The sequence below is a fragment of the Novosphingobium sp. genome, assembly GCF_027486195.1.
GTDB lineage: Bacteria > Pseudomonadota > Alphaproteobacteria > Sphingomonadales > Sphingomonadaceae > Novosphingobium.
In genome coordinates, this window is the sequence record NZ_JAIXPP010000123.1 from 1 (window position 1) to 57359 (window position 57359).

Annotated in this window: 51 protein-coding genes and 2 tRNA genes (1 of these 53 running past the window's edge); 23 read left to right on the forward strand and 30 right to left on the reverse strand. The window is 64.8% G+C overall.

Features of this window, described 5'->3' with window-relative positions; genetic code table 11:
• A partial coding sequence (locus Q0071_RS20590) for an O-antigen ligase domain-containing protein (RefSeq protein ID WP_298174161.1) occupies positions 1-1281 on the forward strand: 1281 nt, incomplete at its 5' end.
• On the opposite strand, the gene Q0071_RS20595 is transcribed toward Q0071_RS20590, so the two are convergent.
• Genes Q0071_RS20595 through Q0071_RS20610 form a run of 4 tightly spaced genes read right to left on the reverse strand, consistent with a single transcriptional unit; the run spans position 1223 to position 5514 of the window.
• Complete coding sequence (locus Q0071_RS20595; RefSeq protein WP_298174163.1) at positions 1223-2266, reverse strand: glycosyltransferase family 4 protein; 1044 nt, start codon at positions 2264-2266, stop codon at positions 1223-1225. The genes Q0071_RS20590 and Q0071_RS20595 overlap by 59 nt on opposite strands.
• Positions 2263-3291, reverse strand: coding sequence for a glycosyltransferase family 2 protein (locus tag Q0071_RS20600; protein ID WP_298174165.1), 1029 nt, complete (start codon positions 3289-3291; stop codon positions 2263-2265). The genes Q0071_RS20595 and Q0071_RS20600 overlap by 4 nt, the downstream gene beginning before the upstream one ends.
• Positions 3278-4219, reverse strand: coding sequence for a glycosyltransferase family A protein (locus Q0071_RS20605; RefSeq protein WP_298174167.1), 942 nt, complete (start codon positions 4217-4219; stop codon positions 3278-3280). Before Q0071_RS20605 ends, Q0071_RS20600 begins: the two co-directional genes overlap by 14 nt.
• Positions 4216-5514, reverse strand: coding sequence for an oligosaccharide flippase family protein (locus tag Q0071_RS20610; RefSeq protein ID WP_298174169.1), 1299 nt, complete (start codon positions 5512-5514; stop codon positions 4216-4218). Before Q0071_RS20610 ends, Q0071_RS20605 begins: the two co-directional genes overlap by 4 nt.
• A gap of 277 nt (positions 5515-5791) precedes the next feature.
• Here Q0071_RS20610 and Q0071_RS20615 point away from each other — a divergent pair, with 277 nt between their 5' ends.
• The gene (locus Q0071_RS20615) at positions 5792-7225 is read left to right on the forward strand and encodes a WecB/TagA/CpsF family glycosyltransferase (RefSeq protein ID WP_298174171.1); all 1434 of its coding nucleotides are present in this window, start codon (positions 5792-5794) and stop codon (positions 7223-7225) included.
• Here Q0071_RS20615 and Q0071_RS20620 read toward each other — a convergent pair.
• From Q0071_RS20620 to Q0071_RS20635, 4 genes are all read right to left on the reverse strand, one after another.
• Positions 7219-7557, reverse strand: coding sequence for an Hpt domain-containing protein (locus Q0071_RS20620; protein ID WP_298174173.1), 339 nt, complete (start codon positions 7555-7557; stop codon positions 7219-7221). The genes Q0071_RS20615 and Q0071_RS20620 overlap by 7 nt on opposite strands.
• Positions 7558-7585: 28 nt before the next feature.
• Positions 7586-9499, reverse strand: coding sequence for an ATP-binding protein (locus Q0071_RS20625; protein ID WP_298174256.1), 1914 nt, complete (start codon positions 9497-9499; stop codon positions 7586-7588).
• Between the two features lie 45 nt (positions 9500-9544).
• Complete coding sequence (locus tag Q0071_RS20630; RefSeq protein ID WP_298174175.1) at positions 9545-10081, reverse strand: heme NO-binding domain-containing protein; 537 nt, start codon at positions 10079-10081, stop codon at positions 9545-9547.
• A 175-nt stretch (positions 10082-10256) separates the two neighbouring features.
• The gene (locus Q0071_RS20635) at positions 10257-10799 is read right to left on the reverse strand and encodes a heme NO-binding domain-containing protein (RefSeq protein ID WP_298174177.1); all 543 of its coding nucleotides are present in this window, start codon (positions 10797-10799) and stop codon (positions 10257-10259) included.
• Between the two features lie 179 nt (positions 10800-10978).
• On the opposite strand from Q0071_RS20635, the gene Q0071_RS20640 reads away from it, so the two are divergent.
• On the forward strand, positions 10979-11761 hold the full coding sequence (locus tag Q0071_RS20640; RefSeq protein ID WP_298174179.1) for a phosphatase PAP2 family protein: 783 nt from the start codon (positions 10979-10981) through the stop codon (positions 11759-11761).
• Positions 11762-11773: 12 nt separating this feature from the next.
• Here the strand turns inward: Q0071_RS20640 and Q0071_RS20645 are convergent, their stop codons facing one another.
• Positions 11774-13804: a TonB-dependent receptor gene (locus Q0071_RS20645; protein ID WP_298174181.1), complete on the reverse strand. Its 2031-nt coding sequence runs from the start codon at positions 13802-13804 to the stop codon at positions 11774-11776.
• Between the two features lie 210 nt (positions 13805-14014).
• Here Q0071_RS20645 and Q0071_RS20650 point away from each other — a divergent pair, with 210 nt between their 5' ends.
• The 7 genes from Q0071_RS20650 to Q0071_RS20680 all read left to right on the forward strand — a co-directional run bounded on the left by Q0071_RS20650 (position 14015) and on the right by Q0071_RS20680 (position 21663).
• Positions 14015-14644 carry a DUF6644 family protein gene (locus Q0071_RS20650; RefSeq protein ID WP_298174183.1) on the forward strand — a complete coding sequence of 210 codons (630 nt, stop codon included), beginning with the start codon at positions 14015-14017 and terminating at the stop codon, positions 14642-14644.
• Positions 14641-15459: a DUF6644 family protein gene (locus Q0071_RS20655; protein ID WP_298174185.1), complete on the forward strand. Its 819-nt coding sequence runs from the start codon at positions 14641-14643 to the stop codon at positions 15457-15459. Before Q0071_RS20650 ends, Q0071_RS20655 begins: the two co-directional genes overlap by 4 nt.
• A gap of 179 nt (positions 15460-15638) precedes the next feature.
• Complete coding sequence (locus Q0071_RS20660; protein ID WP_298174187.1) at positions 15639-16973, forward strand: SMP-30/gluconolactonase/LRE family protein; 1335 nt, start codon at positions 15639-15641, stop codon at positions 16971-16973.
• 38 nt (positions 16974-17011) lie between these two features.
• Positions 17012-19465 carry a TonB-dependent receptor gene (locus Q0071_RS20665; protein WP_298174189.1) on the forward strand — a complete coding sequence of 818 codons (2454 nt, stop codon included), beginning with the start codon at positions 17012-17014 and terminating at the stop codon, positions 19463-19465.
• Positions 19466-19476: 11 nt separating this feature from the next.
• A complete protein-coding gene (locus Q0071_RS20670; RefSeq protein WP_298174191.1) occupies positions 19477-19893 on the forward strand; it encodes a DUF6152 family protein in 417 nt (138 codons plus the stop codon).
• A gap of 4 nt (positions 19894-19897) precedes the next feature.
• Positions 19898-20698, forward strand: coding sequence for a hypothetical protein (locus tag Q0071_RS20675; RefSeq protein ID WP_298174193.1), 801 nt, complete (start codon positions 19898-19900; stop codon positions 20696-20698).
• On the forward strand, positions 20698-21663 hold the full coding sequence (locus tag Q0071_RS20680) for a hypothetical protein (protein WP_298174194.1): 966 nt from the start codon (positions 20698-20700) through the stop codon (positions 21661-21663). The genes Q0071_RS20675 and Q0071_RS20680 overlap by 1 nt, the downstream gene beginning before the upstream one ends.
• A gap of 16 nt (positions 21664-21679) precedes the next feature.
• Here Q0071_RS20680 and Q0071_RS20685 read toward each other — a convergent pair whose 3' ends face one another.
• The 3 genes from Q0071_RS20685 to Q0071_RS20695 are packed head-to-tail and all read right to left on the reverse strand — an operon-like array spanning position 21680 to position 24242.
• Complete coding sequence (locus Q0071_RS20685; RefSeq protein WP_298174196.1) at positions 21680-21982, reverse strand: cytochrome C; 303 nt, start codon at positions 21980-21982, stop codon at positions 21680-21682.
• Positions 21982-23181 carry a molybdopterin-dependent oxidoreductase gene (locus tag Q0071_RS20690; protein ID WP_298174198.1) on the reverse strand — a complete coding sequence of 400 codons (1200 nt, stop codon included), beginning with the start codon at positions 23179-23181 and terminating at the stop codon, positions 21982-21984. The genes Q0071_RS20685 and Q0071_RS20690 overlap by 1 nt, the downstream gene beginning before the upstream one ends.
• Positions 23182-23201: 20 nt before the next feature.
• Positions 23202-24242: a LysR substrate-binding domain-containing protein gene (locus Q0071_RS20695; RefSeq protein ID WP_298174200.1), complete on the reverse strand. Its 1041-nt coding sequence runs from the start codon at positions 24240-24242 to the stop codon at positions 23202-23204.
• A gap of 243 nt (positions 24243-24485) precedes the next feature.
• On the opposite strand from Q0071_RS20695, the gene Q0071_RS20700 reads away from it, so the two are divergent.
• Positions 24486-24956 (forward strand): hypothetical protein, encoded by a 471-nt coding sequence (locus tag Q0071_RS20700; RefSeq protein ID WP_298174202.1) that lies wholly within the window; start codon positions 24486-24488, stop codon positions 24954-24956.
• Between the two features lie 4 nt (positions 24957-24960).
• Here the strand turns inward: Q0071_RS20700 and Q0071_RS20705 are convergent, their stop codons facing one another.
• Positions 24961-26931, reverse strand: coding sequence for a hypothetical protein (locus Q0071_RS20705; protein ID WP_298174204.1), 1971 nt, complete (start codon positions 26929-26931; stop codon positions 24961-24963).
• Positions 26932-27636: 705 nt separating this feature from the next.
• Here Q0071_RS20705 and Q0071_RS20710 point away from each other — a divergent pair.
• Positions 27637-32121, forward strand: a complete 4485-nt coding sequence (locus tag Q0071_RS20710) for a calcium-binding protein (protein WP_298174206.1) — start codon at positions 27637-27639, stop codon at positions 32119-32121.
• Positions 32122-32227: 106 nt separating this feature from the next.
• On the opposite strand, the gene Q0071_RS20715 is transcribed toward Q0071_RS20710, so the two are convergent.
• Positions 32228-32317: transfer RNA gene (locus Q0071_RS20715), tRNA-Ser, on the reverse strand.
• Between the two features lie 165 nt (positions 32318-32482).
• Here Q0071_RS20715 and hspQ point away from each other — a divergent pair.
• Positions 32483-32863, forward strand: coding sequence for a heat shock protein HspQ (gene hspQ, locus Q0071_RS20720; RefSeq protein ID WP_298174208.1), 381 nt, complete (start codon positions 32483-32485; stop codon positions 32861-32863).
• 45 nt (positions 32864-32908) lie between these two features.
• On the opposite strand, the gene Q0071_RS20725 is transcribed toward hspQ, so the two are convergent.
• Complete coding sequence (locus tag Q0071_RS20725) at positions 32909-33661, reverse strand: ABC transporter permease (RefSeq protein WP_298174258.1); 753 nt, start codon at positions 33659-33661, stop codon at positions 32909-32911.
• Positions 33662-33928: 267 nt separating this feature from the next.
• On the opposite strand from Q0071_RS20725, the gene Q0071_RS20730 reads away from it, so the two are divergent.
• Together Q0071_RS20730 and Q0071_RS20735 are read left to right on the forward strand one after the other, a co-directional pair.
• Entirely contained in the window at positions 33929-34645 is a 717-nt protein-coding gene (locus Q0071_RS20730; protein ID WP_298174210.1) for a GcrA family cell cycle regulator, read from the forward strand.
• A gap of 106 nt (positions 34646-34751) precedes the next feature.
• Complete coding sequence (locus Q0071_RS20735) at positions 34752-35924, forward strand: GGDEF domain-containing protein (protein WP_298174212.1); 1173 nt, start codon at positions 34752-34754, stop codon at positions 35922-35924.
• Here the strand turns inward: Q0071_RS20735 and Q0071_RS20740 are convergent.
• The 7 genes from Q0071_RS20740 to Q0071_RS20770 form a co-directional block, all read right to left on the reverse strand.
• Positions 35881-36624, reverse strand: a complete 744-nt coding sequence (locus Q0071_RS20740; RefSeq protein ID WP_298174214.1) for a DUF3142 domain-containing protein — start codon at positions 36622-36624, stop codon at positions 35881-35883. The two genes, Q0071_RS20735 and Q0071_RS20740, sit on opposite strands and share 44 nt — an antisense overlap.
• The gene (locus tag Q0071_RS20745; protein ID WP_298174216.1) at positions 36621-38723 is read right to left on the reverse strand and encodes a hypothetical protein; all 2103 of its coding nucleotides are present in this window, start codon (positions 38721-38723) and stop codon (positions 36621-36623) included. Before Q0071_RS20745 ends, Q0071_RS20740 begins: the two co-directional genes overlap by 4 nt.
• Before the next feature lie 148 nt (positions 38724-38871).
• On the reverse strand, positions 38872-41166 hold the full coding sequence (gene pnp / locus Q0071_RS20750) for a polyribonucleotide nucleotidyltransferase (protein WP_298174218.1): 2295 nt from the start codon (positions 41164-41166) through the stop codon (positions 38872-38874).
• A gap of 170 nt (positions 41167-41336) precedes the next feature.
• Positions 41337-41606 carry a 30S ribosomal protein S15 gene (gene rpsO, locus Q0071_RS20755; protein ID WP_298174220.1) on the reverse strand — a complete coding sequence of 90 codons (270 nt, stop codon included), beginning with the start codon at positions 41604-41606 and terminating at the stop codon, positions 41337-41339.
• 6 nt (positions 41607-41612) lie between these two features.
• Positions 41613-42512, reverse strand: coding sequence for a tRNA pseudouridine(55) synthase TruB (truB, locus tag Q0071_RS20760; RefSeq protein ID WP_298174222.1), 900 nt, complete (start codon positions 42510-42512; stop codon positions 41613-41615).
• A gap of 10 nt (positions 42513-42522) precedes the next feature.
• Positions 42523-43224: a site-2 protease family protein gene (locus Q0071_RS20765; protein ID WP_298174224.1), complete on the reverse strand. Its 702-nt coding sequence runs from the start codon at positions 43222-43224 to the stop codon at positions 42523-42525.
• The gene (locus Q0071_RS20770; protein WP_298174226.1) at positions 43221-43772 is read right to left on the reverse strand and encodes a GNAT family protein; all 552 of its coding nucleotides are present in this window, start codon (positions 43770-43772) and stop codon (positions 43221-43223) included. Before Q0071_RS20770 ends, Q0071_RS20765 begins: the two co-directional genes overlap by 4 nt.
• Positions 43773-43965: 193 nt before the next feature.
• Here Q0071_RS20770 and Q0071_RS20775 point away from each other — a divergent pair, with 193 nt between their 5' ends.
• Positions 43966-44562 carry a YceI family protein gene (locus Q0071_RS20775; RefSeq protein ID WP_298174228.1) on the forward strand — a complete coding sequence of 199 codons (597 nt, stop codon included), beginning with the start codon at positions 43966-43968 and terminating at the stop codon, positions 44560-44562.
• On the opposite strand, the gene rbfA is transcribed toward Q0071_RS20775, so the two are convergent.
• From rbfA to rimP, 6 genes are all read right to left on the reverse strand, one after another.
• Complete coding sequence (gene rbfA, locus Q0071_RS20780) at positions 44559-44957, reverse strand: 30S ribosome-binding factor RbfA (RefSeq protein WP_298174230.1); 399 nt, start codon at positions 44955-44957, stop codon at positions 44559-44561. The genes Q0071_RS20775 and rbfA overlap by 4 nt on opposite strands.
• 13 nt (positions 44958-44970) lie before the next feature.
• A complete protein-coding gene (locus Q0071_RS20785) occupies positions 44971-45507 on the reverse strand; it encodes a DUF1697 domain-containing protein (protein WP_298174232.1) in 537 nt (178 codons plus the stop codon).
• Between the two features lie 121 nt (positions 45508-45628).
• A complete protein-coding gene (infB, locus tag Q0071_RS20790; protein ID WP_298174234.1) occupies positions 45629-48226 on the reverse strand; it encodes a translation initiation factor IF-2 in 2598 nt (865 codons plus the stop codon).
• 5 nt (positions 48227-48231) lie between these two features.
• A complete protein-coding gene (locus Q0071_RS20795; protein WP_298174236.1) occupies positions 48232-48972 on the reverse strand; it encodes a DUF448 domain-containing protein in 741 nt (246 codons plus the stop codon).
• Positions 48953-50596 (reverse strand): transcription termination factor NusA, encoded by a 1644-nt coding sequence (nusA, locus tag Q0071_RS20800; protein WP_298174237.1) that lies wholly within the window; start codon positions 50594-50596, stop codon positions 48953-48955. The genes Q0071_RS20795 and nusA overlap by 20 nt, the downstream gene beginning before the upstream one ends.
• Before the next feature lie 3 nt (positions 50597-50599).
• Positions 50600-51160, reverse strand: a complete 561-nt coding sequence (rimP, locus tag Q0071_RS20805; RefSeq protein ID WP_298174239.1) for a ribosome maturation protein RimP — start codon at positions 51158-51160, stop codon at positions 50600-50602.
• A 335-nt stretch (positions 51161-51495) separates the two neighbouring features.
• On the opposite strand from rimP, the gene Q0071_RS20810 reads away from it, so the two are divergent.
• From Q0071_RS20810 to Q0071_RS20820, 3 genes are all read left to right on the forward strand, one after another.
• Entirely contained in the window at positions 51496-51642 is a 147-nt protein-coding gene (locus Q0071_RS20810) for a hypothetical protein (protein WP_298174241.1), read from the forward strand.
• Positions 51639-51860 carry a PspC domain-containing protein gene (locus Q0071_RS20815; protein WP_292941668.1) on the forward strand — a complete coding sequence of 74 codons (222 nt, stop codon included), beginning with the start codon at positions 51639-51641 and terminating at the stop codon, positions 51858-51860. Before Q0071_RS20810 ends, Q0071_RS20815 begins: the two co-directional genes overlap by 4 nt.
• Before the next feature lie 264 nt (positions 51861-52124).
• Positions 52125-52733, forward strand: a complete 609-nt coding sequence (locus tag Q0071_RS20820) for a hypothetical protein (protein WP_298174244.1) — start codon at positions 52125-52127, stop codon at positions 52731-52733.
• Between the two features lie 25 nt (positions 52734-52758).
• On the opposite strand, the gene Q0071_RS20825 is transcribed toward Q0071_RS20820, so the two are convergent.
• Positions 52759-53157 (reverse strand): hypothetical protein, encoded by a 399-nt coding sequence (locus tag Q0071_RS20825; RefSeq protein ID WP_298174246.1) that lies wholly within the window; start codon positions 53155-53157, stop codon positions 52759-52761.
• On the reverse strand, positions 53157-53945 hold the full coding sequence (locus Q0071_RS20830) for a queuosine precursor transporter (protein ID WP_298174248.1): 789 nt from the start codon (positions 53943-53945) through the stop codon (positions 53157-53159). The genes Q0071_RS20825 and Q0071_RS20830 overlap by 1 nt, the downstream gene beginning before the upstream one ends.
• A gap of 60 nt (positions 53946-54005) precedes the next feature.
• Between Q0071_RS20830 and Q0071_RS20835 the strand changes: the two genes are divergently transcribed.
• The 4 genes from Q0071_RS20835 to Q0071_RS20850 form a co-directional block, all read left to right on the forward strand.
• Positions 54006-54082: transfer RNA gene (locus tag Q0071_RS20835), tRNA-Arg, on the forward strand.
• A gap of 243 nt (positions 54083-54325) precedes the next feature.
• A complete protein-coding gene (locus Q0071_RS20840) occupies positions 54326-54832 on the forward strand; it encodes a hypothetical protein (RefSeq protein WP_298174250.1) in 507 nt (168 codons plus the stop codon).
• A gap of 191 nt (positions 54833-55023) precedes the next feature.
• On the forward strand, positions 55024-55665 hold the full coding sequence (locus Q0071_RS20845; RefSeq protein ID WP_298174252.1) for a LuxR C-terminal-related transcriptional regulator: 642 nt from the start codon (positions 55024-55026) through the stop codon (positions 55663-55665).
• A gap of 493 nt (positions 55666-56158) precedes the next feature.
• Positions 56159-57359, forward strand: partial view of a GAF domain-containing protein gene (locus Q0071_RS20850; RefSeq protein WP_298174254.1) — the 5' portion only. The gene runs 1031 nt beyond the window's last position; 1201 of the gene's 2232 nt are visible here — the first part of the coding sequence; the start codon lies at positions 56159-56161; its stop codon lies off the right edge, out of view.

Consider the following 57359-nt stretch of genomic DNA (forward strand, 5'->3'; position numbering starts at 1 on the left):
GCGCATGTTGCGGAAAGGCTGATCACCGGCACGATCGGCGCGACCTGGATCCTGTGGATCACGGGCGGCCTCTACTTTGCAGGGCCAGTGCTCGGTTGGGCGCTGGCCCTGCTTGCTGTGCGGGCCTGGTACTATGCCCCTGCCCTGCCCGCGGCTGAACGCCCCGGCCAGTTGCCGCCGGCGATCTGGGCATGGCTGATCGGCATGGCAGCCATGCTGGTGGTCCTCTTCATCGGGCACACCCAGTTCCACCTCGGCACCGGGCAGACGATCAAGTCGGCCGTCGGCTGGGCCAAGGGCTGGGCCTTGCTGGCGCTGTTCCCGCTCGCCGGGTTTGCACTCCCGATCCGCGTGGAGGCGCTTTCGCGTGCGGTCTGCCGGCTCAGCCTGCAGACGCTGATCCTGCTGCCACTTTTCCTTGCTGCGCCCTTTGTCGGCCTGCCACAAAAGCTCTGGGTCTCCCCGCTCGCTGTGCTGGGCGGATCAGGCAACGAGTACTTCGCCGCCATCCTCTACACCATCGAACCCGGTGTCGGCACTGCACGCTGGCAATTCTTCGCGCCGTGGTCACCCGCCGCCGGCATGGTGGCAGTGATCCATTTCCTGCTGGCGCGGATGGAGCCCGATACGAAATGGCGCTGGACGGGCTATAGCGCCTCGTTGCTCGTCGCCCTGCTGTCGCAAAGCCGCCTCGCGCTCATTGCGCTGGCGGTGATCGTGCCGCTGGCATGGCTGGCGGGCAAAGTGCGGCAGCCGGTGCTGTGGTTCTGCGCCGCGGGGCTGGTGCTGATGGGATCGTGGTTCTCCCCCCAGCTCCGCGCGCTGGTCGATCAGATGACGAGCGATTTCTCAAGCGCGCGCGCCGATTCCTCGCGCGTGCGGGCGGCGCTCGGCCGGATCGCGGTGCAGCGCTGGCAATCGGAAGCCTACTGGTTCGGCCACGGCATCGTCGAGCGCGGCCCGCACATGGTCGAATACATGCCGATCGGCAGCCACCACACATGGTTCGGCCTGCTCTTCGTCAAAGGGCTGGCGGGCGCCGTCGCCCTGGCCGTACCGATGGTCTGGACCCTCGCCGCCACGTTTCGCGCCGCGATGGACAGCAAGGTCGGCCAGCTCGGCTTCGCCATGGCGCTGACCTACTGGCTCTACAGCTTCGGCGAGAACCTCGAGGTGCTCACCTACATCGCCTGGCCCGCGCTGCTCGCCGTCGGCATCGCGCTCAGGCCGTCACCGGAACTCCGATCGGCCGCGCCTGACGCGGCACCAGCCGCCGGATAAGCCGCGCCCATTCGCGCTGCCGGTCAAGCCCGCAATCCTGCGCAGAGCGCCGCGCCGCGCGCGCCATCACGCCAAGGCGCTGGTTGTCGAGCGAGGCAAAGGCGCGCGCAAGGGCATCGGGATTGGTGAAATCGATCACGAGGCCCGCACTGCCCACCTGTTCCGGCAAGCCATCGACCGGCGCGACAAGGATCGGACGTCCCGCCTCGCGCGCCTCGCAGGCGACCTGGCCATAGGCTTCCCAGCGCGAGGGTACGGCGACAAGATCGCAGCCGCGCAGGAATCCGGCGACATCATCGATCTTGCCGAAAAAGCGGATATCGGGCGAGTTACCAGCAAGCTGGCGCAGTTCCTCTTCCATCGGACCGAACCCGCCGATCACGAGCTCCGTCCCCGGCAGCGCCCCTGCACGGTGCGCGCCGATCAGGTTCTCAAGGCCCTTCTGCTCGTGGAACCGGCCATAGGCACCGATCACGAGCGGCCGCTCGCACGAGAAATCGGGAAGCGGCAGCGCGCAAAGCCCGGGATTCTCGGCATGGGGATAGATGACATCGACCTTGTGCCAGGGCAGCTGCGCCACTTCGCGCAGCCAGTCAGCCTGCCCGCAGGAGACGCAGACCACCTGATCCACCAGCCGCAGCGCGATGCGCAGCATGAGGCGGAAGCGGCCCTTGTGCTCGACCTTCAGCGTTTCCCACGCGCGGGTATAGCTGTGCTCCACGTGCACGATCCGCGCCCGCGGATTGCGGACCCGAAGCGAGAGCAAAAAGGCGATGCGGCGCCAGTTGGGCGGGAAATGCAGCACGATGATATCGGCATCGAGCCGGGGCGCGATCAGCGCATCGGGGCGCACCGCCACCACGCTGCAATCGGCCGCGTCGGCCACCATCTGCGAGGAAAAGATGCCGAGCCCTCGCGAAACGCCGCCAAAGGCGAAATCGTCGAGCAGGTTGACGAGCCGGGGCTTGTGATGGTGCCTGTTCATGCCACCAGCCTCCCGCCGACGGCCAGCGCGGCCAGCCGGGCAAAGCGATCGGGGCCGATGATCCGGCCGGCCAGCGCGGCCACCACAGTCACCATGGTCTTGACCGGCTCCTCGAGCAGCGGGCGGCGATTGCTCGCCATCGCCTCGCGCAGCAGCGCCAGGGCCATGCCGGGATCGCCCAATTGGACAGCGCGGCGCGCCAGATAGCGCAGCTGATAGGCGCGGGCGCGGCTGACATGCGTGCCCGCAAACTCGGCCGCATAGCCGGTGAGGCGCGCGACAACCTGTTCCCAGCTCTGATACTGGCGCACGACCTGCGAGGAGAGGCCCCCGCCATTGACGCGGTATTCGGTGAGCGCGGGCTCGATCCCGGCGAAGCGGACCCCGCCCGCGACCGAAAGGCGCAGCCACATCTCGATATCTTCCGACTGGCGCAGGCTTTCATCGAAGTAGCACACCCGCGCCGGTTCTTCCGGATTGGGGAACGCCACGGTTTCCAGCGCCGCGCGGCGGATCACCGGAGCCGAGCCATTGCCCACCGGATTGCGGCAGAAGATGTCCTCCGCCTCGATGCCATCCAGCTTCGGCGTTTGCACAAGGCGCATCGGACGGCCATCGCGATCGATGAACCGCGAGGGCGAAAAGCTCACGCCGATCTCGGGATTGTGGTCGAGATGGATCACGTGCAGCGCCAGCTTTTCGGGCAGCCAGCGATCATCGGAATCGAGCAGCGCGATATAGCCGCCGCGCGCTTCGAGAATGCCGCTGTTGCGCGCACCGGCGAGGCCGCGGTTGGCCTGGACGACGATGCGCAGGCGCGGATCTTCGTAACCGCGCACGATCTCCATGCTGCGATCGCTGCCGCCATCGTCAACGACGATGAGTTCGAAATCGGTGAAGGTCTGCGCGAGCACGGAATCAATCGCCTCGGCCACATAGGCTTCGACATTGTAGACCGGCATGACGACGGAAACGGTGGGGTTCATGAGATTATCCTCGGGAGAAAGGTGTTCAGGCAAAGACATGGCGGCGCATCGCGCGCGGCAGAATGGGCGCGGCAAGTGAGCCCGCGAGCGTGCCGAGACCGCGGCGGCGATCGGCGAGGAAGGCGCGGGGCTCCGTGCGCAGGCCTGCGAGCGCATAGGACAGCGCCTTGACCGGCGAACCGCCCGACCGCAGCGTGCGGCGCGCGAGATAACGCAGATAGAGCGCCTCGAGCGCCGCCAGCGCCGGGCCATCAAGATGCCGACGTGCCAGCAGCTGCCAGCCAGCCTTCATCCGGTCGAAATCCATCGAGAGGCCATCCGGGCTGAACCGGTAGCCCACGAGCACGGCATTGATCGCCTCGATCCGGCTCCCGCGTGAGAGCAGCCGCGCCACGAATTCCTGATCCTCGGCGTGCGACAGGCCGGTATCGAGCCCGCCCGCAGCGATGAACACATCGCGCCACACGACAAGGTTCGACATCGTGCAGACCGGGTTTTCGCCCAGCACCTCGATCAGGCGCAGCGGACCCGTGCCGACCGAAGACAGCGTGCGGCACGCATCGAGCGTGGCGGCGTGCTGCGGCAGAAAGCCGATCCGCGCATAGCTCGCCGCAAGCTTCGCATCGCTGCGGTGGCGCGCGACGTGCACAGCAAGCTTGTCCGCCGCCCAGAGATCGTCGGCATCGATGAAGGCAATCAGCTCGCCTCGCGCCAGTTCGACACCGAGATTGCGGGCGCTCGAAACACCGCCGTTCGGGCGCGAGACGAGGTGAATGCGCGGGTCGACTTCGGCCAGCGGCATCAGCCGGGTGAGCGTATCATCGGTCGAGCCATCGTTGACGATGACGAGCTCGAACGCGATGAAGGTCTGCGCCAGCACCGAGGCGATGGTCTCGCTGATCGTGGCAGCGGCGTTGTAGACCGGCAGGACAACGGTAACGTGTGGGGTGTTTCCTTGGGCGCTCATGCGGGCTGCTCCGTGGCGGGGATGGCGGGCAAAGTCCGGCGCAGGGCCGGTGCGAGTGTGATGGCGGCCGAAATGGCCGCGGCGAGCAACGTGCCGGTGACCAGCCCGATCACCGCAGCAGTCAGGCTGCCGGTGCGAGCGCCGATGTAGAGCCCGCCCAGCGCGAGAGTGAGGCCAAGCAGGCTGCGCCCGGCATCGCTGCCCACGCGGCCTTCGGCGCGCAGCCAGTTGGCGGTGAGAACCGAGGCCAGCTGGGCAACCCCGGCAAGGCACAGGATCGCGATCAGCGGAGCCGCAAAGGCCCAATGCGCGCCGAACACGAGCGGCACGTAGATCGGAGCGAGCAGCGCCTGCGCCGCAACCAGCGGCACAAACAGGGCGACGCCGCCGATCAGCACGCTGCGCAACACGGCGAGGCGGCGCGGACCCGAAGGCGCTGCACAAAGCATCGGGAACGAGACCGTCCCGAACGCGCCGACCAGCGAAGTGACGATTCCAAGCCCGGCGTTGTAGGCAAAGTAGTAGGTGCCGAGCGCGGAGCTGCCCATGGTGGCGACGATCACCAGATTGTCGCCCTGCTGGCGCAGCGCGGTCAGGCCCTCGGCAACCAGCACGCCGCCGCCGAAGCGGACCATGCCGCGCCAGCAGGCGTGACCGGCGTGGGCGTCGTGCTGCCAGGGACGGTTGCGGCGGGTCATCACCAGCCAGACCGGCGCGGTGATGAGCTTGGGCAGGACCACCGACCACGGGCTCGGCCACGCCAGCAGCAGCACGGCGGTCAGCACATGGTCCGCGATCGCCTGGCTTGCCGCAGTGCGGGCAAGCGCGGCATTGCGGCCCTCGCGCATGGCGAGGTAGCACTGGACGAGGCCGGCCGGCATCACCGGATAGACCAGTGCCAGCACCGCCAGCATGGCTGCCGGGCCAAACGCGCCGAAGCCCAACCAGAGGACTGCGGCGACTGCCGTCTGGACCGTGACGAGCACGAGCGCCCAGCCCCAGAACAGGCGGCGCGCGGTGTTGCAGACCGCCGCCAGTTCACCGTCCGCCGCCGCGATGATGCGTTGGCCGATGCCGATCCCGCTCAGCACGCGGATCAGCTCGAACAGGGTCAGGGCCAGCGCCGCTTCACCGACAATGGCAGGCGCGAGTTGCCGCGCAATAACCACAGTGGTTACAACGCGGACAACCCGATTGGCAAGCTCGGCGCCGCCGTAAGCGCCGAAGCCGCGCATGAGCGGCCCAGTCAGCGCGGCGCGAAGCCGGGATAGAGACTGATCAACCTGGTGTGGCACGAAACCGCCTTGTGCAAATGCGAAAGTTGCACTGGTATCTTCAAGGCTCGTGCCATTATCTTATATCGTTGTTTTATATTGTTTTATGGGGATTCAATCGAAGCAGATTCGCAAAATGGCGATGCAAAATGCAACGATGTCCGTCCAACCGTGCCGTATTGCAATTTTGAGACAATGAGCCTGCCCGCGCAATCGGCAGCAATCGCAGATTTCCGTGCCTTGAACCGACTTGGCACAGCATCTGCACCAGCAGCCTCCAATCCCACTGGAGGCTTTCATGCTCAAGCGTTTCGATATCATGCAGGACGGCTTCGCGCCTGCCCGGCCGGCTCCGGCCCCCTTGCCCGTCCATCCCGGCGATGCACCCGCATCGCGCCTGTTCGGCCTCGAACTTGTCAACGGCTCGCTCTCCGGCGCAGCGAAGGCAATCGTTGCCATGGCGGAAGGACGCGCGCCGATCACGATCCAGTTCATCAATGCCCACTGCATCAACATGCTGAACCTTGACGCCGATTACCGCGCCGCGCTCGCCAAGGCAGACTATCTGCTCCCCGATGGCAGCGGCATGGCCATCGCCGCGCGCCTCGCCGGCGAGCCGATGGGCGAGAATCTCAATGGCACCGATCTTTTCCCGGAAGTGTGCCGCCGTGCTGCGCAGCGCGGGCAATCGATCTGGCTGCTGGGCGGCAAGCCCGGCATCGCGGCGGCGGCGGCGGGCACGATGGTCTCTACCCATCCCGGCCTGCGCATTGCCGGTACGCGCGACGGGTACTGGTCCGCCGCCGAGGAGGACCGCGTGATTGCCGAGATCAACGCCTCGGGCGCGGCGATCCTCATGGTCGGCCTTGGCGTGCCGCTTCAGGAAAAGTGGATTGCCCGGGTGCGCAGCCGCCTCACCGCGCGCGTGGTCATGGGGGTCGGCGGCCTGTTTGATTACTACTCCGGCGCCGTGCCGCGCGCACCGCTCGCCTTGCGTAAGCTGGGCTGCGAATGGGCCTGGCGCCTGATGCAGGAACCGCGCCGCCTCTTCATGCGCTATGTCGTTGGCAACCCACTGTTTCTGGTCGCCGCCGCAGCCCACGCCTGGCAGGCGCGCGGACATGCCGAGGCTTTGTCAGAACGGCTCAAGCGGGGCTTTGATCTTGCCGCCGTCTTCGCCGCGCTGGTCCTGTTCCTGCCGCTCTTCGCGATCATTGCGCTCGCCATCACGTGCGAGGACGGCGGGCCGGTGTTCTTCCGCCAGACCCGCATCGGCAAGCGGGGGCTGCCCTTCCGCATGTGGAAGTTCCGCTCGATGGTCGTCGATGCCGAAGCGCGCCTTGCCGGGCTCGCCGCGCAATCCGATCGCGACGACACCTGCTTCAAGATGCGCCGCGATCCGCGCGTGACCCGCGTCGGCACGCTGCTGCGCCGGCTCTCGCTCGATGAGTTGCCGCAGCTGCTCAACGTCGTCTCGGGCGAGATGTCGCTGGTCGGGCCGCGCCCGGGCCTGCCGCGCGAAGTGCTCGCGCTGGCGCCCCATCAGCGCGAGCGACTGGCGGGTCGCCCCGGCCTCACCTGCACCTGGCAGGTTTCCGGCCGCGCGGAGATCCCGTTCGAGCAGCAGGTGCGGCTCGATATCGAGTACTTGCGCACGCGTTCGTTCCTGAAGGACATCGTGCTGATCCTGCGCACGGTGCCAGCGGTGCTGACCGCGCGGGGGGCCTATTGAAGCCGGGCGACCGCCGCGCGCAGAGCCGCAAGGCTCGCCTCGCGGCAGTCGCGCAGGTCCTTGAGCGCTGCGGCGGTGGCAAGATCGCCGGCGCAACGCTCAAAAAGCAAGGTCATGCCAAAGTTGCCGCAGATGCCTTTCAGCGAATGACGCGCCCGGCCTTGCTCGGTGGCATCACCGTCCTGCCACGCCTGCACCAGCCGCTCGGTCAACTCCGTGGCATCGGCGGCGGCGGCATCGAGCAGCAGATCGCAGGTATCGGGGTCCATGCCCCCGAACAACCCATCGACCGCTTGCGGATCGACCAGATCCGCGCCCGCTTCAGATAACATCGCAAGAAACTCCGTAAAAGCGGCGCGCTCAGCGGCAGACCGATTTGATGGCGCGGTATAGCTCGTCGAGGACAATCGGCTTCTTGACGACGCCGATCGCGCCAGCTGTCATCATCGGCGCGAGTTCCGCCCGCCCCGAATAGGCGGTGAGCGCGATGATCGGCGTGCGGCTGACCGCGCCCGGGATCGCCTTGATCCGGCGCGTTGCCTCCGGTCCATCGAGCACCGGCATGCTCATGTCCATGAGCACGACATCGAACTCCCCGCGCCGCACCGCCTCAACCGCTTCCTCGCCGTTGGTGACAAGCTCGACATCGCAGCCAAGCTTGCTAAGCATGCCGCGGGCCACGATGCGGTTCGTTTCGACGTCTTCCGCCACCAGCACGCGCAGCCTCCCGCCATCGAAGCGGCGCAGGCGTTTTTCCTCTTTCTGCTTGGCCGCCGTCGGCCCATCGACCTCGACAAAGGGCAGCTCCACCCAGAAGCAGGAGCCAACGCCCCCGGGCCCGACCTCCACGCCGATACTGCCGCCCATCAGCTCGACAATGCGGCGGCAGATCGCAAGGCCGAGGCCCGATCCGCCCGCCTGGACGTCGGCGGTGTGCAGCTGTCCGAAATCCACGAAGATTTCCGCACGTCGCTCGGGCGGAATGCCGATGCCGGTATCGATCACCTCAAAGCGGAAGCGGTCATCGGCGACCGGACCGACCCGCACGAGGATCCCGCCGCGCCGGGTATACTTGACGGCATTGCTGACGAGGTTGTCGATGATCTGGCGCAACCGGTAACGGTCCGCCACGATCCATTCCACCATCGGCCTGCCATAGCCGAATGCCGCGCGTTCCAGTTCGAGCGTGAGCCCCTTGTGGCGCGCCGCGCGCGCCCAGAAGCCGATGGACGTGCCAAGGAACGTCCCCACCTCGAGCGGAAAGGCTGCGAGCGTCAGCTTCCCGGATTCGGCCTGCTCCAGATCGATGATGTCGTCCAGCAGCATCCGCAGCTGATCGCCGCTGGCCCGCATCAGCCGCAGCATTTCATGCTGGCTCTCGCTGAGGCCGGCATCGTCGAACAGCTCGAGCATACCGATCACGCCGTTCATCGGCGTGCGGATGTCGTGGCTCATCATCGCGAGAAACCGGGTCTTGGCGGCATTCGCCCGATCGGCCACTTCCCGCGCAGCGCGCAGTTCGACCGCGAGTTGCTCCAGTTCGCGCATGCGGCGCTGGTCGCGCTGGCGCAGGGCATCGGCTTCGTTGGCCGCCTCGATCTCGCGCGTGATATCCTGCACCGTAATGAACACCAGCGCGCGGCCGAGGTCCTCGTCGATCGAAGTTTCGGCAAGCGCCCGGATCATGCGATTGGCTTCGCCGTCGCTCTGGCCGGCGATGCGAAACTCCAGCATGCGGTCGCAATCGGTCAGGTTGGCGCAACTCCCGCAGGCTTCGGTACTGCAGATCTGGCTCAAGCCGTCATGGTGACTGAAAACACCGCTCCGCTTGAGTTCCAGCGCACGGCTCGTCAGCCGCTCGGACCACTCGAACACCTTCTGGCGCTCTTCCGGAACCACACGATCGAGCATCGGGTGCGAGCCGCTCGCGCTCACCGCGCCGTCGATCTCGGCGAGGCCGGGGAGGCCAAGCAGGGCCTGGCAGTAGGGCGAAAGCTCGCCCTTGAAGGCCTCGGCATCCCAGATCATCGTGCCGAAGCCCGCCACGCGCTGCGCCTCAAGCAACTGGCGCGTGCGCTGGCCCAGTTCGATGCGCAGGAGCTCGCGATTGGCCTTGAGCTGCTCGTTGGCTTGCGCCAGGACCCGGCTCTTGATCTCCAGCAGCGCTTCGGCCTGGGTACGCGCGGATTCCGAACGCGCAAGGCGGCGACGCATCAGCGCCAGTTCCGCCGCGAGTTCTTCCGCCGTCATTGCCGCTGCCGCATCCATGCCCATCACTACCCGTTGCGGACCGCTTTCTAGTGGTCTCCGGTTAATACCCTACTTGCGCTGCAGGATGAAGCGCGCCGCATGTGGCCCCTGCGTTTGCTCATCCCGCAGGATGACGAGATCATCGCCGAAGTGATCGATGTAGCCCCGGATCAGGCCATGCGCGACTTCGGCGAACGGGCGGTGCGAGGCATAGCTGACGAGCAGGTCCTGCCCATCCACCTCGGCAATAACGCGCGGTGTCAGCGCATCAGGGTAGAGCTTGGTCACTTCCTTCTGGTGGATCCCGTCGATCGCCTTGAGAAAGCTGATCGCATCGGTGTAGCCGACGAAGAACTGGGGATATAACGCGGCAAGCCGCGACGAGAGCCAGTAGCCATATGCATCGGCCAGAGCATCGACCGGCCGGCCGGTGATCTCGACCAACTGGCCGATCATGGCGAGAGCCTGCACGTGGGGATAATTGCCGACGCTGGTATAGCTCCCTTCACCCGGAAGCTCCGCCTGTACGATCATCCGATCGGCAATGCCCGGGGAATAGGTCTCCTCCACCCAATGAATGAGCTCGGAAAATATGACGCCCTTCATGTGGTTACCCCGGAGTGAATGCCGATCACCGGGGATAAAGCAAGCAACGTGCCATGGGGTCAAACGCCTTGCAGCACAGGCAAATGGTCGTTGCTGAGCGCGAAGAATCTTTGCAATTTGCATGAGCAATCATTGCAATTTGCAAAGATTTTGTTGCAAGTTGCAACGAGGCAATTCAGGCCGGGATTTGCGAAATCGTAAACCGCGCAGACTTGCCGCTGGTGTCCAGATCCTCGCGCGCAATCGTATGGTGATTGCCGAAGTGCGCCACAAACCCCTCGATCAACCCGTGCGCCAGCGGCGCAAAAGGTCGGTGCGAGGCATAATCAAGCTGCATCCCGCCCGCGATCGGGCTTGAATGAACCTGCGGCGGCTGCGCTTCAGGATAGAGCTGTGTCACTTCCTCATGGATGTGCGGCCCCACGCCCGCCAGCAGGCTTTCCGCATCGGGATAGACGCCAACCAGTTCGGGATAGAGCGTCACAAACCGCCCGGCGAGCCAGTATCCATAGACGCGCGCCAGATCGCCAAGCGGTTCGCCGGTCAGTTCGGCCAGCGCGCCGAAAAGCGCCAGCGCCTCGCCATGCGGATAGTTCCCGACCGAGGTGTAAGCGCCGTCGTTCGGAACGCCCGATTGCACGATCATTTGATCGACCATTGCCGGTGAATAGGCATCCTCCGCCCAGGCCAGCATCTCGGAAAAAACCAGGCCCTTCATGCCGCGCAGATCGCATGCCAAGTGTTACGTGACAAGACGTCCGCACGAATTGTTACGGTTAACGCAGATTGGCATGATTTATGCTGTTTGCCAGGAGTGACGTTGAAGCGTTGCCAGACCGCCCCCGCCCGCCATGCCGCCGCCGGGCGAAACCGCTTTGAAGACAGGACAGACTACACATGGACGAGACCATTTCACGCGTCATGGCCCTGCTGCTTGGCCGCGCGCCCGGCTTCGATGCCTTCATGCTGACGGTATCGGCCAGCAACCTCCTCAAGGGCGCGGCGCTGATCGCGGCGGCCAGCTGCTTCTGGATTGCCCCTGCGGGAGGGGCAACACCGGGCAACCGCATCGGCCTTGCCGCCGATCGCGCGATCCTGGCCTCCGCGATGCTGGCAAGCTGCGTGGGCGAAGTCATCGCGCTGGCGCTCGCCAAGCTCATGCCCTTCCGCCTGCGCCCCTTCCTGCAGGAAGACCTCGCCATGCATGTGCCGCAAGGATTGCGCGATCTGGCGCCCAGGATGATGGAGCAGAGCTCCTTTCCCAGCGATCACGCGGTCCTGTTCTTCGCGATGGCCACAGGGCTCTTGCTGGTGAACCGCCGCGCCGGGTGGCTGGCCTATGCCTATGTCGCCACTGTCATTGCCCTGCCGCGGCTCTACCTCGGTCTGCATTTCGCATCGGACATCCTCGTTGGCGGCATGATCGGCGTGATCGTGGTGCTCGTCGGCGTCCGCCTGATGGCCGACAGCGCGCCGATGCGCTGGCTTGCGGCCCAGACGTTCGAGCGGCCGGTGCTCGTCAATCCGGTGCTGATGCTGATCACCTTCCAGATTGCGACGATGCTCAGCGACATGCGGGACTTCGCCGACCTTGCCGGGCATCTGACCGGGCTGGACGACGACAGCGCCCAGATCACGGCCTTGAACACGGCGGCATCCGGCACAGCGCACTCGCTGTAGGGAACCGCGCGATCATAGCCCGATCTTCACCCCCACCCGCAAGGTGCGCGGTTCGACCACGCGGCTGAGCCGGCCTTCCACCGGGGCGGCATCGAAGGCGGGTATGTATGATTCGTAGAAGTAGGCGATGTCCTTGTCGCGGCTGTTCAGCACATTGAGCAGATCGGCATAGAGCTCGATCCACCCCAGCTTGCGAGCGGCGCGCAAGTTGAACACGGTGCTACCCTTGTCGCGCACCGAATTGTCCTCGACGAGCGGCGAAGGGCCAAGGTGGCGCATGCGCAGCGCCGCTTCCCAGCCGCCGTGAATGAACGAGACACCAGCCGAAGCGGCATTCTCGAAGGCATTGGGGATGTGATCGCCATTGTCATATCGGGCGTGACTGGCGGTGAAACTGGCATCGAGCGCCAGCCACGACGCGGGCCGCCAGAAGCCGACAAGCTCGATCCCATGGCGGTTGCTCGCGCCCGAGGGCTCGACCGCGTTGGAATCGCCGACGAAGCGCAGTTCGCTGGCGACATTGAGTGCCCACCATGTCGCGGTAAACGTTGCGGTGCCGCGCTGGAGGCGAAGGCCCGCCTCGTGCCCGCGCCCGCGCACCAGCAGCGGCACGCGTGCGGCGGTGTTGACTGTGCCGCGCGCGTCATTCGAATGAAAGCCCTCGCCCCAGTTGAGGTAGAGTTCGGCCCAGGGTGCTGGGCTCCATGCGGCGGCGAGTTTGGGCGAGGCAAGGGTCTGGCTGGCGGTCCCCTGCCCCAGCGCTGCAGCCTCGGGATCGCGCGCATGGACCGAGGCATGGTACCAGTCGCCGCGCAGCCCGGCGGTCAGGCGCAGTCCCGGCAGCGGGCGCAGCGTGGCCGCGCCCCACAGCGAGGCCGAGGCCTCGGATAGGCGGTAGAACCCGAGCGAGCGCACGAAGCGGCCCGCCGAGGCCTGCCCAACGCCAACGTTGCTGACGGCATCGTAGCGGTTTTCGGTGCCGAGGCTGAGCTCCAGCGCGGGCGAGAGCGTCCATGCCCGCTCGCCTTTCAGGCCATAGACCATGCGGCGATCGAACTGGTCGATCTGCGCACTGGCGCCGCTGGCATCGGCATAGGTCGGATTCGAGAGCATCGACCAGTCATAAACCTGCGCATAGGCATTGATCCGCCAGCCCGGCGCGGAGAGCGCGGCGTTGGCAATGATCCGGGTCGTCTCGCCCCGTGCGGTGGGATCGGGCGAGCAGAACACGTCCGCGCAGACAGGCGAGCCGATGATGCGTTCGGGGATCTGTTCGGTTGGCCGCCAGGTGGCGCGGTAGGCATGCAGGGTGAGCGCGAGTTCGGATGCTCCCACCGGGCCCAGCCACTTGGCGAAACCAGCATAGTGGCGCAGGTGTTCCGGCTGCTGCCACGGCCCATCATAGGCCTTGGCCTGCAACGCAAGTGTGAGCTTGCCAGTGCCTGCGGGCAGCGTCCCGCCACTCGCCAGCCGCCGCCAGCCATAGCCACCGCCCTCTACCGAGGTCCACGGCGCATCGAAGCCCTTGATCGTGGACATATAGGCCGCGCCAGCGAGCGCGAAATCGCCGCCATCGGCGCGGTAGGGGCCCTTGCGGAAGGTCTCGCGCTCGATCACCTCGGGGATGAGGCCGTTGAGGTCGAGATAACCTTGCCCGTGCCCGTGCGAGCGCAGGTTCATCTGCACATCATCGATATAAGTGGTGAAATCCGATCCGTGATCGAGATTGAACCCGCGCAGGAAATACTGGTTGGCCTTGCCGCTGCCCGAATGCTGCGCGGCGACCATGCCGGGGATCGCTTCGAGCAATTCGGAAACCTTGAGCAGCGGACGCACCAGCAGGTCCGCACCCGCAATGCTGCCCTCGCTGGCGGCAGCGGCGGTGCCAATGCGCGTCTCGCCCCGGCCGAACACGACGATCTGAGGCGGCGTGTCGGCCGCCCCTTCCGCCTCATCCGCATGGGCCGGGAGCGCGGCTAGTGCCGCTGCCAACGCCGCAGCCACGGCAAAAGCCGGCGCGCACATGTCTGATTGCCCCATCATGCCGGTGGCTATGCCGCAGCCGTCGGCGTGCGCCTTCCAACATTGCACTACAAGCTTGTGCGCAGCGGGCATAAGCACCGCCGGTGCCAAGCATATGCCAAACGCATTGTTCCGGTGCCCCCACCCCCGACTTAGTTCTGAAGGCAGCCGCACGGTGCGGCGCTGCGCCCATGCCTGATGGAGCGCGCGGGGTAGCGGGGCACGTATTCGATGATTTCCGACTGGCTGGCGGAGCTGCAATACCGGCTGGGCGCGACGCTCGATGCCTCGGGCAAGATCGTGCCCGATACCTCGTGGAGCGCGCAGTTGCTTTCCTCCGAGCGGCTGTGGATGATGATCGAAGGCACGCATCTGATCACGCTGATGCTGTTCGCCGGGACGATCCTGTTCGTCGATCTGCGCCTGCTCGGCATTGCGCTGCGCACGACGCCGGTTTCGCGCATATCGGACAGCCTGCTGCCGTGGACAGTCGGCGGTTTCCTAGTCCTGCTCATCACCGGCTCTGCGCTCTTCTTCTCCAACCCATTGGAATACTATCACAATCTGGCGTTTCGCCTGAAGCTGGCGTTCCTCCTCGCCGCCGCGCTCAACATCTTCTGGTTCCATCTGCGCGTGCAGTCCAATCGTCCCGAATGGGATACTGCAGAGCGCCCGCCCGCCCGCGTGCGCGCTGCCGGGGCGACCTCGATCGCGCTGTGGTTTCTCGTCATCTTCGCCGGGCGCTACATGGCCTACGACTGGGTGACCTGCATGAACCCCGGTGCCTTCGTCAGCGCCGTGGCCCAGTGCGCGGTGCACGACGCCGCGCTCGAGAAGATCGACCGGGAGATTGCCCAGTGATCCTCTTCGCCGCCATCAATTTCCGCGATCTCCTCCCCGCGCTCCAAGGCCCGCTCGATGCGCTGGCGCAGGTCGAGTTGATCAAGCAGCTCAACCAGACGACCTGGCTCTTCGCGATTGTCGAGACCTTCCACATTCTCTCCATGGTAGCGCTCGGCGGCGCCGTGCTCGTCCTTAATCTGCGGCTGCTCGGCGGTGCGCTGGGTGATGTGCCCGCCACCCGCGTCGAGCGCGCGACGCGGCCGTGGTTGATCGGCGGCATCATCGGGACGGTGCTCACCGGGCTCTACATGGGGCTGGCAACGATCGTTACGCTGCTGCCAAACGGTGCCTTCTTCGTGAAAATGATCGCACTTGTCGCCGCGATCCTGCTCAGCCTGTCGGTCTCACGGCAAGTGCGCAGCGGCACGGGCGAAGCCACCCCGCCGCCCGTGCTGCTGGCGGGGGCCGCTATCGCGCTCTGGCTTGCCGCGCTGGTGCTGTTTGGCGTGACAAGCGTGTTGAGCTCGGGCGCGCTGCTCGTCGCGCTGGCCGGGTTTGCGCTATTCGCTGCCGTCCTCTCGGAATATCGCCGCGCCTATCTCGGCCTGCTGGCGCTGATCGCGGCGCTTGCCGTTAGTCTCACGCTCACCGGCAATCCCTCGGCGGGGCTTGTCGCGTTCGTTCTCGCGCTCGGCGGGGCGGTGCTGACCGGCGCGCTCGAATCGCGCCACGCAGCCGCGTCCTTCCTAGCTGCGCCGCGCCTTGCCGCGTTTTCTTCCTCGCTCGCCTGGGTCACGGTTGCAGCGGCCGGTCGCTGGATCGGTTTCAGTTGATTGAATTTGTATAAGTGCTGAAACTCAATTTTTATTGACCGAGCATAGAACATGTTTCGGCCAATACTGTTTTTCGTGAAGGTGATCTGGACTAATAAGCTTATTACGAATCCTTGGTTTTCGTTCTTTCTTGAACTGTTAAGTGCCTCTCATTGATGTTTTTCTCAATGGGGGTCCAAGTGCAATTCACCATCAAGCCTGCTGCCACGCCCGGCCGTCGCGCCATTTCGCAAATCGCGCTCGCCGCCGCGCTGGTTGCGGCTCTCCCGGCTGGCACCACCTTTGCGCAGGAAGTCGCTGCATCGGCCCCCGCGCCTGCCGCGCCCAAGCTTTCCAAGGCCCAGATCGATGCCCTGCTCACCACGCCCGACAAGGTCGTGTTCATCGACGTGCGCCGCGCCGACGAGATCAGCGAGATCGGCAGCCTGCCGGTGATCCTCAACATCCAGATCTCCGAGCTCGACCGCTTCCTCGCCTACATCCCGCGTGACCGTCAGGTCGTGACGATCTCGAACCATGCCGGGCGCGCCGCCAAGGCTGCCGCGCTGCTCCTGGCCAAGGGCTTCAATGTTGCCGGCGCTATCGGCATTCAGGACTATATCGCCGAGGGCGGCGCGGTCTACGGCCAGAAGATCGTGACGCCCGAGATTCCCGGCGTCGTCAAGGCGGGAACCCGCGTTGAAGTGATCCGCGAGGGTTTCGAGGGCACCGAAGGGCCCATCGCGCTGGCGGATGGCTCGGTGCTCTTCACCGAAAACCGCGCCGACCGCCTCGTGAAGATCGGCACAGACGCAACAGTCTCGACCTTCCTCGAAAAAACCGGCGGCGCCAACGCTCTGGCACTTTCGGCCAAGGGCGAGTTGCTCGCCGTGCAGACCGCGCCGTCCGCCATTGCCGTGCTGCAACCGGTGAAGAAGGTGCTGGCCGACAAGTTCGACGGCAAGCCGCTCAACCGGCCCAACGACCTCGCGCTCGCGCGCAGCGGCAACATCTACTTCTCCGATCCCGGCGCGCCTGCCGCAGCGGGCACCCCTCCCCCCCCGGTCCCGCCCAAGACCGGGTTTTACTGGCTCGACAAAAAGGGCAAGGTCCACCTCGTCGCCGACGATATCCGCCGCCCCAACGGCGTCGCCCTGAGCCCCGATGAAAAGACCGTCTATGTCGCCAACACAGCGGGCGAGTATCTCCTCGCCTGGACTGTGCAGCCCGATGGCAGCCTGACGGCGCGGCGCGATTTCGTGAAGCTGGCGGGCTTCAAGACCACTCCCAACGGCCCCACCAGCGGCGCGGATGGCATCGTCGTCGATCAGGACGGACGGGTCTACGTCACCAGCACGCTCGGCATCGAGGTGTTCTCGCCCGAAGGCCAGCCGCTCGGCGTGATCAAGCTCGCCAAGCAGCCCCAGAACCTCGCGTTCGGCGGCAAGGACCACAACCAACTCGTGATTGTCGGGCGCGGCTCGGCCTACCGCATCGCCACGCTGACCAAGGGTGTCGACCGCCCGGGCAAGTGACCCGGTGCGCGCCCCTTTTGCAGAACAGGACCTACATCATGACGTTCGTCACTCCGTCCGTGCGCTCGGCGCTCGCAATCTTGCTGCTATCCGCAGCGCCCGCCGCCTATGCTCAGGTTGCGGCAGCCCCTGCGCCAGCCCCTGCCCCTGACGCCGCCGCAACCGATGCAGCCGTCCCCGATGCTGCCGCCGATGCGGGCGAACCCATCGTGGTCACCGCGCGCAACCGTGCGGAAAACCTCAACGACGTGCCGATCCCGATCTCGGTGCTTGGCGGCGAGACCATCGCCCAGCAGCGCGCCTTCACGCTGGCCGACCTCACCCAGCGCGCGCCGGGCCTCACCGCAACGACTCCCAACGCGCGCCGCACGGGTGTTTCGCTGCGCGGCATCGGCAAGACCAGCGGCAACGACAACATGGAAGCCGCCGTCGGCGTGATCGTCGATGACGTGTTCCTCGGCCACGTGGGCATGACCTATCAGGACTTCACCGATCTCCAGCAGGTGGAAATCCTGCGCGGGCCGCAGGGCACGCTGCTCGGCAAGAACACCTCGCTCGGCGTGATCAAGTACACGAGCAAGGCGCCCTCGTTCACGCCCGAAGGCTCGCTCGATCTCGAGACCGGCTTCACCCGCCGCGCGTTCAAGGCGCGCGGGTCGTACTCCGGCCCGCTGGTCGGCGATGTCCTCGCTTACCGCGCCTCGTTCTTCTTCGACAAGCAGGACGGCGACATCCTCAACGTCAACCCGGCGCTCGGCGGGCGCTGGCATGAACGCAAGCGCTGGGGCGGCCGCGTACAGGTGCTCTTCAAGCCGAGCGACCACTTCTCGCTGCGCCTCAATGCCGATCTCGCCGAAACCAACGAGAACAGCAACACCAAGCCCTTCATCATCGATCCCGCCACGCTCGACGATGGCTCGGTGCGCACCACGACCTATACCACCCGCCTCGCGCGCGGCTATTTCGGCGGCTACCAGCCGATTATCGGCTCGCTCGATACGATCGACATGGATCAGGCACTGCCGCTGATCACGCGCAACCAGGGCGTTTCGCTGGTCGCGACGTGGGATGCGGGGCCGTTCGAGATCAAGTCGATCTCGGCGCTGCGCGATTTCCACTTCGATGCCAACAACGATAGCGAGCAGACACGCTTTGCGATCAACCGCGGCGGTACGCTGGTCGATACCCGGCAGCTCTCGGAAGAACTGCGCCTGTCCGGCAATCTGGGCTCGCAGATCACCTTCCAGACCGGTCTCTATGTCTACAAGATCGATACCGAGACCACGAGCCGCACGCTCTATGGCGCGGACGCCGGTGCATTCTATGCCACCAACGCCCAGTACCGGACGCTCAATTCCCCGGCCGGCTTTGCCCTCTTGCAACAGTCGCTGAAGGACGTCCGCTCGATCACCTATCAGAACCCGGTTTCCAACAGCCAGGCCGCCTTTGCGCAGGCAGACTGGAAGCCGCTTCCGGGCCTGACGATTACCGGCGGCCTGCGCTATACCCGCGAACAGAAGCGCAGCATCACCACCAAGGCGGCCACCTTCGTGGATGGCAGCGCGCTGGTTTCGACCGGCAATGCCACCGCCGATGCGATCCGCGCCGGTCAACTCGGCGTGAACTACACCGATGTCCTCGGCGATCCGATCCATCAGGACTCGGTCGCCTGGCTGATCAACCCCAGCTACAAGCTCGGGCCTGATCTGCTGCTCTATGCCTCGGCCAGCGGCGGCGGGAAATCGGGTGCCGTCGCCTTCGACAACAACGGCAACCAGCGCAACGTCAACGCCGAGAAGACCACCGACTTCGAGCTCGGCCTCAAGGGGGATCTGCTCGATCACGCACTCTCGTTCAGCGTGAACCTCTACTACACCAAGGTGCGCGACTATCAGGCGACCACCAGCATTCCCGATCCGATCTCACCGATCGGGTTCAGCTCGGTGCTCGGCAACATTCCGGGCCTGCGCGCGCGGGGCGTGGAATTCGAGGCTTCGGCGCGGCCGGTCGAGGGTCTGACGCTCAACCTCGCGGTCGGCTACAACGATGCCAAGTACACCGACTGGTCGACCGCAACCTACCCGCGCAACGTGGTAACCACGGCGGCAAACCCCACCTGCAACAACACCGGCAAGCAGATCGTCGGCGCGCCGCTGTGGACCGTGATCACCGGCTTCGATTTCGAGCGCGAGATCGGGCATTCGGGCATTTCATTCCACGCCTTCGGGATCGACACCTACCGCACCAGCCACAATCTGGAGCAGCTGCTTTCGCCCTACGGGTTCCAGAAAGCCTATCACCTGACTGATGCGGGCTTCGGCATCATCACCAATGTGGCGGGCCACAAGACCGAGCTCAGCGTGGTCGGCAAGAACGTGTTCGACACGAAGTACACCACCAGCGTCAACGATTTCAGCAACAACGCACCGGTTGGCTACGATGGTATCGGCCCCCGCCGCTACATCGGCCTGCTGCTGCGCACGAAGTTCTGATGGAGGCCCGAATGTTCAAGACCAAGTCTCTGCTAATCGCGGCCGCCATGGCTGGTGCCGTGGCGCTGCCAACTGCCAGTTCTGCCCATCATGCCTTTGCAGCGGAGTTCGACAGCTCCAAGCCGCTCGTCCTGAACGGGGTCGTCACCAAGGTCCGCTTCGTCAATCCGCACAGCTGGATCTATATCGACGTGCGCAACAAGGATGGCTCGGTCACCAACTGGGGCTTCGAATTCGGCACGCCGAGCTCTCTGCGCGCCAGCAACGTGAGCCGCGATGATGTTCACGCCGGAGTGCCGATCCGCCTCGCGGGCTACAAGGCCAAGAACGGCGGCCCCTTCGGCTATGCTACCACCATCGTGCTCCCCGGCGGACGCAAGGTGCAGACAGGCAGCGCGCCCGATGCTCCGCCGCCGCCGGTGAGCTGATCCGATGGCGAGCAACACCCTGAAACCGCTTGGCGCGGCGCTCCTCCTGGCCGCGCTCGCTTGGCCGGTGCCGAGCCCGGCAGAGACCGTGCCGGCGCCGGCCACCGCGCCCGCCCCGATCCCGCGCACAGCCGAGGGCAAGCCCGATTTCTCCGGCATCTGGCAGGTGCTGGGCGAGGCCGAATATGATCTGGAGCCCCATACCGGGCGGCGCGATGCGCCGCCGGGGCCCGGCGTGGTCGTTAGCGGCACGATCCCCTATCGCCCCGAAGCCCTCGCGCAGCGCCAGCGCAATTTCGAAGTGCGCGGGAAGGACGACCCGCGCTTGAAGTGCTTCGTGCTCGGCGTGCCGCGCGGGATCTATTATCAGGCGCCCTTCCAGATCTTCCAACGCCCGGCCGATCTCACGCTGGTCCACCAGTTCGGCAATCAGGTCCGGACAATCCGCACCGATGGCTCGCTCCATCCCGAAGAGCAGCATCAGGAGCTGTGGCTGGGCGACAGCCGGGGACGCTGGGACGGCGATACGCTGGTCGTCGATGTCACCGACTTCAACGAGGAAACCTGGCTCGACCGCGCCGGCAACTATCACAGCGAGGAACTGCATGTGATCGAGCGCTGGACGCTGATCGATGCCAACACGATCGACTACCGCGCCACGCTGGACGACCCCAAGGTCTATACGAAACCGTGGACGATCAACGTCCTGCTCCACCGCCGCCGCGACAAGGGTTTCCAGCTGATCGAGGACTATTGCTACACCCTCGATTACGCGCCGTTCTATCCGCACAAGGAGGGCAAGTGATGAAGCGCCTGCTGCTTTGCACCGCCGCGCTCGGGCTGATGGCGATTGCGCCGACTGTGCGGGCGCAGACCGCACCGGCTCCTGCAAACGCCGCCGCGCGCTGGGAAAAGACCGTGCCGGTCATCGCCTCGGGCGACTGGACGGGAGCGCGCCTGCCGGATGGCCAGCCCGATGTCGGCGGCTTCTGGTCAAACACCATTTCGAACCACAGCAACTTCACCGATCCGCAGGCCGGCCCGCCGGGCGAACCCTCGGCGGCGGCGAAGCTCCCGCGCGATCAGCGTGCGCCCAGCCGCGTTAGCGATCCCGCCGATGGCCAGATCCCCTACCTGCCCGCTGCCCGCGCGCTGCAGGAGGATTTCGCGAAGAACTTCCCCAACCCGGTGAAGCCCCGCTACATCGAGCCGCTCGCGCGTTGCGCCCCGGCGGGGGTGCCAAAATCGTTCATGTGGCACGGCTATGAAGTGCGCCAGTACACGGGATACGTCGTGTTCCTGTTCGATTCCGGCACCCGCGTCATCAAGCTGGATGGATCGCCGCACCTGCCGCCGCAGATCAAGCTGTGGAACGGGGATTCGCGCGGGCACTGGGAAGGCAACACGCTCGTCGTCGATGTCACCAACAACAATGGCAAGGCGCTGTTCGGCCGCTATGGCGATTTCATGAGCGAGAACGCGAAGGTCGCCGAACGCTTCGTGTTCGATCCGGCGGGCCAGCGCTTCAACTATATCGCCACCTTCACCGATCCCACGGTTTACACCCGGCCCTGGACAGCGACGATCCCAGCGCGGCGGTTTACTGCGGCGGACACGCCCGATGGCTGGCACTTCGATGTGAAGCCGGTCAACCAGCCGGGGAGGCCGCTGCGCTATGAACATGCCGAGCGGATTTGCGCGGAAAACAACGGCCCCTTCGGCGGCGGCGCGGTCGGCGTGCCGTCCGAAGAGGCCGTAATCAGCCGCTAACGGGCTCCGGCAGCGCTCAGCCGAACCTGGCTGTCAGCGCTGCCGCAACCGCGTCGGCCTCAGCGGGGTCGACCGGCGCCTTGTAGACGGTGATCATCTTGGTAACAGAGTCCCGCCAGAACTGCGCCCCTTTGCCGCGCGGCTGGGTCACGATGTACTCCAGCGAATGGCAGGCAGAACAATTGCGCACCACCACTTCATCGCCGCTCCCGGCAAGCTCGGCGGGGATCTGCTCGAGCAGCGGGGCATAGCGCACCGGCCGCGCCGCTACGCAAAGCGAGGCCGCGAGCACTAGCATGGCAAGGGGGAACGCGCGCATCACAGCGCCTCCAGCTTCAAGGATTCAACCACGTTGCGCATGTAGCCCGCAGGTTGCCAGCGCGGCTCCAGCGGCTGCGTCTCGCCGTCCGTGGTGAAGGCGCGCACCTTGATGGCATGGCTGCCCGCCTCCAGCCGCAACCCCAGCCGCCATTCGCGGAAGGAAAAGCGACCGAGGTCTTCGCCCAGCCGCGCCTCGCTCCAGCTTGCGCCGCCATCGGCAGAGACCATCACCCGCGCCACGCCCGCGCCGCCGCTGAAGGCAATGCCGCGCAGTTCGGCTACGCGCCCAGCAGGCACCCGCGCACCGTCGGCATGGCTGGTGAAGAAGGAGCGGACATTGATCCGGCTGATCGGCCGCGTCCTGTCCGGCTTCGTACCGGGCGCTACGCAGGCGCACGCGTTGTCCGGCACGCGGTAGGCGGTCTTCATCCAGTAGCCGCCGAACTCCGCATCGACGACCATGATCTCGCTGAGGTGCTTGACCCAGTAGGTGCCGTAGTATCCCGGCACCACGAGCCGCAGGGGATAGCCATTGAGGAACGGAAGATCGGCACCGTTCATCGCCCAGGCGACCATGACTTCGCCATCGCGCGCGTGATCGATATCGAGGGCCTTGACGAAATCGGGCACGCCATCCGCAGGCGGCACATCGAGCCCGTTGAACGTCACCTGCCGCGCCCCGGCGCGCACCCCGACACGGTCAAGCAAAGTCCGCAGCGGCACTCCCCGCCAGCGGGCATTGCCCATTGCGCCGTTGGCAAGCTGCCCGCCGCCCACCCGCGGCTCGAAAAAGCCCCGGCTGTTGCCCGAACACTGGTTCACCGCGACCAACTCGGTCACCGGAAAATTGCGCTTCAGGCTGGCGAGCGAAAGGTCGAGCGGCTTTTCGACATGACCGCCGATTGCAAGGCGGAAGCTTGCCGGATCAATCGCATCGGGCAGACCGGAGAGGTGATAGCGCACGAAGAACGCGTCATTAGGCGTCAGCAGACCTTCATTGAACACAGCAAAGGGCGTCTCCAACTGCGGCGGACGCGCCGTCAGCAGCAGCATCGGGCGCTTCTGCGGCGCGCGCACCAGCGGGCGCGTCCCGTTGGCGAAAGGCAGCCGGACTGTTGCGGCACCTGCCAGCTCGGCCGCGCCTACCATCGAAAGGCCTGCTCCGGCAACGAACTGACGGCGATCGAGAGTGGACATCAGGGAAACTCCTCCGGCCTTCAACGCCCGGCGGCGGCAAACGCGCCCGCCTTGTTTAGCTCGGCCGGACCGCCCTCCCCGAACAGCAGATCGGAGCGCTCGGCAAAGCTCGCGATTGCTGGAACCGCTGCCCCGGCTGGCGCCCGTTTGCGGCCGCTCAGCACCTGCGGATCGAGATGCGGGGCAAGCATCGCGATGAACTGATAGGCGTAGTTGCGCAGGAGACTACCCTTGCGCAGCGCGATCTTGGTGCTGCTCGTGCCGAAAAAGCCCGCCGTGGCCGGAACCACCGCCAGGTTTTCAAGCTGCCCGTTCTCGATCGCCATCTGCGCGATGATGCCGATCCCCGCGCCCAGCCGGACGTAAGTCTTGATCACATCCGCATCCATCGCGCGCAGCCGCAGATAGGGCTCCAGCCCTGCCCGCTCGAACACCTGCTGCACTTGCGATCCGCCGGAGAATTCGGCGCTGTAGGTGATGATCGGATAACGCGCGAGATCGGCCAGCGTCGGCGCCTCCAGTTCCAGCAGCGGATGGCCCTTGGGTGCGATGGCGACATGCTGCCAGGTGAAGCAGGGATGGGTCTCAAGCTGGGGATAGCCGTCCACCGCCTCAGTCGCCACGCCGATATCCGCCTCGCCGCGCAGCAGCGCTTCGGCCACGAAGCTCGGCGTCCCCTGCAGCAGTTCCACCTCCACGTCGGGAAACTGCGCGCCGAAGCGCAGCAGCAGCCTGGGCAGCACGTAGTTGGCCTGATTGTGCGTCGCCGCAATGATCAGGCAGCCCTTGTCAGCCTCGGCAAACTGCGCCGAAAGCCGCTTGAGATTGTCCGCTTCCTGCAGCAGCCGCTCGATCACCTTGGCCGCGCTTTCGCCGGCCGGTGTCAGGCCCACCAGCCGCTTGCCGCGCCGCACGAAGATATCGACCCTCAGTTCCTGCTCCAGCTCTCGGATCTGCTTGCTCACCCCCGATTGCGAGGTGAACAGTTCGCCCGCTACCTTGGTCAGATTGAGATCGTTCTGAACCGCTGCGCGCACATAGCGCAGTTGCTGGAAATTCATGCCCCGACCCTCACTGGAAGCCCCTCACTCGCGGTGGAGAAGCATCCTGCGCAGGGTAGCATCTGTGTCTATTGATTTAGTAGAGATTGGCACAAAGCTCAAGTCAAAAAATGCAATGCTTATGTCCCGGCGGAACAAGCCGTGCCGGAATATCGCGCTTGCTCATAAGCATATGAGGAATGGTTGGCAGGGACACGGCGGGCCAGAGCCTATGGTGTTGCCGGTAATCCAAGGGGGGGTCCCATGCCACGCTTCATCCTTTGCGCCGCCGCCCTGCTCGCGCTTGGCACTTCGGTGCTGCGCGCTGCCGAGCCGGCTGGCGCGCCGCTCCCGCTGCCCGAACTGATGGGCCATGTCATGCAACGCAATGCGGTGCAGCTCTGGGCCTGGACCGAGACCGAGACTGACGCTGGTGGCACCCGCTCGGGCGAGCCGCGCTCCGCCGAAGCGTGGGAGGACGCGGAGAGTGACGCGCTCACCCTACGCCAGCTCGCGCATGTCCTGAAGGCGCCGCCTTATGATCCGGGCGATCCCCGGTGGGCAAAGCTTGCGTCCGATCTCGAAGCCGCCGCCAGCGCGAGCGCCGATGCCGCCGAGCGCAAGGACGTCAGCGCACTGTTCAAGGCCGGCGAGGCGATCAACGACCGCTGCGTCGCCTGCCACCTCGTCTTCGCACCCCAACTGGAGGTCAAGCCCGCGCCGGTGCCGCTGTGATCTGTCAGAGATCGAACCGCAGTTCGGCAAGGAAGCGCCGCCCGGTCGAATACTGGAACGCCCCATTCGCGGCGACCTGCCAACCATAGTCGTCGAGCACATTCGCGACCTGCAACCGCAACAGGCCCTTCGCCTTGGCCACGCTGAACCGATAGCGAAGCCCCAGATCGATGGTTTCGCGCGGCGGTGCAGAAAGCCCGTTGCCGATATTGCCGATGCGCGCGGAAAAGCTCTCAGCAGCGAGATCGAGCGACAGCGGGCTCTTCCCGCCGCCCAGCCGCCAGTCGATGGTGGCGATGCTGCGCCGGCGGATGCTGCCAATCGGGCGCAGGCCGATCCTGCCGCTATCGACCAGTTCGCCGCTGATGCGCGAATCCAGCAGGACATTGCCAAGCACCAGCGTAAGCCCCGGCCGCACGCTGCCCGTCAGCGACATTTCAACGCCCCGGTTGGATGAGGAGCCCAGCTCGCGGTAATTGGCCTGCTCGTCGAGGTTGTAATAGGGCTTGGTGATCGTGAAAACGCCCGCCACGAGGCTGAGCGCGGGGGTCACCGCATAGCGCAGCCCCAGGTCGGTCTGCTGCGTGCGGATCGCCGGCGGCACCGCGCCGCGGTTTGCGGCATTGGCGGGTGCCACCGCCACTTCCTCGAAGCCGCGCACATGCCCGCCATAGATCGCCAGCGTGGGCGTAAGGTTGAGCGATCCGGTCATGCTGCCCATCACCGGCCGGTCGCGTACCGAGGTGACCAGCCCCGCGGAGACGAATGTCAGCGTCTTGCGATAGCGCGAGCCGGATATCCCGATATCGAAGAGGAAGCGGCCCGGCGCGGTCAGCGTATAACCCAGACCGAGCGTGGCCTGCCCGTACGCGTCCGTATCATCCGGTCCGAACGCAAAAACGGGGCGTGGTCGCTCGTCGGCGAAATTGAGGCTGCTCTCGCCCAGCGCGATCCGCTGCACTCCGCCGAAGCGCCGGTTTCCGGTGCGCCCGCGAAAGCTCACGATCAGGCGGTGTGCCAGTGAAGACGTCCCGAATGTGCGCGTCAGCCGCGCCTCGCCCGAAAGTGTCCGGTCGAGATTGTTGGCGTCCGCCACCATGATCCGGTTCGGCGTCGTGCCATCGGGCCGCATGCCCGCAAACAGATCGGTGAAGTTGGCATCAAACCGCCGCTCGGCGCGGAACAGGCCAGCCTCGAACGTCCATTTGCCGAAGGGCAGCCGGGCCAACGCGCCCATCAGCTCCTGGGTATTGTCGCGCTTGCTCCAGCTCTGCCCGATCATCGCGCGGCGCTGGATCTGCGGTGGCAGATAGTCTCCGCCGGGGAAGATCGAAGGCGCGGCCTCGTCGTCATAGGTCCGCGTACGCCCATAGAAAGCCGCCAAGCGCGCACCGGCATAAGGCTCCCAAGAAAGCCCGCCCGAGGCGATGTAAGACTTGAAACTGCCGCCCTCGTGGCGGTTCTGCCGCCGGATCGTGCCGCCGAGATAGACCTTCAGCCCTTCGGCCACCGGCTGCAGCACATCAAGGTTGAGCACGCGCGAGCCGAACTGCGCGCGCTCAAAGCCCAGCGTCACCTGATCGGCCTGCGCACTGACGGAAAGATCATAGTCGACGATCCCGGTCGGCGCGGGGAACGGATAGCCCTGCGCCGAAATGCCCACGCGCACCTTGCTGCCCCGGATCAGCCGGTTCGGCGGCCGGTCGACCGGCGCAAAGTAGAGCCCGTCGATCCGCGTGTTCCCGGCATCGACCGGGTTGAACCCGCGCACATCGTCGACCGTGTAAAGCCCCACGCGTTCATTGCCGATCGCCTGGCCAAACGCATCGCCCGCACTTGTCGCGGCATTGTCGTCAACGCGCTGGGCAATAACCGGCTGAGCATCCCCGAACACCGCCGCCACAGCCGCCACCAGCCAGGTATCCCGGACAGTCGGCCTCAACCGGCGCGCACGCGGACGTGGAAACTGGTGCATGATCATTCCGGCATGAGCGACAAACGCAAGCAGGTTCAGGGACCGCAAACAGTCCGCAAAGCCGGTGATCGGCAGCCCCCTCCCGATGTCTAGGAAGCCGACTGTCCGCGATAAAGCAAGCGCTGCTCATATGCTTATGACCAGCAACTCTATCGCAAGGCGAGGGCGCAGCGCTTGTTGCCTTCAAAGCCCAAGCCTGAAGGACCATTTCTTTCAAGCGGAATCCGTTTGCAGCCATGGGCCGATGACTGCGCTCTGCCGATTGCAGATCCCGCGAACCCGATCTCCAGACCAGCCAGAGCCCGCCAGCCAGTTATCAATCGGAGTATTTTAGAGAGATTGGGTTATTCTTATCTACAATATCGGTGAATATTTTGAATATTTCTTCTAATATTCAGGACAATTTTTACAAATATTATCGCGAACACCTTGTTCGTGTGCTGTCTATCGCCACCTTCGCTGAAATATTTCCTGGATGTAATTATGCTAACTTTAGTTTTGATTAAATTTCAATAAAGGTTTATAAATATTTTCTTTGAGCGGAAATATTGGGCCTTATGACTAAGAATTTTTAGTCCATTCCGAACGTATTGTAGGCATTCATCCAGAAGCACATTGACCACCTAAGGGGATTCCCTCATCTGCAGCCACGAATTTCGGTCATCCAGCCGATGTTGCAGTATTATGACGGGGACATAAGCAATCATGGCGACATTTACCGGCCAAGCGGCTACCAACAACACGTTCATCGGCAGCGCGGCGGCGGATACGTTTCTGTTCGCGGCGGCGGATCTCACTGCGCTGGATACGTTGACCGGTGGCGGCGGCGCCGATCTGTTGCAACTGACGACGGCAGGTTTGCTGGCAATCGACGCGCTGGCCGGGATGACAGGCATTGCAACGGTGCAGCTCGCAGCCGGCGCCAACAGCCTGACCTTCCTGAACAATAACCTGACCGGCGTCACGGGCGCGCGAATCACGGTGTTCGGTGCAAGCGGGGCTGACACGATCGATGCCTCGGGCCTGACCGGCGTCAATGCAGTCGATATCCGGTCCGGCGCGGGCCTTGATGTGCTGAAAGGCGGCTCAGGGGCGGACACGTTCCGCTTTGCGGCGGCAGACCTTGCGGGGGATACGGTCATCGGCGGGGCCGGCGCAGACGTGCTGGTGATCAGCACGGCAGGCGTGTTGGGTGCGACCGCGCTGTCTGGGGTGATCGGCGTGGAGACCATCTCGCTGACCGCAGGCACCAATGGCGTGACATTGGTGAACGGCAATCTGACCGGCCTCGGCGGCGCGCGGATCAAGGTCATCGGCACCAGCGGCGCGGACACCCTTGACGGTTCTGGCCTGACCGGCACCAACGCTGCGATCTTCCTGGCAGGCTCGGGCCTCGATGTACTGCGGGGCGGCGCAGGCGCAGATGTGTTCCGCTTTGCGGCGGCGGATATTGCGGGCGATACGGTTGTCGGCGGTGCAGGCTCGGACACCTTGGAGATCAGTACAGCTGGCCTGCTCGGCGCCGCCGCGCTGTCCGGCGTGAGCGGGGTGGAGACAATCACGCTTGCCGACGGAACCAACAGCCTTACGCTGCTCAACAGCAACATGACCGGCGTGGCCGGCAGCAGGATCACCGTGCAAGGCAACTCCGGCGCCGATACCATCGACGCCTCTGGTGTGACCGACAGCAGCGCCAGCGTGCTGTTCAATTCCGGCGCGGGCCTTGATGTGCTGCGCGGCGGCGCGGGCGCCGACACGTTCCGACTCGCGGCGACGGACCTTGCGGGCGATACGGTTGCCGGCGGGGCAGGTTCGGACACCTTGCAGATCAGCACGGCCGGCGTGCTGAGCAACACCGCGCTGTCTGGCGTGAGCGGCGTGGAGACGATCTCGCTGACCGCCGGCACCAATGGCCTGACAGTGCTCAACAGCAACATGGCAGACGTATCCGGCAGCATCATAACGATCTTTGGCGCAAGCGGCGCGGACACCATCGACGGCTCGGGTCTGACTGGCGCGAACGCGCTCGACATCCGGTCCGGCGCGGGCCTTGATGTGCTGAAAGGCGGCTCAGGGGCGGACACGTTCCGCTTTGCGGCGGCAGACCTTGCGGGGGATACGGTCGTCGGAGGGGCTGGCGGGGACATACTGGTGATCAGCACAGCGGGCGTATTGGGTGCGGCCGCGCTGTCCGGGGTAAGCGGCGTGGAGACCATCTCGCTGACAGCGGGCACCAATGGCCTGACTTTGGTGGATGGCAATCTGGCGGGTCTCGGCGGCGCGCGGATCAACGTCATCGGCACCAGCGGCGCGGACACCCTTGACGGTTCGGGCCTGACCGGCACGAACGCTGCGATCTTCATGACAGGCTCCGGCCTCGATGTGCTGCGGGGCGGCGCGGGGGCGGACGTGTTCCGCTTTGATGCGGCAGAGCTTGCGGGCGACACGGTTGTTGGCGGGGCTGGTTCGGATACCTTGGAGATAACCTCAGCAGGCGTACTGGGCGCAGCCGCGTTGTCTGGCGTGAGCGGCGTGGAACGGATCAACCTCGCAACCGGCACCAACAGCCTGAAACTGCTCGACTCCAACCTCACCGGCCTCGCCAGTTCCCAGATCACCGTGCAAGGCAATTCCGGTGCCGATACTATCGACGCCTCCGGTCTGACGAGCACCACCTCCAGCGTGCTGTTCAATTCCGGCGCCGGCATCGATGTCCTGAAAGGCGGGGCAGGCGCAGATGTCTTCCGCTTCGCTGCGACCGACCTGAGCGGCGACACTATCTCTGGCGGCGCAGAAGTGGACCGGCTGGAGATCACCACGGCCGGCACCATCACCGCAGCTGCCATCGCGGGCATGACGGGGGTGGAAACGATTGCCCTCACCTTCGGCACCAACAGCATTGCGCTGACCAACAGCAACTTCACCGATGCCGAGGGCGGCGCGATCGATATCTTTGGCGCCAGTGGCAACGATACGATCGATGGCTCGGCGGTGACCGGTGACAACTCGCTGGCCTTCTACGCCGGTTCCGGACAGGACACGCTGCTCGGCGGTGCGGGGAACGACCTCTTCGTGTTCGACGCGATCAATCTCACCGGCGACACGATCAGCGGCGGGGGCGGCGATGATACCCTGATCCTGCAAACACGCGGCAGCACGGTGGCCAATGGGCTGACTCAGATGACCGGGGTCGAGAACGTCACGCTGTCTGCGCGCGGCAACGGTGTGACGCTGGTCGACGGAAACTTCACCGGAGTGGCAGGCCGCGTCATCTCGGTGACTGGCGGCGCTGGCAACGACACGGTCGATGCCTCGCGGCTGGGCGCGGCAAATGGGGTCACGATTGCGGCGGGCGGCGGCAACGACCAGCTGAAAGGCGGCGCAGGGGCGGATGTATTCATCTTCACTGGGACGAACCTGACGGATGCCGACATCGTGGATGGCGGCGCGGGAGCGGACGTTCTCCGCTTCGACCGGACGACGAGCCTGCTTGGCAATTCAATCAGGAATGTCGAAAATCTGACCTACACAGGGGTCGGCAATCTGGCGATGACAATAAGCGACGCAAACGCCTCGCGCCTCTCTTCCATCGGTGCTGCCGCTGCAGACGGGTTCACCCAGACCTTCACGATCCAGCTTTCGAACGGTTCCACCACCGATCTATCGCGCATCGCGATGAACAACCGCGACGCCGCGGACAAGATCGTTGTAGTCAGCACCGGGGGCGATACGGCAGTTACGCTCAGCCGCGAGATCTCCGGTTTCACGGGCAGTGCGGACAAGGACACGCTAAGCGGATATTATCGGAACGGCGCGGTGATCAACGGCGGCGGGGGCGATGACCGGCTGGCCTATGATCCCGCTGCCACAGGCATCAGGCTCGATGGTGGCGAGGGCAACGATACGCTGGTGCTGCAGGACCAAGTCGGCAGGTCTGTTTATCTTGATGGCGAGTATGGTTTAATCTACAATCCGAATGATGGAAGTTATTCATTCGGATTTAATCCCAATCAAATTATCTATTATTACTACGATAGGTTTCCTGATAACGAACCCTATCTTAACTTTGTCACGAATTTCGAAAATATAGATGCCTCGGCGACAACTACCGGAGTAGATATTTCCGGACGTAGTGATGTCTCCAGTTATCTAATCGGCGGAAGCGGGAGCGATAGTATCTACGGCAGCGCTGGCGCAACCATTCTCGGCGGCCTTGGCAGCGACTTTCTCGAAAGCGATGGTTCCGCGCGCTATCTGGTCCGCAACACGGCCGAGGCCAATGACGACTATTTCGGTTTCGGCACGCTCCATTTGCTAGGCGATACGGATTTGCGTGGTGCAAATGTCATGAGCAACGTACTACTGCTTGCTGCTGGAACCGTGACAGGCATGTCGGTCACAGCAGTCAACGCCGATTTGAGCGCCAGTATATATGCTTGGCAGCTACCCTACCTTCCCTACTTCGTACTTTCCGGCAATGCGACCTTCGCCAATACGACCGAGACGCTGACGATTTATCTGGATGAGTACCCATCAGACTTTTCGGCGTTCAACTTCCAGAACTGGAGCGGCAACGATCATCTGGAAATCGTCGGCCTCGACTCCAATGACGACACCATCATCGGCAGCAGCGGCAAGGATGTGATCTCCGGCCTAGGCGGCGCTGACAACATCAATGGACAGGGCGGCGATGACGTAATCAACGGGGAGGCCGGCAACGACAGGATCTTCGGTGGCTTCGGCGCCGACCAGCTGACCGGTGGCTCCGGCCAGGACACCTTCGTGTGGAACGCCAAGCAGGAAGGCGGTGACAGGATCAATGATTTCACTCGTGGGCAAGACAAGCTGGCGTTTGACAGCTCTGCATTCATGGTCGACGGAGTCTTCGGCAACCTTGTGATCGATACCGTTTCGTCTGCAGACAATCTGGGCATGGCAGATCTGTTCGTGGCGGGCACCACGCTGTCCAGCGCTGCACAGGTACGCAGCTATATCAACAACGAGAACTCGGTCACCCCGCACGGGATGTTCATCATCGCGGTCAACAGCGCCGGGAACAACATCCTCTATTACACGAGTGATGCCTCGACGACGGCGGACACCGGCCTCGACAAGGCTGTCTACCAGATTGCAGACCTCGGCATGGGCACAATCACGTCCGATATCATGCTCGACCTCCTGTTCGTCTGAACCCGAAGCGCGCGCGGCGTGGCCCAGAGCCGCGCCGCGCCAGAGAGGACCGGCGACCAAGCGACCAGCCGATCGGGCTGCTGACTGTGGGAAGACCAGAGGCACTTGGCGGAGAGGCAGGGATTCGAACCCTGGATACGGTTGCCCGTATGCCGCATTTCGAGTGCGGTGCATTCGACCACTCTGCCACCTCTCCGCGAAGTGTCGTTGAGCCGGCCGAAGCCGTCCCGGTCGAGGAAGCGCGCCGTTAGCGCATGCCCCGGCGCTTGCCAAGGGGAAACATGTTACACCTGCCCTACAATCCACGGCCTTGCACCATGGCTCGCTTGTTTCCGTTCCGCAGCGCCCTATATTCGCATCCATGGATAGAGCGATTTTCTTTTCGCCCCAGGCTGGCCGTGAGATCACGGCTCCTCATGTTTCACGAGCGCGGTTCGCCATTGGCGACGTCGTCCGCCACAAGCTGTTCGATTTCCGCGGGGTGATCTTCGATATCGACCCGGTCTTCGCGAACAGCGAGGAATGGTACGAATCGATTCCCGCCGAAATCCGCCCGCCGCGCGAACAGCCGTTCTATCACCTGCTCGCAGAGAACGACGAGAACAGCTACGTCGCCTACGTCAGCCAGCAGAACCTGATGTCGGATGCGGAAGGCGGCCCGGTGGACCACCCCTCGGTGCACGAAATGTTCGATGCCTTTCGCGAAGGGCGCTACCGCCTGCGCCGGGGTCTCTCGCACTAAGGCCGGGGAGACGGCGGCAGAGTTTGCCGCTTGGCCCCTTAAGCCTCAGGCCTTCAGCTTCCAGCCCGACTGGAAGATGTAATAGATCGCGATCCACAGCACCAGATTGAGCACGCCGAGCCCGATCGCGCCGTGCAGCACGGCTTCGTTGGTTGTGCCGATGTCGCTCTGCCCCAGAAAGCCGAAGCGGAAGCCCGAGATCACGTAGAAGATCGGGTTGAAGCGGCTGATCGTCTGGAACGTCGGCGAAAGATTGCTGATCACGTAGAACGTGCCAGAAAGCATCGACATCGGCGTGATCACGAAATTGGTGATCGCCGCATTGTGATCGAACTTTTCCGCCCAGAGCGAAGTCAGCACGCCGATCAGGCCGAGGAGAATCGCCCCCATCAGGCCGAACCAGATCACCGCCCAGGGGTGCTGAACGGTAAGGTCCACGCCCGGCCAGAACAGCATCGCACCCGCAACGGCAAAGCCCACGAGGATCGCACGCGTGACGGCAGCCGCCACCAACGCGAGAATCAGCTCTGCATTCGAGATGGGCGGCATCAGGTAGTCGATGATCGTGCCCTGGATCTTGCCGACGAGCAGGCCGAAGCTCGAATTGGCGAAGGAGTTGTTGATCATGCCCATCGCGATGAGGCCGGGCGCAACGAACGTGGCGAAGGGCACACCCAGCACAATACGGCCACCGCCGCCCAGGGCGAGGGTGAAGATCATCAGATAGAGCAGCGTCGTCACCGCTGGTGCCCAGATCGTCTGGGTCTGCACCTTGAAGAACCGGCGCACCTCCTTCATATAGAGGGTCCACAGCCCCAAGCGATTGAAGCTGCGGAAACGCACTTCGCCCGGCGGCGGGAAATCCCCCGCTCGGCTGGGTTGTTCTGTTGGAAAAGCGGCCCCGGTCAGGGGCATCGGTTGATCGGCCATGCCCGGTGCGGTATCGCGCATGCCGGGTCAAGGCAAGGCATTGCAACGCGGGCCCTGCCGGGTTTGCCCGCGCATGAAGTCGGATCCTGCGGCAAGATGCGCCGGCAGGACGGGTTTTGAAGGATTTGAGACGGCATGAGCTGGACGGACGAGCGGATCGAGAAGCTGACCAAGATGTGGGAGGGCGGTGCGACCGCCAGCCAGATCGCCGAAGAACTGGGCGGAGTCAGCCGCAACGCGGTGATTGGCAAGGCGCACCGGCTTGGCCTCAAGGCGCGCCCTTCCCCGGTCAAGCCCAACGAGAAGAGCGAGGCAGCGCCCGCCAAGGCGCCGCGCCCGGCACCCGAACCTGCCGCGCCTGCCGAACCGCGCGTCGCAGCGCCGCGTCCGGCCCCCGCCGCGCCGGCCAGCCCGCCGCCCGCACCGCGTGCCCCCGTCGCACCGGTCGAGGCTGCACCCACGCCCGCCGCGCCTGCTCCCACCGCTGCCGCTGACGCACCGCCGGCCCCGCCGCAGCCGCGCATTGTCTCGGTCGGCCCGGGCGGCTTCCTCCGTCAGGGCCCCGGCGATCAGCAAGCGCCGATCCCCCCCGCCCCGCCCCGCCGCCTCGTGCCCGCACGGCCCAGCCAGGAAGTGGCCGACAAGACCGGCCTGCTCGATCTCAACGACCGCATCTGCCGCTGGCCGATGGGCCACCCGGGCGAGCCCGATTTCCACTTCTGTGGCGACAAGGTAAATCCCGGCTTCCCTTACTGTGTCGAGCATTGCGGCCGCGCCTATCAGGCACAGCTGCCGCGCGGCCATCGCCGTCCGCCGCCGCCGATGCCCTTCGGCGGGCCCAGAGTGCGCTGAGAAAGGCTGTCACTTAAGTCCGTTCTGGTCCAAAAACCACGGATTGCCGCCACTTTCCGCTTCTTCGCGTGGTTAACCTCGCGTCGGTTGTGCCGTTCTCGATGGCATGAGCAGAGAGACATCAGGCGCAAACGCGCGCAAGTCGCGCTGGTGGCAGTGGTTCAGCGGCAGCGTGGCCGATGATGCCAAGGAGCCGGGTACCGACGCGGCGCCCGCCTCCGGCACGCGCGAGATGACAGCGCGCGAAGTGTGGCTGCCGGCCAAGCGTCGCATGATCAGCAAGATCGCCGATTTCCTGATCGATCATGATCTCGATGTCCTGCCGAGCACGCTGACGGTCGCTTACGAATGCGTCACGGGCGGCGCGCCGCGCCTTGCTCAGCAGATCCTCGAACGCACCGAGAAAGGTCTGCCGATCACGCTTGGCTGGATCGAGGAGCAGCGCAGCGAAACAACGCACGACAAGAACGGCGAAGCGCTGGCTGTGCTGATGGGACGCCTGGAAGACAGCCTCGACGAATTCAGCAAGACCACCAGTGGCGCCCGCAATGCCACGAGCGAATACAGCAGCGCGCTCCGGCAGCATGTCGATGAGCTCGAAGGCGTCGGCCGCGCCGGGGTCGTCATCACCGAACTCGCCGCGCTGACCCGCGCGATGATGGAGCGCAGCATCGCCATGGAAAGCGAGCTCGCCTGCAGCGAACGCCGCGGCCAAGTGCTGCAGACCTCGCTCGAAGAGACACGGCGCGTCGCCGATATGGATCACCTGACCGGCCTCCCTAATCGCCGTGCCTTCGATCATATGCTCGAACGCGAGATGCGCGATGCGCGCGATGCCGGGGAATCGCTGTGCCTCGCATTTGTCGATATCGACCATTTCAAGCGCGTGAATGATACGCACGGCCATCCCGCAGGCGACCGCGTGCTCAAGCTCGTTGGCGAAACGCTCAACCGCATTGCCGATGCGCGCTGCTTTGTTGCGCGCCATGGCGGTGAGGAATTTGCCGTCATCTGGCGCAATCACACGGTCGAGAAGGCGTGGAAAAAACTCGATTCCGCGCGGGAGGAAATCGCCGGTCGGCGCCTCGTCAACCGCGCCAACGATACACCGTTCGGCAAGATCACCTTCTCGGGCGGGATCGCCGACGCCTTCGCCTATCCGGACAAGAGCGCCGCGCTGAAGGCAGCGGACGAAGCGCTCTATCTCGCCAAGCAATCAGGCCGCAACCGCATCTTCACGGCCGGCGAGAGCCCAGATCCGCAGGCAAAGGCGGCTTGAGCAGGAAGATGACATAGCCGGCAAAGCGCCGATCGCGCGCCAGCGCTGCGGGAGGCGTCCACTCGCCGCCCTCCACCAGCGCGATCTTGTGGCGCAGCGGCAGCGTGTCGATCCGGCGGAACCACGCGGCATAGCCGGGGATCGTCGTGCGGCCCTGGTAGGTCTGGATCACCACTTCATCGACCAGACCCGCCAGGCGCGCCAGTTCCGCCGGATCGCCGTTCGCGCTCCAGTCGAGCAGGCCGGTGATCGAAAGCCGGGTGCCTGGCGGCAATTCGCGGCGCACCTGCTCAAGGAACGCGCGGTAGTGGCCCAGCCCCGGTGTCGCCGCATCAAAATCGATCTGCAGCCCTTCCAGCCGGTTTCCCGCTGCCCGCCAGCGTTCCAGCATCGCGCGCACCGCATCCCAGACGGGCGCACTCCAATCGAGCCGCGCGGCCCGCACCGTCAGCCAGACCTTCGCGCTTCGCACGTGCGGCACGCCAGCACGCATGCCGACGAGTTGCGCCGCGCCGCCGCGCCGGATCTCGCCGCCGAGGATGTAGAGTTCCCGCGCATTGGCCACTGCCGGTGGCGGCGGCACCCCGGCCCAGAGGAAAAACTGATCGTGGCGGGCTGGATCGACCGGCTGCGGTGCCTCAGCGCGCTGGCAGGCCCCCAGCACCAGTGCCGCAAGCAGCGCCGCCCCGCCGCGTCTCACCAATAGTACTTCAGCTTCTGCGCCCATGAGCTCTTCGGGAACTCGCGCTTCAGCCGGTCATACCAGCCCTTGCGCTGCGCGATCGGCACATCCTCGCCGCCGCAGCTGTTGTAGCCCGAGGGGCTGTAGCAATTGACCGCGCGATAAAGCGCGTAGGCGCGATCATCCGGCGCGCTGCGCGCATCGGCGATCACTGCGGCGTAGATCGCCCCGCGCGCCAGCGGCTTGCCGGGATATTCGTTCGCCGCCCCGCCCAGCGCCCCGCGCGAAGGCGGCGTATCGAGCATGCTGAAACCGTCGAAGCCATTCAGCCGCCAGAACTCGCCGAGGCACAGCCGCGCGCGCACGTCCTGCGGATTGGCGGCCAGCGCGGCGACAGTCCCTTGCAGGGCGGGACAGGCGAAGCCGGCCTGCGCGGTGCGACCCTTCGCAAACAGCCCCAGCGGCGTGGCTGAACCGGGCGCAAAGCCCCACAGCCCGTCGGTCGGGGCATCACCGCGCGCCAGCGGCTGGTTGGTCCGAAAACCGGCATAGTCCCCCCGGCTCAGCTGCTTGTAGAGCAGCGTGAACAGCGCCGCGTCGCGCTCGGTCTGCGCACGCTCGACATCGAGCGCCACCTGGCGCAGCAGCCCCGGCCCTGCCGAATGCATCAGCAGGATCTCGCGCACCATGCGGTCGGTGATCGGCGAACCCGGCGCAAAGACCTGCGCTAGCTTGCCGTGGCGCTCCCAGTTCATCGCCAGGCCCAGCTCGACCGTGGGCCGCTGCCACAATGCTTTCGCCCCGCCGAGCAGTTCCAGCCAGAAACCGGCCTCGTTCGGGTCACCCTTCGCCGCCAGCGCCTGCCCGCGCAGCACCTGCCGGCTGAACGCAAGCGGCGTATAGGAGGGCCGCTTCGCATCGTCCGGGATCAACTGGAGCACGCGCGCATAGTCCTTCGCGACGTAGAACGCGTGGTTCGCCTGCAGGAAGCCATAAAGCTGCGGCGCGCGCAGGAAGCTCGCCTGCTGGCTGGCCAGCGCGTCAGCCCCAAGCGGCGTTTCTGCGCCCGACGAATAGCGATCATCCGGATCGGCAACGCGCATGGCCTTCATGTCCGCTGCCGCCAGCAGCAGCAACCCCCCGCCCAGCGGATTGGGATTATCGCTGTTGGAGAGGAATTTGCCGTCCACCTCGTTGATCAGGTCGACAATCGGCTCGCCCTCCTTCGGCGCCTCGGCCAGAACGCTTTCATAGCGCTGGCCCAGCGCGGCAAAATCGCCGGACAGCCACATCGCGCGCCGCTCCAGCCCGCGTGCAGAGGCGGCATAGCGGCCCTTGGGATAGGCCTTGAGATAGTCCGCCAGCGCCGCTCGCCCGCGCTGCGCGGCCGCTTTGTCGACCGCCTTCAGGCCTTCGAAATAACCGTACTCGCCCATGCTGTGCACCAGCGCCTCGCCCAGCCAGGCGCGGGCGACCATGTAGCGCGCGGTCTCGGCCACCCACGGATCCGGCGCACCGACTAGCGCCGCATAGCCGCTGGCCGCTTCGCTGTAGCGCGTCGCATGGAATGCGTCTGAAGCCGCCAGATAGCCGAGAAAGGCCTTGCCCGGCGCACTGCTGACCGCAACACCCGGCAGCACGGCAGGCAGCGAGGAATCGGCGCAGCGTGCGACAAGCTGCGTTCTCGCGGTGCTCAGCGCTGTTTTGTCGCTTCCCGGCAAGGCCCGGTTCGCCGCAAGCGCCTCGTTGAATTCGGGCGATGCGGCGCGGAACGCCGGACAAGGACCATCGATGGCGTTCGCCGGCGGTTCGGCCTGCGGATCGAGCGCAGGCACCCATGTCCGCGTCAACATGCCCCAATCAAGGAACATGTGGCCGAAGCCTTCCTCGTCGTATTCCGGCTTGGGATAGTCGCCGCCGCCCGTCACCGCGCCGGTCAGGCCCAGCCCGGTCGAATCGCGCAGCATGGCCAGCAGGTTGACGCGGCTGTCATTCCCCGGCGCGATTACGACCCGGTTGTGGCAGGCCTGCGCCCCGCCAAACAGCGACCATGTGGGATCGCAGCCCACATCGGCACAGGCCAGCGCCGCGCCCGATGAGGCGAGCAATCCCGCCATGGCCACGCTTCTGCTCAGCCTCAGCCGCATCGTCGTCTCTCCCCGCTTCACCTGCCCGCACATGGTTCCCCGCCGCCCGCGCCAAGGCAAGAAAAAAGGGCCCGCGTTGCCGCGAGCCCTCTTTTCATCTGGCCTGAAGCCGGAGCGATCAGTCGTCCGACTTGAGGAACGCCGGGATATGATCCCCGCCGCCCTCACCGCCGCCACGCGGACCACGGTCACGACCGCCGCCGCCATCACGACGCGGCCCACGATCACCGCGCGGGCCACCCGGGCCACGGCGATCGCCGCGATCACCACGGTCGCTCCGCTCGGGGCGCGGTTCGCGGGGCGGGCGGGTGTCTTCGAGTTCGGCGCCGGTTTCCTGATCGACGACGCGCATCGAAAGGCGAACCTTGCCGCGCGGATCGATCTCGAGCACCTTGACCTTCACGGCCTGGCCTTCCTTGACCACATCGGTGGGCTTCTCGACCCGCTCGTTGCGCATCTCGGAAACGTGGACGAGGCCGTCCTTGCCGCCCATGAAGTTCACGAACGCGCCGAAATCGACGATGTTCACGACCTTGCCATCATAGACCTTGCCGACTTCGGCTTCTTCCACGATGCCAAGGATCCACTTCTTCGCGGCCTCGATCTGGTTGATATCGGACGAGCTGATCTTGATCAGGCCTTCGTCGTCGATATCGACCTTGGCGCCGGTCTCGGCGACGATCTCGCGGATCACCTTGCCGCCGGTGCCGATGACTTCGCGGATCTTCGACTTGTCGATCTGGATCGTCTCGATGCGCGGAGCGTGGGCCGAAAGCTCGGTACGGGCCGAACCCAGAGCCTTGGTCATCTCGTTCAGGATGTGCGCGCGGCCTTCGCTCGCCTGATGCAGCGCCTTGGCCATGATCTCGCGCGTGATGCCCGCGATCTTGATGTCCATCTGCATCGTGGTGATGCCCGCGCTGGTGCCGGCCACCTTGAAGTCCATGTCGCCGAGGTGATCCTCGTCGCCAAGAATGTCCGAAAGGACGGCGAACTCGTCGCCTTCAAGGATCAGACCCATCGCGATGCCCGAAACCGGACGTTCGATCGGAACGCCCGCGTCCATCATCGAGAGGCAGCCGCCGCAAACCGTCGCCATCGAGGACGAGCCGTTGGACTCGGTGATGTCCGAGAGAACGCGGATCGTGTAGGGGAACTCGTCCTTGGTCGGCAGCACCGGGTGCAGCGCGCGCCATGCCAGCTTGCCATGGCCCACTTCGCGGCGGCCCGGAGCGCCGAAACGGCCAACTTCGCCAACCGAATAGGGCGGGAAGTTATAGTGCAGCATGAAGCGCTGATACGACAGGCCGTCGAGACCGTCGATCATCTGCTCGGCATCCTTGGTGCCCAGCGTGGTGGTGCAGATCGCCTGCGTTTCACCGCGCGTGAAGAGCGAGGAACCGTGCGTGCGCGGCAGGAACCCGACGATCGATTCGATCGGACGGACCTGCGTGGTGGTGCGCCCGTCGATGCGCGTGCCGTCCTTGAGGATGGCGCCGCGCACGATGTCGGCCTCGACCTTCTTCATGGTCTTCATCGCGACCATCTGGGTCTGCGGGCCTTCCTCGGCGAAGGCTTCCTTGGCCTTGGCCCGCGCCTCGTTCAGCGCGTTCGAACGCGCAGACTTGTCGGTGAGCTTGTAGGCAGCGGCCACATCGGCGCCGACGAGCGCCTTGAGCTTGGCCTTGATGTCCGCCGTGTTGTCGGTGAGGTCGATTTCCCAAGGATCCTTGGCGGCCTTCTCGGCCAGATCGATGATCGCGCCGACGACCTTGCGGATCTCGTCATGCGCAAACATGACCGCGCCGAGCATTTCGTCCTCGGTGAGTTCCTTGGCTTCGGATTCGACCATCATCACGGCCGCATCGGTGGCGGCGACGACGAGATCGAGGCGGCCAGTGGCAACTTCGCTCAGCGACGGGTTGAGCTGGTACTCGCCGTCCTTGAAGCCGACGCGGGCAGCCGCGATCGGGCCCATGAAGGGCACGCCCGAGATGGTGAGCGCTGCCGAGGCGGCGATCATCGCAACCACATCAGGCTCAGTCTCGCCGTCATAGCTCAGCACCTGGGCGATGACGTTGATCTCGTTGTAGAAACCCTCGGGGAACAGCGGACGCACCGGGCGATCGATCAGGCGGGAAACCAGCGTTTCCTTTTCCGTCGCGCCGCGCTCACGCTTGAAGAAGCCGCCCGGGATGCGCCCGGCGGACGAGAACTTTTCCTGATAGTGCACGGTCAGCGGGAAGAAGTCCTGGCCTTCCTTGACCTTCTTGGCGGCAGTCACCGCGCAGAGCACAACGGTTTCGCCATAAGTGGCGAGGACCGCGCCGTCAGCCTGACGGGCAATGCGGCCGGTTTCCAGAGTGAGGGTCTTGCCGCCCCACTCCAGCGATACTGTCTTGACGTCGAACATGCGTTTTCCTTCGAGCCCGCGCACCAAATTGCGCACGGGGTTTGCTGCCGGGTGTGCCGTCCCGGTCCGGTGCGGGGCCTGTTTGCGGCCCCCGGATTGCCCGCCTGCCGAATTGCAAAGCGGGTGCCAGATGCAAAAAGCGGCCCACGTGGGGGCCGCTTTCCGCTTGGTTACTTGCGCAGACCGAGCTTCTGGATGAGGGCATTGTAGCGCGCCACATCCTTCTTCTTGAGATAGTCCAGCAGCGAGCGCCGCTTGTTGACCATCATCAGCAGCCCGCGGCGCGAATGGTTGTCCTTGTGGTGAGCCTTGAAGTGCTCGGTCAGGGTCTGGATGCGGCTGGTCAGGATCGCGACCTGGACTTCGGGCGAACCCGTGTCGTTGGTGCCGCGCGCGTTGCCCGCAATGACTTCCTGCTTCTTTTCTGCGCTAATCGACATTATTCATCACTCCGCGACATCGGGAAGGTTGAACCCCCGCGCGACGGTCAGGACGGAGCCTGAAAGCTCAACCAAGGCCACCGGCACCTTGCCGCTGCGCACCCAGTAAAGCCCGTCGTTATGGGGCAGCCCGTCAAGAACGCGGCCCTGGCGGACCGCTCTTGCCTGCTCGGGCGAAAGGTCAAGAGCCGGGATGTCGACCAGCCCTGCCTCCAGCGGCAAGAGTATGTGTTCAAGGGGTGCGCCCTTACCCACCTCGTTCAATTTGTCCAGCGAAATCGCTTGAGCGAGGTCGAACGGCCCGGCCCGCAGGCGGCGCAGCATGGTGACATGGCCGACCGCGCCAAGCGCATGCGCGATATCGCGCGCAAGGCTGCGGATATAAGTGCCCTTGGAAACATGGGCGATGAGGGTGGTCTCCCCCTCGCCCGCAGCGCCGATCTCAAGGCTATGCACCGTCACCGCGCGGCTCTTCAGTTCAACCGCCTCCCCTGCCCGCGCGAGGTCGTAAGCCCGCTCGCCATCCACCTTGATCGCGGAATAGGCCGGCGGCACCTGTTCGATCGGCCCGGTAAAGCGCGGCAGCACCGCCTCGATGTCCGGCCGCAGCGGCCGCACATCGCTCGCCGCGATGACCTTGCCTTCGAGATCGAGCGTATCGGTCTCCTCGCCGAAGCGCAGCGTGAAGGCATAGACCTTGCGCGCATCCAGCATCCGCCCACACAGCTTGGTCGCCTCGCCCAGCGCGATGGGCAGCACGCCCGTCGCCAGCGGATCGAGCGTGCCGCCATGGCCAACCTTGACCTTGCCGTAGCCTGCCTGCCGCAAGTTGCGCTTCACCGCCGCCACAGCCTGCGTCGAGCCAAGCTCCAAGGGCTTGTCGAGAATAATCCAGCCATTCACCATGCCAGCGGGCTCAATCGAGTTCCGGCCCGGCAACCAGCGCCACGATATGTTCGAACTGGTTCAGCATCCATTCCATCGGCGGGCCGACCACCCGGTCGACGATGTGGAGCCCCGGGAACAGCCACGGAAGCACGATGAACACGGCCATGAACAGCGGAATGCCGATCGGCTCGATCCGGTCGAGCAGCCGCACCCCCGCCGCCGGGGCCAGCCCGCGCACGATGCGCGAGCCATCGAACGGCGGCAGCGGAAGCAGGTTGAACGTGCCGAGGAACACATTGATCGCGATGAAGTTCTTGAGATTGTCGACCACGAACATCATCGTCGGGCCCGGCGTACCTTGCGGATCCAGCTGGCGCAGCAGCAGCCCGAACGCCACCGCCGCCACCGCCGCCAGCACGAAGTTCGTCAGCGGCCCTGCCGCCGCGACGAACGCCATGTCGCGCTTGGGGCTGCGCAGCCGCGCATAGTTCACCGGCACGGGCTTGGCCCAACCAAACACCGGCAGACCCAGCAGCTTGAGCATGCCCGGCAGAATCAGCGTGCCCATGGGATCGACATGCTTTAGCGGATTGAGGCTCAGCCGCCCGCGCTCATAGGCGGTCGGATCGCCCAATAGGCGCGCGACCCAGCCATGGGCGATCTCGTGCAGCACGATGGCGAACACCATCGGCACGATCACCGTGGCTGCAACATAGAACGGATTGGTCACGTGCGCGCCGCCTGCCAATCGTCCCGCAGCAACCCATAGATCACCGTATCGCGCACGCGCCCCGTCCAGGTCTTGCGTTCGCGGCGCATCACGCCTTCCTCCACCGCGCCAAGCTTGCGCACAGCAGCGCGGCTGCGGGTGTTGATCACGTCAACCTTGAACACCACCCGCTCCAGCCCGCAGGCGAACGCATGATCGATCATCAGGCGCTTGAGCCGCCGGTTGAAGCCGGTGCTGCGCAGTGCGGGCACGATGAAGCTGTTGCCGATCTCGATCGACCAGCCCGGATCGCCAAACGCGATCCACGCCGTCATGCCGACCACGGCGCCGTCCATCAACACAGCATAGACGCAGCGCCCCGGCGGGCTGGAAAGCAGGCTGTCGAACTGCGGATCGAAATGCTCACCGACATAGCAGAAGGGATAAATTTCCCAGATCTCGCTGTCCTGCGCGCAAGCCGCGCGCAAGGCCTCGCGGTGCGCTTCGCGCAGCGGTTCGATGCGCAGGTTGCCTTCCTCCAGCGGGACATAAAGTTCGCCGCCGCTCATCGTGCAGCGACCTGATGTGGGAGGTGACGGAAAGGGAGGCTTGCCATAGACTTGCTCACATAGGCATTGCGCAGCGAAAGCCAAGCGCTGGCAGAAAACGCGGGTAAGCAAATTCGCGGCGAGCGTACCGGCTGGCGCGTCGGTTACTGCCTCGTCACACTGCGTTCACCCCACGTCTGCCACAAGGATCGCCATGCACCGCCTGCTTCCCCGCTTGCTGCCCAGATTGCTCATCGCCCTCGCCGTGGTGATGGCGATGCTTCAGCCAGCGCAAGGCGCTGCCGGCGATCTGCGCTATGTGATCGACCGCAGCGCGAGCCATGTCGACGCCAAGGTCGCCTTCTTCGGGATTGCCTCCAAGACCGCGAAATTCCCGGACATGTCGGGCACCTTCAATCTCTCTTTCGCCGATCTCGAAGCGCTGGACATGGTCGTCGATATCGACGCGCGCACGCTGACCACCGGGGATTCGCAGACCAAGACGCTGCAAGGGAAAAGCTTCTTCGATGTCGCGCACCATCCCACGGTGCGCTTTGTCGGGCGGCGGCTGAAGATGTCGGGAGAGAAGACTGCCGAGGTCGAAGGCGATATCACCGCGCGCGGGATCACCCGGCCGATCAAGCTCGCCGTGACGTTCTCGGTCCCACCCTTCTCCACCGGCGGCACGCAGCCGATCTCGATCGTCGGCACCGGCGTGATCGATCGCCGCCAATTCGGGATGACAGCCTTTCCGTGGATCATCGGCGCGATGGTCAACGTGACAATCCGCGCGCGGATGGTGCCGGGTTAATCTTCTGCAGCCAGATCCCGTTGCACTTTGGGATCGGCGAGCAGTTTGTCGATATGGCCCGCCACATCGAAGCTCTCATCTGCCAGAAACTTCATCTTCGCCGCGTATTTCAGGCGCAGACGCTGAGCGACTTCCTTCTGGAAGAACGCCGTGTTGGTGCGCAGCGCCTTCAGCACCGCCTCCTCGTTCGCGCCGAGCAGCGGCTTGATATAGGCCGTCGCGTGCCGCAGGTCTGGCGACATCCGCACTTCCGTCACCGAGACCGAATGCGCGGTGAGCACCTCGTCGTGCACTTCCTGCCGCATCAGCAGTTCGGAGAGGATGTGGCGCACCTGTTCACCCACCTTGAGCAGGCGGACCGAGCGGGTTTCCGGGGATGCGGGCTGCTTTGCCATGTATTCTGATCCTTCAGCCCATCTTCGCCAGTATACGGGCGAGTGAGCGTACATTGCGCGCCGTGCCGCGCCGACCGAGCCGCCGTTCGAGAAACGCGCCCGTCATCCGGCTGGCCGAAACGCCTTCGACAAAATCGATATAGAGCGCGCGCGGGCCAAGTGCGAGCCTTTCGGGACCACGCGCCGTCTGATCTTCCACCAGCACGCGGAACTGCGTCGGATCGGCCTCGCCATCGAGGAACATGGTGTGGACGTTGGCGTCCGCGCCGTGCCCGGTGAACGGATTGTCCTCGATGCTGCTGCGGATTTCCTCCACGCTGCGCACCGCGACAATGCTGCGCATGTCGAACTTGGCGCGCACGAGACGCTCCAGCATTTCCTCAAGCCCCGCCGTCGGCCGCTCGTCATGATCGAACAGCACGTTGCCGCTCGCAACGACCGTCTCGATATTGGCGAGCCCCTCGCCTTCGAACGCCGCGCGCAACTCCGCCATCGTCAAGCGATTGCCGCCGACATTGATCGAACCGAGCAGAGCGACGTAGCGGGGCATCACACGTGTGTCACAAAGATGTAGGCGAGGAACAGGACCGGCGACCCGAACAGGATCACCAGTCCAATGCAGCCAAAAACCTTCAACTTCCGATCAGGTTCATAGGCCACGTGCTCAACTCCTACAGCGTGCGCACGCGCTCCTCGACCTCGAACACTTCAAGCTGGTCGCCCGGCTTCACGTCGTTCGTATCGGCCAGCACCACACCGCACTCAAGGCCGGCGCGCACTTCGGGCACGTCGTCCTTGAAGCGGCGCAGCGAGTGGATGAGCGTCTGCGAGATAATGACATCGTTGCGCGTAAGGCGCGCGTTGATGCCCTTGCGGATGAAGCCCTCGACCACGAGCAGACCCGCAGCCTTGTCGCGCTTGCCGGCGGGGAACACTTCCTTGACCTCGGCACGGCCGACCACGGTCTCGATCCGCTCCGGCCCGAGCTGGCCGGCCATTTCGAGGCGGATGTCGTCCGTCAGTTGATAGATCACGTCAAAGTACTTCATCCGCACCTTGAAGCGTTCGACCAGTTCGCGTGCCTTGGCGTTGGGGCGCACGTTGAAGCCGATGATCGGTGCGCCGCTCGCCTGCGCGAGGTTGACGTCGCTTTCGGTAATCGCACCCACGCCCGAGGCGAGGATGCGGACCTTGATCTCGTCGGTCGAGATGCGGTTGAGCGCATTGACGATCGCTTCGGTCGAGCCTTGCACGTCGGCCTTGATGACCACGGGGTACTCGATGACCGCCTGCTTGGCGGCAAGCGCGGAGAACATGTTCTCCAGGCTTGTCGGAGCCTGCGCGGTGCGCTTGGCCGTCGCGCGTTCCTGGCGATAGGCCGCAACCTCGCGGGCACGCGCCTCGTTCTCCACCACCGTCAGCGTATCGCCTGCCATCGGCACACCGCCGAGGCCGAGCACCTCGACCGGCAGCGAAGGCGGCGCTTCCTTGATCTGGCGTCCCTTGTCGTCAAGCATCGCGCGAACGCGGCCCGACTGGGTGCCGACCACCAGAATGTCACCGACCTTGAGCGTGCCGCGATTGACCAGCACGGTCGCGAGCGGACCCTTGCCCTTGTCGAGCTTGGCTTCGATCACGGTCGCTTCGGCAGCGCGGTCCGGATTGGCGCGCAGTTCGAGCAGTTCGGCCTGAATCAGGATCTTCTCGATCAGCTCGTCCATGCCCTGCCCGGTCTTGGCCGAAACCTCGACATCCTGCACATCGCCCGACATTTCCTCGACCACGATCTCGTGCTCAAGCAGACGTTCGCGGATCTTCTGCGGGTTGGCCTCGTGCTTGTCGGCCTTGGTGATCGCCACGATCATCGGCACGCCGGCCGCCTTGGTGTGGTTGATCGCCTCGATCGTCTGCGGCATCAGCCCGTCGTCCGCTGCGACCACCAGAATGACGATGTCCGTCACGTTGGCACCGCGCATGCGCATTTCAGTGAAGGCTTCGTGGCCCGGGGTATCGAGGAAGGTGATGTGATCACCGGCCTTGGTCTTGATCTGGTAGGCGCCGATATGCTGCGTGATGCCGCCAGCCTCGCCGCGCACCACGTCGGTGCCGCGCAGCGCATCGAGCAGGCTGGTCTTGCCATGGTCGACATGGCCCATGATCGTGACGACCGGCGGACGCGGCTGCAGCGTTTCTTCGAAATCGACGTCGGCCGCGCTGTCGATATCGACATCCGATTCCGATACGCGCTTGATATTATGGCCGAATTCGGTGACAAGCAGCTCGGCAGTGTCCTGATCGATGGTCTGGTTGATGGTGACCATCATGCCCATCTTGAACAGTGCCTTGACCAGATCCGCGGCCTTTTCGGCCATGCGGTTGCCCAGTTCCTGCACCGTGATCGCCTCGGGCACCACGACATCGCGGACCTGCTTCTCGCGCGGCTGCGATTGCCCGGCAAAGTGCGCGCGCTTTTCCTTCTCGCGCGCCCGCTTGAGCGCAGCGAGGCTGCGGGCGCGGGCGCCCTCGTCCTCGTTCAGCGCGCGGGTAACCGTGAGCTTACCGGCCTGGCGGCGGTCGCCCGCACCCTTGTCACGCGGGGCATGCGCCGGCTTCTTCGCCGCCGGTTCAGGCCGCTTGGGCGCGACCACGGGGGTGAAACGGCGCGGCGCGGGCTGCGCGGGTTCGGCAGCAGCAGCAGCGGGTGCTTCGGCTTCGGCTGGCGCAGCCGGGGCCGTGACAGGCGCCTCAACCGGAGCGGGAGCCGGAGCCGGGGCAGCAGGGGCCTCGGCAACCGGGGCCTCGACCGGGGCAGCGGCCTGCGCTTCGGCGGGAGCCGCAGCTTCAGCCTCACCGGCCTTGCGTGCTTCGGCGGCGCGGCGCGCTTCCTCGAGCGCGCGCAGGCGCTCTTCCTGTTCGCGGCGGTTCGCGGCTTCAAGCGCCTGCTGGCGGGCTTCCTCGGCCTCGCGCAGCAGCCGGGTCTGCATTTCCTGGCGGGTCTCGAGCGAGGCGGCACGCGGCGGCGGCGGAGGTGCCGGCGCGCGGACGGGCTGCGGCGCAGGTGCGGCGGGCGCGGCAACGGGCGCCTCGGCCGGTGCGCTGGCAGCAGCCACTTCACCCGGGGTGCGCGGCATCAGCTTGCGCCGCTTGACCTCGACGACGACCTTGTTGGTCCGCCCATGGCTGAAGGTCTGCTTGACCTCGCCGGCCTCAACCGAAGTCTTCAGGCCAAGCGGCCTGCGGCCGAGCGTCGGCTTCTTGTCATCGCTCATCGAAACTATATACCCTTCGTATCAATATCTTCGCACGCTGCCGAAGCAACGTCCGCCGTGTCTTGTTCAGACCCTAGAAAGTGCAGCAGGCGCCGCAGCGGCACCGCGACCCGCTGCGCCGCAGCGGCATCGACCAGCGCCAGGTGAACCACGTTGTCGCGGCCCAATGCCACAGACAGCGCTGCCCGGTCCAGCGGCAAGATGATGCCTTTGAGGCCGGTTCCTTCCGCTTCTTCGCCCACGCGCCAGGCCTGGGCCAGCTTGTTCGGACCGTCGGTTCCGGCATCGCTGGCATGGGCCAGCCATTTCACCGCACCGGCCCGTGCGCCTTGCGCGATCTTCTCGGTGCCAAGCAGCATGTTGCCCGCCCGCAGCTCGATGCCGAGGCGATCGGTCAGCGCGCGGGTAAGCGCAGCGCGGGTCCGCTCGGGGAGATCGGCCGGGATGGAAAGCGACGCACCCTTGAAAGCCCGCGCCAACGCGCCGCGCAGCTTGCCATTGGCAATCGCGGTCGCAAGCTCGGTCTCTCCCACCCCGATCCACGCGCCCCGCCCTGGCGCACGCGCCAAGGCATCGGGAAGCACGTCTCCGGTGGGTGAAATCGCCAGCCGCACAAGCTCGCCGCGCGCATCATGGCGCCCGGTCAGCACGCATTTCCGCTCCGGCTGGGCCTCCTTTGCGGAAGTCCCGGCCGGCTTGCTGCCAATCCTGTCGGAGCTCAGCGTGTCATTGTGAGGATTCCGCATGGGCGGCCTCCTCATTTGCCGGCTCGTCTTCGAACCAGTGCGCACGCGCAGCCATGATGATCTCGTTGCCCTGCTCTTCCGAGAGGCCATACTCGCCGAGCACGCCGCCCTTGTCCTCGCTGCGCTCGCTGCGTTCGCGGTCGCGGCGGGTCTCGTTCGGGTTGTTGTTGCGGCGGCGCTGTTCGCCCCCGCGCTTCTTGGCAATGAGTTCGTCGGTGGCGAGATCGGCGAGATCGTCGAGCGTCTTGATGCCCGCCTTGCCGAGCGTGACCAGCATGGCTTCGGTCAGGTGCGGCAGCTCGGCCAGATCGTCCTCGACGCCAAGGCCGCGGCGCTCCTCGCGCTGTGCTTCCTCGCGGCGCTCCAGCGCCTCGAGCGCGCGGCTCTGCAGTTCCTGACCGAGCTCCTCGTCGAAGCCTTCGATCGCGGCGAGTTCGGCGATGTCGATATAGGCGACTTCCTCAAGCTCGCTGAAGCCTTCGGCGACCAGCAGCTGCGAAAGCGTCTCGTCCACATCGAGCTCTTCCTCGAACATCTTCGAGCGCTCGGCGAATTCCTTCTGGCGCTTCTCCGAAGCTTCCGCCTCGGTCATGATGTCGATGGCCGAACCCGTCAGCGACGAGGCCAGACGCACATTCTGGCCGCGCCGACCGATGGCGAGGCTGAGCTGATCATCAGGCACGACGACCTCGATGCGGCTCTCTTCCTCGTCGATCACCACGCGGCTGACGGTCGCGGGCTGCAGCGCGTTCACCACGAAGGTCGCGGTGTCTTCGCTCCAGGGGATGATGTCGATCTTCTCGCCCTGCAGTTCCTGCACGACGGCCTGCACGCGGCTGCCCTTCATGCCGACGCAGGCGCCGACCGGGTCAATGCTCGAATCGCGGCTGATCACACCGATCTTGGCGCGGCTGCCCGGATCGCGGGCGGCGGCCTTGATCTCGATGATGCCATCGTAGATTTCGGGTACTTCCTGCGCGAAGAGCTTCTTCATGAATTCAGGATGCGCGCGGCTCAGGAAGATCTGCGGACCGCGGTTCTGGCGCTCCACCTTCATGATCCAGGCGCGCACGCGCTCGCCCACGCGGGGCACTTCGCGCGGGATCTGCTGGTCGCGGCGGATCACGCCCTCGGCTCGGCCGAGGTTGACGATCACGTGGCCGAACTCGACCGACTTGATCACCCCGGTGATCACTTCGCCGGCGCGGTCCTTGAACTCTTCGTACTGGCGGTCACGCTCGGCATCGCGGACCTTCTGGAAGATCACCTGCTTGGCCGACTGCGCATCGATGCGGCCAAGATCGACCGGCGGCAGCGGATCGACGAGGAAGTCGCCGACCTTCGCGCCGGGCTGCAGCTTCTCGGCCTGCTTGAGATCGACCTGCTTGAAGTAGTCCTCGACCTCTTCCACCACCTCGACCACGCGCCACAGACGCAGGTCGCCGGTGCGCGGATCGAGCTTGGCGCGGATGTCGTTCTCGGCGCCATAGCGGTTACGCGCAGACTTCTGGATCGCTTCTTCCATCGCCTCGATGACGATGGACTTGTCGATCATCTTCTCGGTCGCGACAGAGTTCGCGATCGCGAGCAGCTCGGCGCGGTTGGCGGAAATCGCACTGGCCATGGCTTAGTCTTCCTGTTCCTCAACTAGGTCGTCCACGCCGCTGACATCCAGCGGCCGGGAAGCGGCAATCAGCTTATCGGTGAGGATAAGCTTGGCATTGGCGACGAGGCTGAATGGTACTTCGTATACCACGCCATCGTCGTTGATCGAAATCATCTCTTGGTCAGCATCGAAGTCGACCAGATCACCCCGGAAGCGCTTGCGATTGTCGAGCAGCTCGGCAAGCTCGATCCGCGCCTCGTGACCGGTCCATGCGGCGAAATCCTTCGCGCGGGTCAGCGGACGGTCGATACCGGGCGAGCTGACCTCGAGCCGATAGGCCTCCGCGATCAGCACTTCGCCCGCTTCCTCAAGCGCATCGATGCGATCGGAAATGCGGTGCGAGAGCGCGGCGCAGTCCTCGATCACCAGCTGCCCGGTCTCGGGCCGCTCGGCCATGATCTGGAGCGTGTGCTCCTCGTCACCGATCTCGCCGCCCTTGAAATAGCGCACGCGCACGAGATCGAAGCCGAGGCTCGCAGCCTCTTCTCCGGCGATCTCGGTAATCCGTGCGATATCGTTCATGCGTGCTCCAAGGGGCCAACGCAGCAAAGGCAGCGGGTTTGGTGCCGGCCCCGTTTGGCGCCAGCCCAGACTTTGCCTTCACAATGTCGGGATGCACTCGCCCTAGGCGCACGCCCCAAAAAAGGCAAGCGCCAAGATTGCGCGGCAAGCGCCTCCCGAAAGTCGGTGAAATTTCCCACACTTTGGGATCGCAATAGGCAAAACCAACTAGCCGCAAATCGAGGAACGACGCATTTCCGACATTTCTCGCATTTGGCACGCCCTATGCAATGCTCTTGGCATACGCCGGACGGACTGGACGGCGCCACACTCGAACCACAGAAGGGAACCATACAATGACCACCATCCGCAACTTTACCGCCCCGATCTTCAGCGCTGCTGCCGCGATCGCCCTCACTTTCGCCATGGTCGGCGCCGCAGTCACCAGCCCGGTTCAGAGCCCGCTGCACACCGCCACCGTCAGCTCGGTGTACTCGGCATGAGCGACCTGCGCTTCGAGGACAACGCTGTCCGTTCGCCTGCCCCTCGGGGCTTCCGTCTCAACAAGCAGCGCGGCAAGATCATGGGCGTCAGCGCCGGGATCGCCGACTACTTCGGTCTCGATGTCACGCTCGTTCGCGTGGCCTGGGTGATCGGCACGCTGGTCGGCTTCGGCTCGCTGATCCTGATCTACCTCGCCATCGGCCTGATCGCGGATTGAGCCCGCACCCAGCCTCCCCGTTTGCCCCTGGTGCAAGCGGGGAGCAGCTGTTTGCCCGGCCCGCCAGCACAACGGCCCGTGCCCTTGCGGCATGGCACCCTGCGCAACGCTGCGAGACAGGAAACCCCAAAACGGTCCGATTTCGTTACCTGACAAATATCAGTCGCGCAGAAGGTGAACTCGCAGCAGAATGGCACCTCCATAACGGATAGCCCCGGAGTCGGACTCCGCGGTTCCGATTGCTCTCGCTGGAGGTACCCTCGCATGGCCGTACAGGATCTTGTCGCTCCCTTTTCTCAGGTGGGTGTCATGGCGGGTTCCGCCAATGCCGCAGCCACGCAAGGGGCCTGCCACAACTTCTCGCTGCAGTGGATCGCGGCAATGTATGCCGATTCCGATCCGGGCAATGCGGCCCAGCGGATGACCGCGCTCAGCAAGGGCAAAGGCGGGGCGGCCATGGTCACCCAGACGATCTTTGGCAATGAATGGACCCGCCAGAGTGCAGAAGCGGCCGACAAGGGCGTCGCAGCCTGGCGCGGCCTGCAGTTTGTCGAGAACATCTTTCCTTACGAGGCCTATTCGGAAGCGCGATTTGTTGACGGGCTCAACACCACCAGCATCGCCGGGGTGATCTACAGCTTCTGGTTTTCAGGTTCGGTGGTCGGCGCTTCGGGCGGCGCACATACGATCGCGTTCTTCCGCAAGATGAAGGCTGGCCGCATCGGCAAGGCAGACAACCAGATCTTCTCGTTCGATCCCAACTTTGGCGAATGCCTCTCGGTTGAAGGGAGCATGGGCAGCTGGATCAGGACGTTGATGGCCAACTACGGGCCCTGCCAGCACCACTGGATGCGCGCGTTCTCGAAGATGTAAGGGGTGCGCCGCTGCCGGTGGTTTCCTACACCGGCGGCGGCACCAGCCCGATCAGGCGAAGAACGACGGCCTGCGCCAGCATCACCGCCAACCAGTATCCGCAATCGACCAGCGCCGCGCGCCATGCAAGCGCGCGCAAGCGATATGCGGCGCACAGGCTCGGCACCACAAACCCGAGCCAGATCACCACGGCGCTGCCGATCGTCATCGTCCAGACGCTGCCCTTGGGCGGCGCCAGGATCAGTGCGCCCGCCAGAATAGCGCAAAGCCAAGCCTGCGCGACGAAGGCCGTCACCAGTGTGCCTGCCCGGCGCCACGCGGCAACCTGCCGCCGGTCCGCCCCGGCCTGATAAAGCAGCCCCAGCATCAGCCCCGCCAGCGTCGCCGCCAGAATCGCCCCGCCATTGAGGACGATGTAGATCATCAGGCCTCGTCGACCGCAGCAAAGGGCGAGAAGTCGATATCGGTATCGAACACGTCGACGCCTTCCTGCCGCTTGAGGAAGCCGACCACGGCATAAGTCACCGGCGTCAGCACGATTTCCCAGATCACCTTGAGCGCCCAGTTGGTCCACATGACGTGGATCACGTCCGTGGTTTCCCACGTGCCGAGGAAGGCGATCGGATAGAACAAAGCGCTGTCGACCGCCTGCCCGAAGATCGTCGAGCCCCAGGTGCGGGTGAACAGATACTTGCCCCCGGTCCACACCTTCATCCGCGCCAGCACGAAGGAATTGACGAACTCGCCCGCCCAGAACGCGAGGACCGAGGCGATCACGATGCGCCACGTGCTGCCGAACACCGAATCGTAGGCCGTCTGGCAGACCGCGCCGGCCGAGGTCTTCGCCACGATCTCGGCAAAGCGCGGGTCCCCGCTCGAAGCGCAGCCCCAGCCGTCCGAAGGCGGCATCGCCACCACCACAAAGCTCATGAAGGCCATGAACAGCAGCGCGAAGAAGCCCACCCACACGCAGCGCCGCGCATGGGCGTATCCGTAGACTTCGGTCAGCACGTCGCCCAGCACATAGGAAACCGGGAAGAACAGGATGCCCGCGCCGAAGGTGTAACCCCAGACGGTAGTCAATTTCGCTGCACCGATGAGATTCGAAAGGAGCAGGATCGCGACGAACGCCGCCATCAGATAATCGAAGAAGCGGAAGTGGCGGCGCGCGCCGGCGCTGCCTTCGATACGGGCGATGCGGTGCTGGTTCATATCCGTGTTGCTATCGTGATTTGCGCGGCAGGCAAAGCGGCCTTATGAGGCACGCATCACGCGCCCTTAGCTCAGCTGGATAGAGCACCGGCCTTCTAAGCCGGTGGCCGCAGGTTCGAATCCTGCAGGGCGCGCCACCCCCTCCTCACCATCGCGGCACTTTTTTCGGCAAACTCGGTCTATTTGGTTACCTGCGATCCAAACGCGCGTTAACATCTGGCGCCTAGGTTTCCCTCAACGATGGGGGAAAGCCATGCCGACCGTACAAACCGGTAATTGTACCGAATATCGTCCGCACAGCGCGATCTTGCACGCGGCGCAGCTTGCGTCATCACTTCAGTATTTCCCGTATTCTCTTGTCGAATACGTGAGCAAGACGCGTGACCAGCATGAACAACCCACCAAAGTTCACCGCACCTGATTGTCTCCCGCAACCAAACGGGACCGCAGCAGCGGTCCATACCTTGCGCCAAAGCCCAATGGAGCCAGCCGTGAAGCACGAGAGTCCGTCTCAACACCCGCGCGAGCCCCGCGAGCGCCGGCTGCTGAAGGGGCACATGCAGACCGACCGCTTGCCGGCGTTCGAGATCGTCATCCGCAACATCTCCGCGCGGGGCCTTTGCGCCACCTGCAAGGGCCTTCCGCCCATTGTGGGCGAATCCGCCGAGATCCTTCTGCCTGACAACCGTACAGTAGGCGCGATCACGCGCTGGACAAATGACCAGGTCTTCGGGGTCGAGTTCGAGGAACCGATCAACCTTGCGATCCTGATGGATACCCTCCAGCGACTCCGCGATATTGCTGAGCGCAACGCGAGCTGGGAAGTGAAGTCGAAGCACCGCGTGCTCGATCATCGCCCCGATCTTGCACAGCTCCGCCGTCTCTGAGGCCGCTTTGGCTCGTCGCGAAAAAGCTCGTCACATCAATACAATGCACTTGCCACCGGAATGGTTGTTTTCAACGCGGCGGCAGTAATTCCCGCAAACTCGCTGCCGCAATGGCACCGTTATCGATAGCGACTCCCCGCAAAGCCAAGTAGGCAAGCAGGACTAACGAACTTCTGCACGGGTCGGAAAAAATGAACGATAGAACAGCAGTTTATGTCATCGAAGACAGCGTTCATCTGCGGGCTGAGATCTCGCACAATCTGAGCTCGCTGGGCGTGCGCAGTGTTGTCTTCAACGATGTCAGTGAACTTCCGGCAAAGATTGACCGCGCCGTCATTTTCCTGTTCCGGCACGAGTCGTCCTGCCGAGCGCTGATCGACAAGTATCGGGCCGACCATGCGCCGGTCTCGGCCAAGGTCGAGTTCTCGTGCAATGCCGGGTTCGAGAAGGCCGTTGCCGCGATCCGCGAGGGCGCCTCCGATTTCGTGGTCTGGCCGTCCGAGCCGACCCTGCTCGACCGCGCCATTCGCCGTGCCGAAGAAGATCTGCGGCGCAACCAGCCCGCCAAGGTTATGGGCGGCCGCGCCAAGGAAAAGGTCGCCATGCTCACCTCGCGCGAACGCCAGGTGCTGGGCGACGTCATCAACGGCTGCACCACCGAGCGCATCGCCGCCAAGCTCGCGATCAGCCCGCGCACGGTCGACATTCATCGCCGCAATGTTCTCTCGAAGCTCAACGTGCGCAACACCGCGCAGGCGATCGTGATCGCGCTGAGCTCAGGCGAGTTTCATCCCGCGAACGACGCGTTCGCGATGAGCCCGGCCTACGCGTGATTGCCAGCCCGGCAGGGCGGCGCGCTGGTGAAGTCTATCTTTCTGAAATGAAAGACCTTTCGCCATAACACCTTCGGGTCGCACAGATTCAACTGCCGAAGGTTTGCGCGCAACCGTCCCAAATTGTTGTGCGCCAAGAACAGAAGAGCGGCGTTCGGCCATACACCGTATCCGGACGAACCGCCTCCGTCACAGACCTGACAACGGGCGCCCCCTTTGCCGGACATCGCCCGTCAAGATCGCATCCGTTGCGAGCGGGCGATCGCGTCATCCGGTCACGACCTCGGAGCCGGGAGGGGCGAGTTCCCCGTCCTTCCCGGCCCTCAACTCCCCCCGCTTCGGGTTAACACATAACAGAGGTTTGCGGATCAAACCTATGCAGCGTAAACAGATCCCGCAAGTCGTGCTGCGGGGGCAAGGCGACTGAACCGGGTTCTCCGGTCCGCAATGACAAGCGCCGTCCATGAGGTCGGCAAAGAGGGGCATGGGGACAATGGCTGAGAGGCGCATCGACGCGCGGGTATGGCCGCCCATTTCAGCTGCGCTGGCGGCGGTTCTGGTGGTTGCGGAACTGCGCGCGACGGTCAGCGTCCCGGCAATGGCCCTGATTGCTCTCGTTTTCATCGCGCTTGTCTGGGGTTTCGTCCATCTTGTGGTGGTGCGTGCGCAGCTGCTGGGCCAACTTGATGTCGCCCGCATTGCCGCCAACGCGATCGACCAGATCATCTGGATCGAGGCCTATCCCTCGGGCGAGACGGCCTTCGCCACCGCTACGTACGAGCAAGTCTGGGGGCATGATGCCCTGACCCTGTTCCAGGCCGCCGAGTCGCGGCTCGATGCGGTCCATGCCGATGATCGCCAGCGGGTGCGGCGCGAGATCCGGGCCGGCCAGGCAGGGCTCGAAACCTTCCGGACCGAATTCCGCATGAAGACCGCCTCGGGCGACGAGCGGGTCATGCACGTCAAGTTTCACCCGCACGAGCTCAAGGGCAAGCGCACCGGCTACTGGATCGGCTTTGCCACCGATGTGACCGAGGAGCGGCGCTACCACGCCAGCATCGTGCGCAATCGCCGTGCGCTGCGGGCGCTTGCGCTGGTGAATGCCGCCATCTCGCGCGCGCAGTCACGCTCCGAACTGCACAAGCTGGTCTGCCAGAGCCTTGTCGAGGGCGATGGTTATGCCGCCGCATGGATCGGGCTCCGCGAATTCGGGCCGATCGACAAGATCCGGGTTACCGCGCATGCAACGACCCACGCGGACTATATCAAGGCGCTCGATATTCGCCCGAATGATCCGGTTCTCGGCCAAGGGCCCACCGCCAGAGCGATACGCGAAGGCGAGGTGTCTGTCTCCTTGTCGGTAGCCGAAGATCCCGAGCTCGCCCCCTGGCGCGAAGCCGCGCTCAGCCGGGGCTTTCAGGCCATCGCCGCTTTCCCGCTGCTGCATGATGGGCGCGCGTTCGGCACGCTCACGCTCTATTCGGACGAGCAAGGCGCGTTTGCCGATGACGAGATCCGGATTCTGGAGGAAATGAGCGTCAGCCTCGCGCAGGGCCTTGTGATGATCGAGGCCAAGAACGAGTTGCTCAACAGCCGCAAGATGGAGCTGATCGGCCAGATTTCCGGCGAACTCTCCCACGATTTCAACAACATTCTTGGCATCATTGCGACACACGCCGAAATTGGCGGGCGCG

Bases quoted from the DNA above. Each gene is read 5' to 3' on its own strand.
- Q0071_RS20595 (WP_298174163.1), bottom strand. From the start codon at position 2,266: ATGAACAGGCACCATCACAAGCCCCGGCTCGTCAACCTGCTCGACGAT.
- Q0071_RS20600 (WP_298174165.1), bottom strand. From the start codon at position 3,291: ATGTCTTTGCCTGAACACCTTTCTCCCGAGGATAATCTCATGAACCCC.
- Q0071_RS20605 (WP_298174167.1), bottom strand. From the start codon at position 4,219: ATGAGCGCCCAAGGAAACACCCCACACGTTACCGTTGTCCTGCCGGTC.
- Q0071_RS20615 (WP_298174171.1), top strand. From the start codon at position 5,792: ATGCTCAAGCGTTTCGATATCATGCAGGACGGCTTCGCGCCTGCCCGG.
- Q0071_RS20620 (WP_298174173.1), bottom strand. From the start codon at position 7,557: ATGTTATCTGAAGCGGGCGCGGATCTGGTCGATCCGCAAGCGGTCGAT.
- Q0071_RS20625 (WP_298174256.1), bottom strand. From the start codon at position 9,499: ATGGGCATGGATGCGGCAGCGGCAATGACGGCGGAAGAACTCGCGGCG.
- Q0071_RS20630 (WP_298174175.1), bottom strand. From the start codon at position 10,081: ATGAAGGGCGTCATATTTTCCGAGCTCATTCATTGGGTGGAGGAGACC.
- Q0071_RS20635 (WP_298174177.1), bottom strand. From the start codon at position 10,799: ATGAAGGGCCTGGTTTTTTCCGAGATGCTGGCCTGGGCGGAGGATGCC.
- Q0071_RS20640 (WP_298174179.1), top strand. From the start codon at position 10,979: ATGGACGAGACCATTTCACGCGTCATGGCCCTGCTGCTTGGCCGCGCG.
- Q0071_RS20645 (WP_298174181.1), bottom strand. From the start codon at position 13,804: ATGATGGGGCAATCAGACATGTGCGCGCCGGCTTTTGCCGTGGCTGCG.
- Q0071_RS20650 (WP_298174183.1), top strand. From the start codon at position 14,015: ATGATTTCCGACTGGCTGGCGGAGCTGCAATACCGGCTGGGCGCGACG.
- Q0071_RS20665 (WP_298174189.1), top strand. From the start codon at position 17,012: ATGACGTTCGTCACTCCGTCCGTGCGCTCGGCGCTCGCAATCTTGCTG.
- Q0071_RS20670 (WP_298174191.1), top strand. From the start codon at position 19,477: ATGTTCAAGACCAAGTCTCTGCTAATCGCGGCCGCCATGGCTGGTGCC.
- Q0071_RS20675 (WP_298174193.1), top strand. From the start codon at position 19,898: ATGGCGAGCAACACCCTGAAACCGCTTGGCGCGGCGCTCCTCCTGGCC.
- Q0071_RS20680 (WP_298174194.1), top strand. From the start codon at position 20,698: ATGAAGCGCCTGCTGCTTTGCACCGCCGCGCTCGGGCTGATGGCGATT.
- Q0071_RS20685 (WP_298174196.1), bottom strand. From the start codon at position 21,982: ATGCGCGCGTTCCCCCTTGCCATGCTAGTGCTCGCGGCCTCGCTTTGC.
- Q0071_RS20690 (WP_298174198.1), bottom strand. From the start codon at position 23,181: ATGTCCACTCTCGATCGCCGTCAGTTCGTTGCCGGAGCAGGCCTTTCG.
- Q0071_RS20695 (WP_298174200.1), bottom strand. From the start codon at position 24,242: ATGAATTTCCAGCAACTGCGCTATGTGCGCGCAGCGGTTCAGAACGAT.
- Q0071_RS20700 (WP_298174202.1), top strand. From the start codon at position 24,486: ATGCCACGCTTCATCCTTTGCGCCGCCGCCCTGCTCGCGCTTGGCACT.
- Q0071_RS20705 (WP_298174204.1), bottom strand. From the start codon at position 26,931: ATGCACCAGTTTCCACGTCCGCGTGCGCGCCGGTTGAGGCCGACTGTC.
- Q0071_RS20710 (WP_298174206.1), top strand. From the start codon at position 27,637: ATGGCGACATTTACCGGCCAAGCGGCTACCAACAACACGTTCATCGGC.
- hspQ (WP_298174208.1), top strand. From the start codon at position 32,483: ATGGATAGAGCGATTTTCTTTTCGCCCCAGGCTGGCCGTGAGATCACG.
- Q0071_RS20725 (WP_298174258.1), bottom strand. From the start codon at position 33,661: ATGAAGGAGGTGCGCCGGTTCTTCAAGGTGCAGACCCAGACGATCTGG.
- Q0071_RS20730 (WP_298174210.1), top strand. From the start codon at position 33,929: ATGAGCTGGACGGACGAGCGGATCGAGAAGCTGACCAAGATGTGGGAG.
- Q0071_RS20735 (WP_298174212.1), top strand. From the start codon at position 34,752: ATGAGCAGAGAGACATCAGGCGCAAACGCGCGCAAGTCGCGCTGGTGG.
- Q0071_RS20745 (WP_298174216.1), bottom strand. From the start codon at position 38,723: ATGGCGGGATTGCTCGCCTCATCGGGCGCGGCGCTGGCCTGTGCCGAT.
- pnp (WP_298174218.1), bottom strand. From the start codon at position 41,166: ATGTTCGACGTCAAGACAGTATCGCTGGAGTGGGGCGGCAAGACCCTC.
- rpsO (WP_298174220.1), bottom strand. From the start codon at position 41,606: ATGTCGATTAGCGCAGAAAAGAAGCAGGAAGTCATTGCGGGCAACGCG.
- truB (WP_298174222.1), bottom strand. From the start codon at position 42,512: ATGGTGAATGGCTGGATTATTCTCGACAAGCCCTTGGAGCTTGGCTCG.
- Q0071_RS20770 (WP_298174226.1), bottom strand. From the start codon at position 43,772: ATGAGCGGCGGCGAACTTTATGTCCCGCTGGAGGAAGGCAACCTGCGC.
- Q0071_RS20775 (WP_298174228.1), top strand. From the start codon at position 43,966: ATGCACCGCCTGCTTCCCCGCTTGCTGCCCAGATTGCTCATCGCCCTC.
- rbfA (WP_298174230.1), bottom strand. From the start codon at position 44,957: ATGGCAAAGCAGCCCGCATCCCCGGAAACCCGCTCGGTCCGCCTGCTC.
- Q0071_RS20785 (WP_298174232.1), bottom strand. From the start codon at position 45,507: ATGCCCCGCTACGTCGCTCTGCTCGGTTCGATCAATGTCGGCGGCAAT.
- infB (WP_298174234.1), bottom strand. From the start codon at position 48,226: ATGAGCGATGACAAGAAGCCGACGCTCGGCCGCAGGCCGCTTGGCCTG.
- Q0071_RS20795 (WP_298174236.1), bottom strand. From the start codon at position 48,972: ATGCGGAATCCTCACAATGACACGCTGAGCTCCGACAGGATTGGCAGC.
- nusA (WP_298174237.1), bottom strand. From the start codon at position 50,596: ATGGCCAGTGCGATTTCCGCCAACCGCGCCGAGCTGCTCGCGATCGCG.
- rimP (WP_298174239.1), bottom strand. From the start codon at position 51,160: ATGAACGATATCGCACGGATTACCGAGATCGCCGGAGAAGAGGCTGCG.
- Q0071_RS20810 (WP_298174241.1), top strand. From the start codon at position 51,496: ATGACCACCATCCGCAACTTTACCGCCCCGATCTTCAGCGCTGCTGCC.
- Q0071_RS20815 (WP_292941668.1), top strand. From the start codon at position 51,639: ATGAGCGACCTGCGCTTCGAGGACAACGCTGTCCGTTCGCCTGCCCCT.
- Q0071_RS20820 (WP_298174244.1), top strand. From the start codon at position 52,125: ATGGCCGTACAGGATCTTGTCGCTCCCTTTTCTCAGGTGGGTGTCATG.
- Q0071_RS20825 (WP_298174246.1), bottom strand. From the start codon at position 53,157: ATGATCTACATCGTCCTCAATGGCGGGGCGATTCTGGCGGCGACGCTG.
- Q0071_RS20830 (WP_298174248.1), bottom strand. From the start codon at position 53,945: ATGAACCAGCACCGCATCGCCCGTATCGAAGGCAGCGCCGGCGCGCGC.
- Q0071_RS20845 (WP_298174252.1), top strand. From the start codon at position 55,024: ATGAACGATAGAACAGCAGTTTATGTCATCGAAGACAGCGTTCATCTG.